The following is a 57,671-nucleotide window of genomic DNA, read 5'->3' on the forward strand; positions in this document are numbered from 1 at the left end:
CCATTGCCGCTTTCATCATTAAAGTTCCCGTTAAAGGGGTAATAAGCCAGCAAACCTTTTGTAAGGTTGGGCGTACAAACCGGCGGTGGTGGGTTTACAATCACCGTATCTTTAACGATCAGGGTATCATGAACAACCACAGGATCAGAAGGTTTAGGGTCTTTTTTACAAGCAGTAGTAAGTGAGACCAGTACAACAAGTGCACTTAAGCACCAGGCAACAATTTTCATAGTTTGATTGAATTAAAATAATCGGCGAAATTAAATACATTTTTTCGCTTATACAATAAGATTGATAAACATAACTAACGCAGGTAGACGTTTATACATAAAAACAATGGCCCCAACTTTAACGTCAGGACCAATGCTTTTTATTTTTTGACGAGTTCGTTTGGCTTATTAGTCTATTTAAAAGATTCGGCCAGCTTACTGATCTCGCAATCGTTTAACACACGTTTATAAAGGCGTACTTCATCGATCTTTCCATCTATAGAGATAACATCGTTTTTCCACCAGCCACCGATCATCAGATCGCCATTATCACATTTCTTCACATTTTTGAATGTTCTTGTCAGGGTATTTTGCAATACGCCATCCATATATATTTTCTGAACACCATTGGCAAAGGTGGCTATGATATTATACCATCTGCCTGTCTGGATTGTTCCCTTGGTATAAGCAGAGCCAGCCGGATCTGAAGAGTATCTTACGGTACAATCATCTGTTCCAGGCACCAAACCAAAACCATAAGTGCTCGAAGCTGCCTGTGAATGGATCCCATAGGCGTATGAGGCACCAGACTCAAAATTTATTCTGCTAACCGTTACGTTAGTGCGATTGGTATTATTTACCAATACCTGGTAAGAAATGGTCACGGTATCCGCATTCAGTTTAGAACTACCAGGAACTATCAAGTAATCATCTACGCCATCAAAACCCGCAGACCTGTTTGTTCTGCCCACAAAATCAGTGGTCAGGTAAGCGCCATTTTTTGAGGTCGCATTATTGCCATTGCCGCTTTCATCATTAAAATTACCGTTGAAGGGAAAATAAGCCAGCAGTCCTTTGGTAAGGTCAGTTTTGCAAGTAGTGTCTGGTGGCGGGGGGATATAAATGGTGTCCTTTCTGATGACAGTATCCTGGGTATTGTCACAGGTCTTACATTCTTCACAATCTTTCTTACAGGCAAAAAAACTTAATAGTGTGGACAGGGCTAAAAAACAAAGTACAGATTTTTTCATGCTATAAAGGGTTAATAATAGGGATAATGGAAAGCAAAAGTAATAAACCCTGCTAATTTTCCTAACAAACCTGATAATCGTGCAGAAACGGGGAATAGCCGTGTTGATTTGGCGGATAAGTGTGCAGGGGAAAGTCTGAACCGGGATCTTCCCGAAATCACACTTTCTGCTTCGCGGTAAGAAACTCCAGGAACTTTTCCAATCCTTTTCGCTTATTAGGCGTTAGTTCGTAGCTGATGTGTTCTGTATAATATTTATGAAGATCAAAAACAGGGTATGGGTTTTCTTCCACCGCCTGCGCTATATGTTGCAACCCCAGCTTATTGCCTTCATTAAAACCTTCAATAAAATCGGCTGGTAATTGTTTATTACTCACCCAGGCGGCAAAAACAAAGGGCAAACCGGTCATTTCTATCCAGGCTTCGCCCAGATCATAGATATAAGGAGATACCTTGCGTTGCTGCAATGCGCGGTCACCAATGACCACCCCGGCAGTAGTGCCTTTTATTTGAGAGCGGTAGTCTTCTTTCGTATCTATCAGCTCGGGTTCTATTTTCCAGAACTTGCGCAATAACACTTTGGCCAGCGCCACCGATGTACGGCTCTGGTAATCGAGTAGTACTTTTTCTACCTTCTCTAACGGAACTTCACTAAAAATAGCCACCGAAGCCACAGGACTTTCACAACCAATACAGTAATCAGTTATAATATGATGCTCTTTCAGGTGCGGGATCACCGCCACAGGGACCAGGCCTACATCAATTGTGCCCTCTACCAGCATGCGGGCAATATTTGCCGGGTAATCTTCGATCAGCAACAGTTGGTCTACCACCGCCGCACGCTGAATTCCATAAATTAAAGGCTTCGTATTGAGATAATTAACAATTCCAACCTTAATCTTATTCAATTGATTTAATTTTGCGGGCACAAAGGTACTCGACGTATCTTAATAAACAACAATTGTTCATGGAACTAAAAGCACTCACGGCCATCTCCCCTATTGACGGTCGCTATCGTCATCAGGTTCAACATCTTGACGAATATTTCTCTGAATTCGCATTAATTAAATACCGCGTACTGGTAGAAGTGGAATATGTGCGGTTCCTGGCCGACAAAAAATTCTTCTCGCTTTCTGCGGCGCAGAAAAAAGCCCTGCAGGAGGTTTGTGATAACTTCTCCGTTGACGACGCCCTTAAAATAAAGGACACGGAAAAGATCACCAATCACGACGTAAAAGCTGTAGAATACTTTCTAAAAGAAAAAATGGCTGCAATGGATGCCGAAGCCATCCAGGAATGGGTGCATTTTGGCCTTACCTCGCAGGATATTAATAATACCGCCATTCCGCTTTCGTGGAAACAGGCTATCGAGATCGAATACCTGCCCGCCGTACTGAACTTCAACCGGCAGCTGGAGATCCTGGCTACCGAATGGAAAGAAGTCCCCATGCTGGCCCATACCCATGGCCAGCCTGCCAGTCCAACCCGGTTAGGCAAGGAGATCATGGTGTTTGTAGAACGCATCGGCAACCAGGTAGAACAGGTTATTCAGGTGCCCGTTACCGCCAAATTCGGCGGTGCTACCGGTAACTTCAACGCCCATGCGGTGGCCTTCCCCGGTAAAGACTGGGTGGCTTTTGGTAACGAATTCGTAGAAGGCGTACTGGGTCTGCAACGCCAGCAGTTCACTACCCAAATTGAACACTACGACAACCTGGCCGCTCACTTTGATGCCATGAAACGCATCAACAACATCCTGATCGATCTTTGTCGCGATATCTGGACTTACATTTCCATGGAATACTTTAAACAGCGTACGCTGAAGGGCGAAATAGGCTCCAGCGCCATGCCGCATAAAGTGAACCCCATCGACTTTGAAAATGCCGAAGGCAATCTCGGCATAGCCAATGCCTTGCTGGAACACCTGGCCGCCAAATTGCCGGTGAGCCGTCTGCAACGCGATCTTACCGATTCAACCGTTTTGCGTAACATCGGCGTGCCGTTTGCACACATCATTATCGCTATAAAATCAATCGAAAAAGGATTAAGTAAACTGGTGTTGAATTCCAATGCGCTCAATGCCGACCTGGAAGAAAACTGGGCGGTAGTGGCCGAAGGCATTCAAACCATCCTGCGCCGCGAAAACTACCCGCAGCCTTATGAGGCGCTTAAAGAACTGACCCGTGGCAAGAATGGAATTAACCAGGAAAGTATTCACGAGTTTATTGATGGACTGAAAGTGTCTGCTACTATTAAAAAGGAATTGAAGAAAATTACACCGCAGAATTATACGGGGGTGAACCCGGAATTTTAAATAATTGACCAGTTGATCAGGTAACTGATCAACTGGTCAACTAATTAACTGGTCAACCGGTTAACTTTATATCTCCACCAATACATATCCCCTTTCTGTTCAAACCGGTTAAACCCATTCTTTTCTACCACCCGAATAGAAGGCTTATTGCCGGCATTTGTTTCTGCCAGCACAGTGGTAATATCTGATCGGCGGCAAGCCCATTTCAACAGTCCTTTTACGGCCTCGGTCATATAACCTTTGCGCTGCATGTTAGGCATGGTGCCATAACCGATCTCTACACAGCCGTCCATCGTGGGCGGACCTTTAAACCCGATCTCGGCTACAATAGTGCGGCTTAATTTATCAACGACCAGCCAGAAGGTGTAAAAGAGATAATCGGGTGAAGGCGCCTTTCGCATCAATGGCAATGTTTCCTTTACTACCCTGTCATGCACGGGTGGCGCCATGGCGCGGCCAAAAGGTGTCAGGTTCAGCGTCTTTTCCAATTCATCATTGCTCTTGCAGTATAACTCTAATTGTGGAATGGTAAGTGGAAATAAATGAAGGCGTTCTGTTTCTATAACATCGGGGGTGCTGCTGGTAAAATAACACAGGGTCTTATTGCCTTCCTGAATATTGGGTTGTTGTTCAAACCCACACCGAAGCAATACTTTTTGCGAGGCAATGTTGGCGGTTTCTGTTATCGCCACTATGCGCGACAATTTCATCACCTCAAAAGCATACTGTTTGCCGGCAATGGTGCTTTCAGTAGCATATCCCTTGCCCCAGTAATCTTTTAACAAGGCATACCCTAACTGTATTTCCTTATGCCGTTTGGCATCAACGCTTTCAACGGGGATAATGGCAAAGGAGCCAATAAAAGCGCCGGTCGCTTTTTCATCCATGGCCCAGCGGCCCATCAGTGGATGTTGCTCATAGTAAATGATATTCCGCCTTAAAAACAGCGAACATTCCTTTCGGTCGCGAGCCTCGCGGATATACCGCATCAACTCCGGATCTCCATTCAGCCGAAAGAAATTTTCTTCGTCTTCAAATGTGTACCGTCGTATTATTAACCGCTCTGTTTCGAATATAACCATGCTTACTAAGTTAAACTTTCTTAGTTCGTGGTTAGGGGTAAGCTAAAGTAAGGTTCGCCATTGAGTGTAGAATAATCAGAATGCAAAAGCGTTCCTGACTGGTCGTGCTCAAAGTGAGCACCAGACCTGTCAGGTCCAAGACATCAAACTAAAAGTGCAAGACTCAATGATGGACCTTACAGGTCTGCAAATCTTAAACCGCCTCCTTATGGATCTCGCTCGTAAAGTGGAACTCGATATCCGGGTTGTTGCTGCGTTCGGTATTCAGGAACCATTCGCTTTGCGCCAGGTATACCAGGTGGCCATCTTTATCGGTGGCTATGTTGTTCGATTTGAAACGGGTGAACTCGTCCAGCTTTTTAGGATCGGCACTGGTGATCCAGCAAGCCTTATAGTAAGGCATTGTTCTAAATTCGCACGAAGCGCCATACTCCTGCAACAGGCGGTACTGGATCACTTCAAACTGCAGGTCGCCCACACAGCCAATGATCTTTTTATTACCCCCAAACTGGGTGAACAGCTGGGCCACCCCCTCATCAGTAAGCTGTAAAAGACCTTTCTCCAATTGCTTGGTTTTCATCGGATCTTTGTTGATCACCTCTTTAAATATTTCCGGAGAGAAAGAAGGAATACCGGTATAGTAAAAATCTTCTCCTTCGGTAAGCGTATCACCGATCTTGAAGTTGCCTGTATCAAACAAACCAACCACATCGCCGGCATAGGCTTCTTCAATCACATCTTTATCGCGGGCCATGAAGGTGTAAGGGTTGCTGAAACGCACATCCTTATCCAACCGTACGTGGTGAAAGTATTTGTTCCGCTCGAACTTGCCACTGCAAACGCGTAAAAAGGCAATCCGGTCGCGGTGTTTGGGGTCGAGGTTGGCGTGGATCTTGAAAATAAAACCCGAGAATTTATCTTCTGTGGGCGGTATTTCCCGTACTGACGTCGCACGCGGACGCGGTACCGGCGCAATGCGGATAAATGTATCCAGCATTTCCTTTACTCCGAAGTTGTTGATGGCGGAGCCAAAGAAAACCGGCGCTACTTTACCTGCCAGGTAATCATGCACGGGCAATTCGCCGTATACGCCATCCACCAGTTCCACATCTTCCCGCAGGATCGTAGCATCTTTCTCCCCTACCTTTTCATCGAGCAACGTCAGGCTAAGGTCTGAGATACTTACGGTATCATCATCGGTAGCCTTGGTATTGGCGGTGAAAAGCAACAGGTTTTTATCGTGCAGGTTGTATACCCCTTTAAAATCCTTACCACTGTTAATGGGCAGGGTCATGGGGTGCAGGGAGATCTTTAATTCGTTCTCTATTTCTTCCAGCAGGTCGAACCGGTTTTTACCGTCCCGGTCCATTTTATTGATGAACACGATCACCGGGGTATCGCGCATGCGGCAAACTTCCATCAGGCGGCGGGTCTGTTCCTCCACCCCGTTCACGCTGTCAACCACCAGAATAACGCTGTCAACCGCGGTAAGGGTGCGGTATGTATCTTCCGCAAAGTCCTTGTGACCGGGGGTATCGAGCAGGTTGATGAGAATATTTTTATATTCAAAACTCATTACCGACGTGGCTACCGAGATACCTCTCTGACGCTCAATTTCCATAAAGTCACTGGTAGCGTGTTTTTTGATCTTGTTGCTTTTTACCGCCCCGGCCGTTTGAATGGCGCCCCCAAACAGGAGGAATTTCTCGGTAAGCGTGGTTTTACCGGCATCAGGGTGCGAGATAATAGCAAAAGTGCGTCGTTTATGAATTTCGTTATTGTATTTCATTGTGTTATAATCTGTCAGGAGGCAGTATCTAGCCTCGAAAATTGGCGCAAAGGTAACATTTTAAAGGGTAATTTTATCAATGTCGCCCCTAACCAGCACCAATCCCAACATGAAAAAATTACAAATACTGATCTGTGTAATACTGGGCAGCCTTTTTGCCCGGTCCCAGCCCCTTGAAGAGCTGGTGCAGGACGTGCAGGCGCATAAAACTTCCATGACCCAATTAAGGGCCCTTTTTTCGAAACATCCTTCCTACGAAGACGCGAGTGAGTTTGGATATAATTTTGCGATGCTGGGTCAGCGGACTGATAAAGCTGAATTTCATTATACCCTGGCGGATAGTATAACCCGGCGGATGACAGTAGAGACCACCTACAAAAAGGATCAGGTTGGTTATATAAAAATTAAAGGCCAGTATTACGATAAAACAGCTGGCACATTCATCTGGCAGACTGCCTATACCTACGTTGATACGCCCTTTACCAACCAGATGCTGGAGGCTTACAACAAAATACACCAGACCCAATTTACCTGGAAAGACTTGTACGAAGACAGTTGCAAAGGTTTTTTCATAAACATGAGCGGCAGTGATTTCGCCGATTCTGCCTTTGATGCGGAGGGAAATTTTAAAGATAGAATAATCCTTAGCAGGCCCATGAAGCTGGAATTTTACCCCCTGATAAAAAGGCGTGACCACAACGCTATTATTAAAAACTGCCTGTCGTTTAACCCCGCCCGCAAAGCCTATGGCGCGGTTTGTTTGTATGCCTTGCAACAACTGGGTGAACCCTTGTCAAAAACAGAAAAACATTTATTAAGGAAATGCCGGCGATGCCGGGAAAAGGTGTTGTATGATGCCAGCACAGATCTCATCGACCTGGTTAAAGTAAGGGCATTACTTGGTTCCAATAAACACATGCGAGAGGAGTGCCGCTGGTTACTACTTCCCAATCAACCTAAAACTCAAACTTCTGAACAGTTGCATCATTCAACACATGTCCGATAAAAGCATCGTGGTTCTTTCGGGAGCCGCCTGCTTCCCAGGTAGCTTTACAGGTCTGATCTTCGCGGCATAGTTTCCCGCGCTTGTATTTGAGGTGGTATCGTTTCATCAGGTCTTCAAAATGCTCAAACACCTTATCGTGGTAGGGACAAGTGATCTCATACATATTCACGCGATTGATCTTATCGATCCAGGCTTCAATAATTTTGAAAGACTGTAAAATACCTACCAGCAAAATACTTCCGCCCAGGGCTATATACTCATGACCAGCCCCCACACCTATTCCCAGGGCTGCCGTTGCCCAGATCGTAGCGGCCGTGGTAACGCCATTGATACCGGTGCCCCCCATAAAGATCACCCCGGCACCCACAAAACCGATCCCGGTCACAATGTTACTGGCTATACGGTCGGGCGAGGTACGCATGCCGATCTCCATGGAAAAAATGGTAAACAGCGTGGCTCCCAAACAGATCAGCATCAGCGTGCGCAAACCGGCAGATTTATTATGATATTCCCGCTCGGCGCCAATAATGCCACCGATCACAACGGCGATCAAAAGCTTTATTACTATATCTAGCGTATCCATTTATTGAAGATATTAAAAATTGTATAATCGTGCCACGGTTCGAAACCCTGGCACGGTTTGCGTCAACTTATCAACTAAACCCCTATCTTTCCATCATGTTTACTATAGAAAACAACCAGGTAAAAGCCGTTATCAATGCCAAAGGCGCCGAGCTCACCCAATTGATTGTAAAGGAACATCAGCTGGACTATATGTGGGGTGGCGATCCGGCAGTTTGGGGCAAACACTCGCCCATTTTGTTTCCCATTGTTGGCTCGTTAAAAAACAATACGTATTTCTATAACGGACAATCTTACCAGTTACCCCGCCATGGTTTTGCCCGGGATAAACAATTCGCGGTAGAAAGCCAGTCGGCCGATACCATTACTTTTTTATTGCGGAACGATGCCGAGATCGCCACCGTGTATCCCTTTGCGTTTGAACTGCGTGTGCGCTATACGTTGGTAGAGAATTCCCTGGCAGTTGCCTATGAAGTAGTGAACTGTGGCAAGGAGGAGATGTACTTTTCCGTGGGTGCCCATCCGGCATTTAAGGTACCTCTCGCCCCTGGTACCGACTATACCGATTACTACCTCGAATTCAATCAGCCGGAGACCGCTCCCCGCTGGCCTATTTCTCCTGATGGACTGATAGAACAAACGCCGTTACCCCTGTTACAAAATACCAACCGGCTCAATCTTTCGAAAGACCTGTTTCAAAAAGATGCGCTGGTATTAAAAGGCATGCGTTCAACTATTGTTACGTTGGGTTCCACCAAAACACCCCGGGGGTTCCGGTTCGACTATCCGGGCTTTCCATTCCTCGGCATCTGGGCCGCCAAAAACGCCGATTTTGTTTGTATAGAACCCTGGTGTGGGATCGCTGATAGTGTGGCTACCTCACAACAACTTCAGGAGAAAGAGGGCATCAACAAGCTGGTGGCTGGGGAAACTTTCAATCGTACCTGGACAATCTCCCTCCTGTAATACAAAAAGGCGGGCAATGGGTAATAGGCAATGGGAAGAAGGCTAAGGGCAAAGAACCGCCAGGCGGCAAGGTATTCTTCAGCCCCTTCCTTCAGCCAAAGCAACCATTTAACACTACAGCTACTTAATAATCAGTTGCTTCATATTATATTTGACTTATGCGCCGAGTCCTTGAAATATTGGGCAGTAGCCTGAACCTAACCTGGCAGGAATTCAAAAGCCATAAAATTCGCACCTTGCTCTCACTGACCGGGGTGGCCTTTGGTATCTTTTGTATTATCAGCGTGCTGGCCACGGTAGACAGTCTGGAATACCAGGTGCAAAAAGACATCAAAGCCCTTGGCACCAACACCGTGTACATCGACAAATGGGTGTATGCCGGTGGTCCCGATTATCCCTGGTGGCGCTATGTAAAACGCCCTTCCCCTTCGTACGAGGAAATGCAGCTCCTGAAACAAAAAGTACCTGCCGCATCCAACGTGGCTTTCAATATCAATACCAACAGTTATGTAGGGTTCGAGAACGATGTCATCAACAGTGTGAACTACTATGGCATCACCGATGAGTTTGTAAATATTCAACCCGTAGATATTGAACTGGGCCGTTACCTGCAACCCGCCGATTACGACTTTGCCGCCAATGTGATCGTAATGGGATATACCATTGCAGAAACGCTTTTTGGCAAACCTGAAAAAGCAGTGGGCCAAACCGTTGTTTTAAAACAAGGTAAACGGGCCCTGGTGGTCGGACTGATAAAAAAACAAGGTAAAAGCTTTGTGGGTGGTTGGGAATATGACAACAGCATCTTAATGCCGCTGGGTTTTATGAAAGAAATGGTGCGGGAGAAAACCAGCAATCCGATCATTATGGTGCAGGGTAAGGAGTCGGTCCCAATGGAACAACTGCGCGATGAGCTCACCGGCGCCATGCGGTCCATCCGTAAACTGAGACCCACTCAGGAAGATGATTTCGCCCTCAACGATATCGATGCCTTTAGCAGTTTTGCCAGTGAGATCTTTGGCGGCATCAATAAAGGCGGCTGGTCTATTGCCATCCTCTCGCTCATTGTAGGCATGTTTGGTGTGGCCAATATCATGTTCGTGACCGTGCGGGAACGTACCTCCCAGATCGGACTGAAAAAAGCCATCGGCGCCAAACGCTCCGTTATATTGACCGAATTCCTGCTCGAAAGCGCGTTCCTGTGTATCATGGGCGGCTTGTTGGGGCTTATCATAGTGTTCCTGCTTACCCTGGCCTCCAAGGCCATCTTTGGGTTTGCAGTGTTTATTGCACCCGGCATTCTGGTACTGGCCATTTCCATTTGTATCATTGTAGGGGTCTTAGCTGGGATAATTCCTGCGTCAATTGCTGCTAAAATGGATCCTGTTGTAGCTATAAGGAGTAAGTAAAGCCAGGGGTGAATGGGCAATAGGCAATGGGAATTTCCGACTAATAGCTAAACGCGCTTCCGGCAGACGGCAAACGGCAGACGGCAAACGGCAAACCCTCATCGCGGCAATTATGAAAACCGTCTACTCGCCTGCGGCTCGATGTTCAAAGCGTCTTCCTCCTTGTCAACCTGCATCGCGCTCCGAAGCTTTACCGCCGTCTCCTTCGGCTATAGCGGTCTAAGAGCGAAGGAGTGGCGTAGGAGGGCCTTTTCCTGATCAACTGGTCAACTTCCCTTTCCTTATCTTTGCGCCGTGAGCATAACTATCTTAGCAATCGAATCTTCGTGCGACGAAACCGCTGCCGCTGTTTGTCGCGATGGCGTCATTCTTTCCAATTTTATTGCCAATCAAACCGTGCATGAACAATATGGTGGCGTAGTGCCCGAACTGGCATCCCGCGCCCATATGCAAAATATTGTCCCGGTCGTATATGCCGCTTTACAAAAAGCCAATCAACAGTCGGGCGAACCTACTGATGAGGCCTCCATTCATGCCTTGTTACAAAGCGTACATGCCATTGCCTTTACCCAGGCGCCCGGACTGATCGGGTCGCTGCTGGTTGGCGCCCAATTCGCCAAATCGCTGGCGCTGGCGCTGAATGTACCCCTCATTGCCGTTCACCATATGCAGGCACATGTGCTGGCCAATCTCATCGAAGATCCCAGGCCGGAGTTCCCCTTTCTTTGTCTGACCGTAAGCGGTGGACATACCCAGATCGTGCTGGCCGAATCGCCGCTGTCATTAAAAGTGATCGGTGAGACCATGGACGATGCCGCTGGCGAAGCCTTTGATAAATCTGCCAAATTATTGGGACTGCCCTACCCCGGCGGCCCCCTCATTGATAAATACGCGCAAACGGGTGATCCCAACCGGTTCAAATTTCCGGAGCCACAAATACCCGGACTGAACTTCAGCTTTAGCGGATTGAAGACCGCCATCCTGTATTTTCTGCAGGAGAACACGGCTAACAATCCAAACTTTATTGAGGAGAACCTGGCTGATATCTGCGCCTCTATCCAGCACCGCATCATTAGTATTTTGCTGAATAAGGTAAAGGCAGCTGCCCGTACTACCGGTATCGATCAGATCTGTATTGCCGGGGGCGTAAGCGCTAACAGCGGGTTACGCAAAGCCCTCACCGAAATGGGACAAAAACACAACTGGCGCACGTTTATTCCCGCCTTTCAATATTGTACCGATAATGCCGCCATGATCGCGATCACGGCGTATTATAAGTTCCTGGAAAATGATTTTGCAGATCTTAGTGTAAGCCCTACGGCCAGAGCGGAATGGTAAGTTAAAAGGCTGCAAGCTACAAGCTGTAAGCTTCAAGCCGCAAAGCGTTCGTTTGTGCCGGGTAAGATAACATAAGGCACCCAAGACCTGTAAGGTTCGCCTTTGGGCGCAGAACCCGCGGAGTGATGACGCGATCCTGACAGGTCTTACTAAGGGATTCCAGACCTGTCAGGTCCAAGGCATCAGACTAATAATGCAAGACCCAATGATGGACCTTACAGGTCTTCAAATTCAGAACTACTCAAAAAATGCCCAACACCTATTTCAAGTTTAAACAGTTTACGATAAACCAGGACAAGTGCGCAATGAAAGTCTGCACCGATGCGTGTCTCCTGGGCGCCTGGTTTTCTAAAAAAATACCGCAACATGCAACCGTCCTCGATATCGGGGCTGGGACCGGGTTGTTGATGATGATGCTCGCTCAACGCTCCCAGAGCGAGATCCACGGCATTGAAATTGACCCGGCAGCTTATGAGCAATTACAGGAGAACACCAGCCAAAACGACTGGAAACAGCGTTTACAGGTATTTGCCGGCGACGCCCGTACCTATTCCTTTCCGCATAAATACGATTACATCATTTCCAACCCGCCATTCTTTGAATCCGACTGGCTTTCTACCGACAACCGCGAACAAATTGCCAAACACAGCACCCTTCTTACCCTCGATGAACTGATCCACGTTATTGCCCATAACCTGCAGCCGCAGGGATCTTTTGGCATCCTGCTCCCTTTCCATCGCTGGGAATATTTTGATAAACTGGCCGGCTTTAATGGATTTTTCCTCCAGGAGAAAGTGGTGGTGAAACAAACACCCCGGCATGCCCCCTTCCGCGTTCTCTTACAATATACCCGTAACCCGCACCATCCGGCGTCTGCGATTGACCTTACCATTCAACAGATCGATGGGGCGTATACGGGAGAGTTTGTTGGGTTATTGAAAGATTATTATTTATATCTGTGAAAGCCGGCAATCGGCAATCGTGAATCGGCAATGGGTCTCCGAACACTTGGACCTCGCTATCTGAATCGTGAAACGTCTTTATTGCAGCACTCCGTTTAATATTAGTAATTGTTAAACGGCAAATCGTTCTCGCCTACGGCTCGATTAACCCAAGAACTCAAGAACCCAAAAACTAAGTAACTAACAAACAGGTATTTCGGATTAACTGATCAACTTCTTAATCGTTAGCAATCCTATTAACCTTACACGATGATTACCAGCTAAATAAATAGCGTGCTAAATAATATTTGTGTTTCATTAGCTAAATATTGAATATTTGTCCTTTATAATCCGTTATATATTTACCCGTATCCCTGAAAAACTACGGTGATACACGCGCTGGTACCTCAACCTAACCTTACCTTTTCAGTTTTGTGATTCCCGCGTAAAACCGAAACATACATGAAAAGCAGATCGATCACCCGTTTTCACTTGCTGTCATCGTTCGTATTGTTAGTTGCTTTTGCTGCCTGCAACAAAGCGGAGCAGGCAAAAAGAGATCAGGGAACTGATCCCATTGAGAATTCCTCTAATACGAGCACACCATTATTGATAGGTAATAACCAATGCGCCAATGCCCCCAATTATGGGGACAGCATTATCTATCTACAACCAGCAACCGGGCAATACTTCGTTAGCCCCGTGAATAACATCGGCATCAAAGGAACTTATCTCGCCTGGCCCGAAGGGCTGGTCATCAATAGTGCTACCGGCGCCATCAACGTTTCCCGGAGTGAGACCGGGGTACGCTACCTCGTTGGTTTTGTAAAGGAAGGCACCCAGGATACCTGTGTAAGCCAGCTGATCCTTGGCGGTATTACCTATGCGGACCACATTTATGTGATCGGGAACAACGACACCCTGGCTAAACCTGTCTTTAATGCCAACCCGTTGTTAGCACCCGTTTGCGATGCCAGCGACGACAACGATTACCCTGGCAATAACGGCAACGGCAATAACAAGTGTTCGTTCGATAATAACGCACCAGGCAGCAAAGCCAATGATCAGGCATTACGGGTACGCACGCTGAGCGGGATCATCAACCTGAAGAGATCCCTGGCCGATGGGCTTTTTGGTCCTAACCCGAGGAACGGCATGTCGAAGGTCATCAATGTCTCTTATACCCTGAACGATAATAGCAATAAAGCACAGCAACAACTCACTATTAAAGTGATGTATTACGACAAGGTGTCGAGCATCCCTGCTAACTTACAAAGTGAAGTGCAAAACAAAAGTGCGAACCTGATGAGTTTTACCATTGTCAGTTATAAACCACGGCCACCATTGTTGATCATTGCGGGCTATGCTAATTAATAATTAAGACCTGTAAGGTCCATCATTGAGTCTTGAACTTTCAACCTGATGTCTTGGACCCCGCAAGGCGGGGCAGGCTCTGACAGGTCGAGTTGAAGAGAAGTGAATTAAGACCTGTCAGGACCGCGTATACTTTCTATTAATGCAAGCTCAAGTGGCAGACCTTACAGGTCTTTCCGCATCATGCTTGCAGTTTAAAGCTGTATTCCGCGCTGATGTGTATTGCTTGCGGCTTGAAGCTTGAAGCTGTTTTATCTTATCTTCGACCTATCCATGAATAAACTGGTGAAGGCAACACGGGGCATTGTATGGAAAGGCTGGCTCTTGTTCGCCGCCTTGCTGGTTTGTGCGTACCATACTGGCAACCCCAACCAGCCCACGCCGGCCATGACGGCCCTGTACAAAAAGGCCAATCACCTGTTCCATTTATCCAATCCCACCGATGCTACCGATAGCCTGGCGCTGGCAGCCTATCAACAGGTAATAACGCTGGGAGAGAAAAACGCCGTCGGCCCCGACTCCCTGTTGTTCTATTCTTATTTGAACACGGGTATTTTGCAGGAAGTACAAACCAATTATCCCGCTGCCGTCAGGGCTTATTTGCAGGCACATCGCATCAAACAACAACTGCCGCAGTGGAGCGATTCGCTGTTATACGAAGTGGCCGAACATACCGGTTCGGTATATTACCACCTGAACAATTTTGATTCGGCCAGTTATTTTTTATTACAGGCAGAAACCCTGGCTGAACGCTTTCCCAATATTCCCGAAAAAGAACGGCTGTACAACGACCTGGGCGTGTTGTATTATGAGAATGGGAACTATTTACAAAGCCGCAATTACTTTACCCAGGCGCTGGAGATCATCAATAAAAAGACAAAAAAAGACGCCACCTGGGTGGTGAACATCGAGAACAATATTGCGGCGGCCTCGTATAAACTGGGTCAGTACCAGCAGGCCATTTCCATTTACAAAACCATTTGTTCGCAAAAGGTCTTTACCAGTCAGATCTTTTTAAACCTCGGACTGGCCTACAAAGCCATGGGCGATTACCCCGAGGCTCTGCGCTGGTTCCACCAGGTAAATACCACTACCCTGCCGCGGGTGTTTAACGAACTCGCGCATACGCATTTGTTGCTGCGGCACACTGATTCGGCCAATTATTTTCTGAAACGGTTTACCCAATCCACTTCCCCCTACAAAGCAGCGCCCAACAGTATGTATGCCGGCATGCATCATTTGTACCGGGGCGACTGGCTGATCAACCAACAACAATACGATGCGGCGTTACAAAGCCTGCAACAGGCTATTATTGTCTTTAGCGGGCATTTCAACAATACGGATATCCGGGCGAACCCTACGCAGTTCACCGGCACCTTTACCTCCTATCGCCTGTTTGATGCATTGTTAAAAAAAGCCACGGTCTTCGAAGCATTATATAAAGCTACTCATATCGAAACCCAGCTGCAAGCGGCCCTGGACACCTATGCCAGCGCCATGGCACTGTTACGATTTATTGAAAAAAGCTACGATACCGACGAAGCCAAACTGTTTCTGAAGAACAACAACCAGCAGGTGTATCAAAATGCGGTAAGTGTCTGTTTACAGTTACATGCATTGTACCCCAACAAAGGGTATGCGCAGGAAGCCTTTGTAATGGCGGAGCGCAATAAGGCGTCGGTGATGTACAGCGGCATTACCCAAAAAGGGTCGCGCAAACTGCCTGGTATTGACCCGGCTTTATTACAACAGGAACGGAACATCAAATACAACCTCGCGCGGTTGAGCATCCATAGTGATCAAACACCCGACAGTACCACACTGGTTAAACTGGCCAATGAAAAAGCCGATTATGAAATAAAGCTGGCGCAGGTACAACATGCGCTGGAGCAGAACAGTGCGTATTATCAACTTAAATACAGCGACACCTATCCGCGGCCCGATTCCCTGCAACAATATCTACACCGCGATCAGGCGGTGATCAGCTTTTATGCCACCGGCAATACGCTCCATGTATTTGTGGTAACGCGTTCGGGTTTTAAACAAACCCGCATCGATTCTTTTGCTACCCTGCAACAGGCTATCACACACTGGCTGACAGCCCTGCAAAACCCCGAAAGCGGGCGCCGGTTTAAAGGCGAGCCCTGGGGGCAACAATTGTATCAACGATTGGTACAACCCATACAAGCATTAACGGAAGGCACTACCGACTGGACCATCATTCCTGATAACATTCTCTATTACCTGCCTTTTGAATCATTACCCGCCGCGGCAGGCGCCGATGCCAGGACCTTGCTGGAAACAACCGAGATCAGTTATCAATTCTCATCACGCTTTATGGTAACGCAGGCTGCGAAAATGCCACCAACTAACAACAGCCTTCAAACCCTGGCCTTTGCGCCCTTTGCGGAGGCAGGTGAGCGCTTTCCGCACCCGGTTTATAATTTCATGCAGCAATTACCGGCGTCTGCGCAGGAGATCGCGTATTTGCCCGGTTTGACTTTTCTCAATCAACAGGCCACCAAGGAACAATTCCTGCAAAACCTGTCGCAATACCCCGTAGTGCATTTGGCCACCCATGCCATTGCTGATACCGGCAACAGCGCGGCTTCTTTTATCGCTTTCTACCCAACTACCCGGCAACCCACGCTGGATGCCCTGTACCTGGAAGAACTGTATGGGTTGAATATGGAAAAAACGCAGCTTATTATCATCAGCGCCTGTGAAACCGGCCATGGTCAATTAGTGAACAGCGAAGGCGTGCTGAGCCTTACGCGCGGGTTTGCTTATGCCGGTTGCGCCAGTATGGTAAACAGTTTATGGAAGGCCGATGATGCCGCTACAGCCGCCATTCTACACCAGTTTCATTGCTATTTACAAAAGGGGTATACAAAATCAAAAGCATTGCGGCAGGCAAAACTAGATTACCTGCACAGCAATGCATTGTATAAAACACCAAACTTTTGGGCCCATTTAATTCTCACAGGGGATAACCAGCCATTAGTGAAAGCGGTTAGCTGGTACTGGTGGTTGCTTGTTAGTAGCGCGGCAGTGGCAGTGCTGTTTGTAATGATCTACCTAAAGCGAAGAAAAAAGTCGACGTAGCTTGCACAGAAATACGGATTAAGATTGCTCTGATGTGTGTACTCCGGACTAATGCAGGTTCTGCGTTATCCCTTGAGGTCAAGACGTCGACTTTTTAAGGTTACATCCCGTAGCCGAGAGATGAATATCTTATTAAGACGAATTATTTAGAAAGACCTGGATGCATCATTTAAGCTTGCCTTATTAGAGGGTTGAATTGCACCTGACAGATCGAATTCTTCTCATTTAAAACCAGACCTGTCAGGACCGCATAAGCCATCTGATTGTTCAAGACCCGATGGCGGACCTTACAGGTCTTAGTCGTTCTTTCAACCCCGATATCCCAAACATCCTCTAATCCCAAAAATCCCAGTTCTGACAAAAAAAGATAATCGGGCTAGCTACGCCTGCCCGATTACCGGTCTGAAAACTTAAATCATTGTGTAAATCAGGATTCCATTACCAAGTGCATCCCTTTAAAATGCAATTAGGTTTAGTGCTTAGGGCAAAAAAACTATAAAACTAATCGTGTGTGCGTGTTAAAAAAATTCGTGAGAAAGGGCACCATCCAGGTTTCTCTGTCCCTCGTCTCGGCTGAGCCGAGACGGGTCAGGTTTCCAATATCATGATCCGTTCCTCACGAATACAAAGTTTTGATCCGTGATGACGGAACCACACAGGTTTCTCTGTCTCCCGTCTCGGCTCAGCCGAGACTGATCAGGTTTCCGATATTATGGATCGGATCATCACGGATCTGTAGAGAAATTCGTGAAGACGGAACCATCCAGGTTTCTCTGTCGTAAATGCAATGATCTACTCAGGTTTCCGATATTATGATTCGGACCTTCACGAATTTGTAAGTATAATTCGTGAAGACGGAACCATCCAGGTTTCTCTGCAGTAAATGCTATGACTTACTCAGGTTTCCGATATTATGATTCGGACCTTCACGAATTTGTAAGTATAATTCGTGAAGACGGAACCATCCAGGTTTCTCTGCAGTAAATGCGATGATCTACTCAGGTTTCCGATATTATGATTCGGACCTTCACGAACTAGTAAGATATTCGTGAAGACGGAACCATCCAGGTTTCTCTGTAGTAAATACTATGACTTACTCAGGTTTCCGATGTTATGATTCGGTTCTACACGAATACGTAGGGATAATTCGTGAAGACGGAACCATCCAGGTTTCTCTGCAGTAAATGCTATGATCTACTCAGGTTTCCGATATTATGATCCGGGCCTTCACGAATAAAAAGACTTATTTGAAAGAGCTGGTTCTATTAATTAGTAAAAGCTGTTGAAAGGAATGTAACCGCGTAATCAACTTTTTTTTCAAAAAATCTTAAGATTATCGGTTCGCCTTGATTTTCAATAGTTGAAGATCTATTTTTCCTATCTGCATCGCCTGTTGGTGATACAAATGGTTGTTATTTGAGCGTATTTGTTGTAACAAATTGATACCGGCTACGGTTTTGTTTGCCCCCAGGTAACTCAGCGCCAGGTAAAACTGGGCTTCGTCCTGAAAGTAATCATCACCCGTTTGGGAATTGTTACGCAATACTTTTTCAAATTGTTCACTGGCTGCTGCCTGGTTATGCAGCTGTAGGTGGGCCATGCCGGCCAGGAATAAGGCTTTATTGTCAGTTAAGGTAGTTTGGTTTGCGGCGGCAATTACTCCGTTCCAGTTTTGTGAACGGTACGCTTCTTCCAGCTCCGAACTCGTTGCCTGCCCCCTGGTAGTGGTTAGTGTGTACTCAATAAACGCTTTTTCATACACATTGGTTGCGTCTACCGTAAAATATTTGTAAGCGACTGTGCCTACTATTAATACCAGAACGGCTGCAGCAACCCGCATGAATGGACGCAGTACCCGAACGCGCCCGTTACTATTATTAGTAGTATGTAATACCTCCATTGGTTGAATGGCCCTGAAATTCTCTTTAACCGCCGCTACCTGGTCGTACAACGCCGCATATTCCACCGCATCCACTGCCAGTTGCAGGTATTGCCATTGTTTACGCACTTCCAGGTCGGTATTGATCATTTCTTCCACTTCGCGCATTTCCCTTTCTTCCAGGGTCCTGTCGAGGTAATTGATCAGTATTTGTTCGTTGTGGCCTTCCATAAGTTATAGTTCTCGTTGGTTCATTTGCCGGGCGATCTCCGGGTTATTTTTTAAAAGCTCCGTCAGCGATTGCAGGCATTTATATTTTTTGTTTCGCACCACCTGTTCGTTTTCATATGGCAGGTGATGTACAATGTCTTTCATTGACATATTCTCGTAGTAGAAAAGCGTCAGCAGCTTTTTACAGTTCTCACCCAGTTTTCCCATCACTTCCAGGAACTGTTTTTTTACTTCCTGGTGAGCGATGTGCTGGCTTACGTCCGGTTCGGTAACATCGCGACTGGTCTCAAACGCTTTCTCACGCACTTCACTCCGCTCTCTTTTTTTCAGCTCATTCAGCCACAGGTTGCGGGCTATGGCCGTTAAAAAGGTTTTTACGCTGGCCTCGCCGCGGAATTTGTCTTTCTTCACCAGGTCGAGGAAAACAACCACCGTTTCCTGGAAAATATCTTCCGCATCGGCAGGCATGCCGCTGTTGGCCAGTATAAAAGACTGGATCGTTTGAGAATACTGCTGATAAATGAAATAAATGGCGTTGTTCAATTCATCACTTCTTCTGATGGCGGATAACAGCTCCGCATCAGAAAACGTACTGCCTTTTATCATATTAATAGTAAACGCGGGGCTGAATTATGTAACCAGCCTGATCACTTTTTTAATAAAAAAATAGGTGTGCTCGCAGAACGGGCGCTAAATTAACGAAGGAAGTTCCAAAATCTGTTTGAAAGCTGAATGAATTTGTACAATAACCCATCATTTTGACCCAGGTCAACACATTTGCCGTCGTAATAATATGTAAATGCGTCACTTAGGGGTATGGCGCAAGAGTCCGCTCAATGTCGTTTAGTTAAGCGAAATGGAGAGCTAAATCCCCTCCTCCGGAGGGGTCGCAGGGTGCAGCACATAAACACTGATGATAGGGGTGGGTATTATTTTGATTAATCTCGAATGAAACACAGGAAACCCACCCCTACCCCTCCCAGGAGGGGATTCCTTAAAACAAGCATTAAAAAGAGTCACATCGGGGCCTCTTTTTTCAAAAAAAAATAAATTTCCATACCAAATAAAGGTGAACATACCAGTTGTATCTCCATATATAACGCGTTTTATTTCAAAACACATCAGCCACATTATCCTCCAAACTAGTAGACAATCCATCAGCACCACTCTGACTATTTTGCCAAAACGGTGAAATTTAAAAATTGATAGTGCAAAACATGAACTGATTGATTCTTAAAATACTAACAGGCTAATTAACTTGCAATAGGAAAGTAGAAACCGTAATCATGGTCCCTGGTGACCGGACAACTTGTAGCGCCCTATCCATAAATAGATTGAATTGCTTAGGTAGTATGTTATAACTGTAACGTCTACCTGCTCTACCTGTTAAAAACATAGCGAGGCAAACGCAGTTTGAAAATGAATGTGGCCGCGGACGCTACAACCCACAACGGCTTTTACTTATCCGCACATTCATTTAAACCGGCGTGCATGCCCAAAACAAGATATAGCTATATTAGAAAGGATATACGGGATGCGGTAAGAAGGGTAAAAAAGATAATAGATGACAACCCAACGAACGGCATTACCAATGAAATGCTGGCCAACGAAACTGGCATCAGCCGCAATGTGCTGCAGAATGCCTTTAAACAAACGCATGGCGCACCCATTGGGCAATACCGGCTTAGATTACGCATGGCATACGCAAAACAATTGTTGGGCACAGGCAGATCTATCAAGGCAATAGCCATAACGTTGCATTATTCATCTATTAGTGCTTTTTGTAACGCATTTAAGAAATATTATGGGCAAAGTCCAACAGAATGGCGATATAACCAGAAATAAGACCTGTAAGGTCCATCACAGGATCTCGCACAAACAGTGAGCTATCTTGGACCTGACAGGTCGGGTTCTAAAAAACCGAGAAGACCTGTAAGGTCCATCACAGGGTCTCGCACAAACAGTGAGATGACTTGGACCTGACAGGTCGGGTTCTAAAAAACCGAGAAGACCTGTAAGGTCCATCACAGGGTCTCGCACAAACAGTGAGATGACTTGGACCTGACAGGTCGGATTCGAAAAAACCGAGAAGACCTGTAAGGTCCATCACAGGGGCTCGCACAAACAGTGAGCTATCTTGGACCCCGCAAAGCGGGGCAGGCTCTGACAGGTCGGGTTCTAAAAACCAATAAGACCTGTAAGGTCCATCACAGGGTCTCGCACAAACAGTGAGCTATCTTGGACCCCGCAAAGCGGGGCAGGCTCTGACAGGTCGGGTTCTAAAAACCGACAAGACCTGTAAGGTCCATCACAGGGTCTCGCACAAACAGTGAGCTATCTTGGACCTGACAGGTCGGGTTCTAAAAACCAATAAGACCTGTAAGGTCCATCACAGGGTCTCGCACAAACAGTGAGATGACTTGGACCTGACAGGTCGGGTTCGAAAAACAAATAAGACCTGTAAGGTCCATCACAGGGTCTCGCACAAACAGTGAGCTATCTTGGACCTGACAGGTCGGATTCGAAAAAACCGAGAAGACCTGTAAGGTCCATCACAGGGTCTCGCACAAACAGTGAGCTATCTTGGACCTGACAGGTCGGGTTCGAAAAACCAATAAGACCTGTCAGGGTCGCGTCTTCAGCCCGCAAGTTCAGCACCCAATGGCGAACCTTACAGGTCTTTAACGTTAATGATGCAACGATCCGGCACCGATTCAGTAGACCATTAAACCATTGCACATGAAACGGACCAATGAATCAGACAAAGACCCGATCACCCGGTTCCTGACAAACAACCTGGGGTTTTACACCAATCCCTTTGGTGTACAAAGCTTTCTGTTGGAAGACGGCGCGTTCAACATTACGGCCCACTATCCCGGCATTCTACTCGACACCGGTTATACCATGGAGGTGTGCATAGAAGATATTACGGTGGCACATTTCAGCCAACTCACTGGTATTACAACGGTTGAACAACTACACTTTGTTAGTCCGCACCTTTTACTCGAACTCTACATAAAGGGAGCAGCCATTTTAAGTGTTTTATATGATAATGGGGACTGCTGCTGGGAACTGGTTTTCCACCGGAAGGACGGCAAAGTGCATGTGAAGGATGAAGATGACGAACTGAGTTGGGTGGCGCGCAAGAAACTGGAAAAGCCGGCCGATTTTATTAATTACATCACGAACTACGCAAAAAAGCATTGATCTTATTATATAACACAAAACTCCCGGGGTATGACCAGGGCAGGCAAACATATTTATACATTCCTGGATGATCATTTAGGCATCTACGACAACCCCCAGGGTATAGAGTATATTATGAATATGGATGACAGCGTGTTTGTTGTTTGCAACCTGAATCCCCCACCCGAGCCCTATGTTGACTACGGTTTAATATACCCCAGCCAGCCATTCCAAACCTTTGTAGACGATTTTCAATTCTCCGGCACCCGTGCACTACAAACCATGACCCCTGACAAGCTATGGGCCTTGTACCAAAAAGGCAAGGTAGAGATCTTCTGTACCATTGTAGTAAAGGTCGTATTCTATGCATTGTATTTTCGCCTGGCGAAGAACAACACCATGATCGTACGCGATGATTACGACCAGGAGCACGAGTTGGGCATGGTATTTACCAGTCCCAACCAGTTCCTGGAATATACGGAGAGCCGGTTTTATGTTGAGACCGGCCCCCAATGCTGATTTATATCGTTTACCATTAAACTTTGTGAGTATGAATCCCGAAAAAAAATTCAAGCGTCATGTATTGATGGCAGTAACCGCCTACAAAGAATTGCTGGATGCCGAATGTTCCCTTGGTTTGCCGGCAGACCAACTCAGTGCCCAGTTTGGCGTAAGCCGCAATGTATTATCAATGGCCTTTAAAAAACTGTTTGGCGAAAGCATCCGCGATTACAAACTGCGCAAAAGGATGGAACGGGGGCAGGAATTATTTGATGCCGGCAAGGATGTAAAAGAAGTAGCCAAAGAATTGAAATACACCGAGACCCGTGCCTTTTCCACTGCTTATAAAAGGTTCTTTGGGTTAACACCTACCACCCTCAATAAGTTATTGCAATAGAGAGTATAACGGTGATCCGCAGTCAAAGTATGACAAACGAATACAAAGTATGCGAGCCGAAAATTTGGAAAGGGCTTTTTGAGAGTGTAACTTAGATAGCGAAACAATTCCAGGGGTGCTTAGGCGCTCCGACGCTAACGCTCCGGCGCAAGCGTCCAAGGCTATAAGGGCGCCTACGCCAAAGGCTTTGGCGCCTAAAACAAAACCTTAAAAACCTTGCAAATGGAAACCTTATTCAGGCCTGGCCTCGATGACGAGGATGATTATCCTTCCAGAAGGAGTGAAGAAGAAAGCACGCTCCAATTACAAAAAGCGTTACGTCGGCTGGATGCTTATATTGACAAGTGCGTAGCAAACGTTAAAGCCGACATTGACAATAATCCCCACAAACGCAAACGCGTCTCCTATTATGCAAGCAGAACAGGCGGCATCGATCAGCAGGACCTGGCGAGCGCGTTCAAAAACAAATACAAGGTTACCATTAGCCAATACCAGTTCCAAAAACGGGTGGAATTAGCCGCCAAGTTACTCCGGGACCGCAGGGTGAGCCTGGAGCGGATTGCCACCAAATGCGGCTATAGCAATACCAACACCCTAAGCAAGGCATTTAAAAAGGCATATAATCAAACACCGATCAATTATTTAAACAGTCTGTAAGAGCAGCTAAAGCTGTTATAAACTAACAACTACTTTCTACTTACAAAGGTTTATATTCTCTAGAATAAGGTTTACACCGGTACGCCGTGTTTGTCGAAACGCGGCTTAAACGGTGATCCCAATCCGGCATCCCGATACTTTTTTCATAAATGAACGTAAAAGCTGGTGATACAATTTATAACCTGAACGAAGGGCAATGAATGCTTTTATCAAAATTGTTGGGGCACCCTTCGACTTCGCCCCGAGTGCTCAGGGGCCTATCTCGTTATACCGAAGGAACATTTATCACTGGCTTTTATTTAGTTAATTATTACAGCGTTTCTATTTAACACTATCAATGTAATTAACCATAAAAGTGCCTTTTATTTAAAAGCGAAGATGTATTACTTTTTCCTTTATATAACTGTTAGTCAAAGACATCAACATGAAGCTTAACTCCATACAATTTTTGCGGGCGGTGGCAGCTTTGCTTGTTGTTTATGAGCATTCAATGGACATACAAAAGGAGCATGACATCTCTTTGCAACAAAAGTTCTATCATCTTGAACATTTCGGCTGTATTGGAGTTGACATATTTTTTGTGATCTCTGGATTTATCATCACCTATATCGCACACGACACAAAAGGAACGCAAGAAGCGTGGCTTTTTTTAAAGAGACGCTTTTATCGGATTAACCCTATCTATTATATAGCATCCTTAATTTACGCAGGTGTAATATTACTACAACTGTTATTTTATAAGGTAGAACTGACAAATTATTTCATAGACCTGACCAGATCTCTGCCTGACACTTTGCTAATATTCCCTGTTACACATGATGCTCATTTTTTCACACCTTTATTAATCGTAGGTTGGACTTTAAGTTTTGAATGGCTGTTTTATATACTCTTCTTTACTGTACTTCTGCTCAATGTAAAATATAAACCGATATATCTATGTGCTGTAATTATACTATTAATAAGCATTGGTCAATTAACGCAACCACATGACCTCCGGCTGCAGTTTATTACCAATCCAATAATGCTCGAATTTGTAATGGGTATAATTATTTGTCAATTATATTTAAAAAACACACATATACCTGTTTGGGCAGCCACCGCCTGTTTATTGGCCGGATTGATCACCTATGCACTAATTATCCGATTTGGATTTGGCAATATATGGAATTATGAATTAACAATAAATGGTCACTCCAGTTTCAAAAAATTCTTTTTCTGGGGACTTCCCAGTTGTTGTATCGTGGCCGGGTGTGTATTTATTGAAAAGAAAGGACGCTTATCCAGTCTTTTTAACTATAAATGGGCATTATTATTAGGCGATGCATCATATTCCATATACCTAACTCACATTAGCGTCTTTTGGGCCTTGACAATCTTGTATGAAAAAACAACTATTTTCTGGAAGGGCGATGTAATGATATGGCTTCAGTTGGCAGTTGCAATTTTATTTGCCATAGGATTTTACAAATTGGTTGAAAAGCCCTTATTACGGCAATTATACTTTAGTCAAAAAACAAAAGCAGAGATTAAACAACCAATTATTTCTATATCGAAAACTGTATAGATGAAACAAACATTGAGGAATTGTATGATATAAAATTGGCAGGTATACTTTTGGCAATTTATTAAATATAGGTTCTATGCTTATACTATATAAAGCACCTTGATAAACTTAAACTTTATTACTTGGAGTCTTTTCAACCACGATGTAAACCAGGGGAAGGGTGCGGCTATCCATACAGGCATAGCCCAGGCAACCGGCGAATACCTGTTGGTACAGGATGCCGACCTGAATGACCCGGACGGCTACAACACTCTTGAAATTCGTTGTGCCTGGCCCGGTAGATGTGGTATACGGCTCACGATTTATGGGTGACCATCCCAACCGCATCCTATCCTTCTGGCACTGCATCAACAACCCGAGCCTTACCGCATGGAAAACAGTTTACTAACTTTTCCGTACCTCTACTATCAAAATAACTACTTACACAAAAAGGTATATAACATTATTCAAAAAAGTATTCCTAACAACCGCTGTTATGGGTAAAAAAGCTATTATTATAGGGGCAGGACCGGCTGGGCTGACTGCAGCGTATGAACTATTAAAACGCACAGACATTACACCGATCATCCTGGAAAAATCAGGCGATATTGGCGGCATCAGCAAAACCATCAACTATAAGGGCAACCGGATGGATATGGGTCCCCATCGTTTTTTCAGCAAAAGTGACCGGGTAATGGACTGGTGGCTTAATATTATGCCCATGCAAACCTCAGAAGAAAAGAAGTTAACCATTAATTACCAAAATAAATCAAGGGAAATAAATACCAATGGCGCTCAACCAAATGACAACAGCGCCTCTGACAAAAGCATGCTCGTGATCAAGCGACTGACCCGCATCTATTTTCTTCGGCAATTCTTCTCCTACCCTATACAGCTGTCTCTGGATACCTTACGTACATTGGGATTAATCAGAACAATCAAAATTCTGATCTCATTTTTATGGGTCAGATTTTTTCCCCGCAAACCTGAGAAGAGTTTGGAAGATTTTATCATCAACAAGTTTGGAAACGAATTGTACGGATTGTTTTTTAAAGACTATACAGAAAAGGTATGGGGCGTACCCTGTGAAAATATTCCGGCCGAATGGGGCGCCCAACGCATAAAAGGGGTTTCCCTAGGCAAGGCCATCCAGCATGCCATCCAATCACTAAACAAACGAAAGGATAACTCTATAGCTCAAAAAGGCGCAGAGACCAGTCTGATAGAACAATTTCTATACCCCGCTCTTGGCGCCGGACAAATGTGGGAAGAGGTTGCCCGGAAGATAGAGATCATGGGTGGCAAGATCATCCCTCATTATATCGTAGAAAACATTATCACCTGCGACGATAAAGTAACCGGTATAGAAGCCCGGAATACAAAAAACAACGAAGTCTACCCTTTAGCAGGTGATTATTTTTTCAGCACCATGCCCGTACAGGAATTAATAGCCGGGATGAATGGTCAGGTGCCGATGGAGGTGAAAGAAATTGCTGCCGGCCTGCAATACCGGGATTTCGTTAACGTGGGAGTGCTGTTGCAAAAGTTACTCATCGATCTACCTGATAACTGGATCTATATACAAGAGAAGGAAGTAAAGGTTGGCCGTATCCAAGTCTATAACAATTGGGGGGGACATATGGTAAATGACCCCAACACCACCTGGCTGGGCATGGAATATTTCTGCAACAAAATAGATGCCTTCTGGGCCTTATCGGATGAAGACATAAAAAAGATCGCCATTGGCGAACTGGAAAAAATGCAACTGGCTAGAACAACTGATGTGCTTGATATAACTGTACAACGAATGGAAAAAACCTACCCGGCTTATTTTGGTGCTTACCTGCAATTTGATAAAATAAGAGACTATACCGACCAGTTTGACAACCTTTTCCTGATCGGGCGTAATGGCATGCATAAATACAACAATACCGATCACTCCATGTTAACTGCCATGGTGGCTGTGGACAATATTATAGCAGGGATCACCACCAAAGAAAACCTTTGGTCAATTAATACCGAACAAGAGTACCACGAAGAAAAGAAGTCTGTTGACAGCGATGTTGTTAAAAAAGAGACACCTACTTACCAAACCCAACACGTCAATTGATATATGGCATTCAGGGACAACATTCCGGCACAAGCATTTTTTTCATGGCTAATAAAAAGCTGGGAGAACCGCATCTTATTACTCATCTCCATGCTTATCATGGCACCTGCCTTTGCCTGGTTTAAGCGGATTTACCCGCTACCCAATATCTTTCCCGATTCCTATGAATACATACAAGGCGCGCTGGAAAAAAGAATGATCGATTACCGGCCAATAGGCTATACGAAATTTTTACAGTTCTTTCCTTTTATTACCCGATCGCATTTTTGGTTAGTGACCACTCAATTTATTTTAATGCAGACAAGTCTGCTGTATATGCTTTTCACCATTCGTTACCTGTTGCAACCAGGCAAATGGGTCTTTATTGTTTTATTGGTAGGTTGTGTACTTAACCCATTGATGTACCAGGTAAGCAATTTTGTAAGTAGCGACCCCTTATTTACTGCCCTGACCATGATCTGGTTTACCCAATTATTATGGATGCTGGTAAGGCCAACAACTGGGTTGTTATTATCGCATACCGTTGTCCTGTTCCTGGCCTTTGTGGTGCGGTACAATGCCATTTATTATCCGCTCATCAGTATCGGCATCGTTGTATTCTCCCGGGCGCCGCGTTGGTTAAAGGGTGTGAGTGCCGCGCTTATTGTTGTTTCCCTGGGCTATTTTGTAATGTATACCAAACAACAATTCAAAAAAATAACCGGCATTGCGCAGTTCTCCCCCTTTGGTGGCTGGCAACAGGCCACCAATGCCCTGGTGGCTTACTCCCAGGGAAATAATTTACTATCAGTAGAGAGGGTACCAGCCGAATTTAAAGAAGTACACACGCTGGTGAATCTGAATAGAAAACAATTGCAACAACCCCAATCATCAAAAGATGTACACAACATGGCCCTTTTTTATTTATGGGACTATAGATTTCCTTTAAGATATTACATGAATCAGCAAGGAGAAAAATATTCCATTAATTCTACCTTTATCCGCTGGGCGCGCATGGGGCCATTGTACAATTCCTATGGTAATTATTTAATAAAAAAACACATTGGTTTATATTTCAACTATCACATTCTATCTAACATAGAAATGTATTTTACGCCCATCCTGGAATTTTTAGAAGTATACAATGACCGCAAGGATAGCATTATGCCGGAGGGCGTTCAATGGTTTAACATTTCAGCCCATCCATTTAAAAAAACAATCAACAATGAGATAAAGATTACAGATTATATTGTGATAGCACATGGCATTTGTACCTTAATCCTGCTGTTAGCTGCATTTGGTTATGTTTGCCTGGCAACTGTAAACAACTGTGCCAAAGCTGCAAAGAAAACAGTTGATTGTTCCTTACTGGTATTGATTGCCAATGCTGGATTTAGCATTCTGGCTTCAACGATCGTATTGCGATACCAGGCATTTCAATTTATATTAACGATAATCTTTTGTATACTATTATCTGAATTCGTTATTCGGGACATTCTTCACTTACAAAAGCTGAAAAAAACAAAATCAATCAAAGAAACCGGACTATCCGAACGTGAGTTAATATTGAATGATTAAACCTTTTTATATGAGAAACGAGAGGCCTGTTTCCCCGCACGTTGCAGATGCGGTGCGCATCATTAAGCAGTATATTGAACAACACCCGTTGGAACGCATTCCCATCCCCAACCTGATCGCCAAAGTAACAATAGGCAAAAATTTGCTGCATGAATCATTTCGCCAACTAGAAGGCAAAACAATCATCCGATTTCAACTGGAAAAGCGAATGGAAAAAGCAAGCAGCCTATTGGAAGAAGGTAGATTGAGCGTATCCCAAATCGCCTGTAAATGCGGTTATCGGGAACAGGCAAACTTTACTTCCGATTTTAAGAAAATATTTAATTTAACGCCCAAAGAAAAAGTGTCACAAACGCTTGACAGCGTCTATTTTTAAGAATATCGAAATTAAATGCTATCACTAGCGTTTTGATATTAGTCAAACATATTCAATTGGTTATGATTTAGATCTTTGAAATATTGTTTTTGAGTTTGTTGAAATAGTTGATTTATGGGCATTTTTTCAAAAATGGAGATGCTTAAAATCTGTATTGTCCCCAAAAGGATTTTATTTTTAAATGCTGTTTAATCCATTTGAAAAACAATTCAATTTTCCATCGATGCTTATAAAGCTGAGCTATCTCAGTTGCTTTAAAATGAAAATTGTTTGTAAGAAAAACAAATAGTATCCCGCTTTCATGATCATAGAATTTTATCCTCCGAATTTTCTCAGGATAATCTTTAGCAACATAGAAATTATTAAGTAGAACGCTTTGATCACAGAGCACTCCTTTGCATTTATCCGAAGGATAGGATTTAACACGCCGACAGTTCATGTTGTCTTTGGCCCTGATAATGTAAAATGCCTGACAACCATGAATCCGGTAAAGTCGCTTGTAGTCTACATATCCTCTATCCATTATATAAAAGCTATTGGCTTCATAAGAAATAAAATCAAGTACATTCATGTCGTTAACAGAAGCCGCGGAAAAATATAAGAACTCAGGGATAGCGGTTTTCAAATCTAATTGCGTGTGTAACTTTATGCCTCCTTTTGTGCTACGAAAAGTTGCCCAATAAAATGTTGTTAAGCATAGGTCAATCGTAGTGGAATCTATGGCAAACACATTGTTCTCAAGTTCTACTTCCAGGTCACTATCACCTAAATACAATTGCTTTGCTTGTTTTATTAAGAGCATTGCGAGGTCATAATAAATCAGATACGAACGATTTTCATTTGCAGTAGAAAGAGTGCTTTTGGCAACCACATTACCTATGCTCCAATGATACATTTTGTCAGCATTTGCTTTTAAACACAAAATGGTATCGCTTAAACTTTCCCGATGAGTAAGCTGTCCGAAAGCCATACACAAGTATTGCTTCCAACAACTAAAACCCTTGACCTTATAATCGCCGTTATATCGGGTGACAATGGTTTGAAACGATGTAGATGAAACTAAATTCATTATTTGGGAGAAAATGTACTTGCCATTATTCACAAATAATTGATTTGCAATAATATACGGAAAATAATATTCTCGAAAAATCAAATCGTCTTAGGCCTAAAATCTCAGCAAACTCAATATAGACAATACTTTCAAAGAACTTATTATTAAAACATCAAAACGCTAGTGAAATGCTATTGTAATTCAAAAGATCCCGAATAATAATAGCATTTTCTTTTGTAGACCTCCTATCACTTATTTTTCAAATTTCTTTAAATTGTACGTAAAGCTCAACAAGAGGTACCGTTGCAATACCTGTGTTTGGCTATCTTCCAGGTAGTTTTGTGTAATGCTGCGAGAAACACCGGCATTTTGTTTTAAAATATCATAAACAGCCAGCCGCATCGTTCCTTGTTGCTTTTTAAATAACAGACAAATTAAGGCGGCATTCCACATAATGGTATTCTTATTGAAACCTGCCGCCATCCGGCTGTTATAAATATACTGCAAATTATTTTCAATGATCAACCAATTCGGACAATTCAGAAAGGTGCTCATTGAAAATGTTTTGGTAATAAAACTGGCATCATACATAGACTCGGCATTATAATACGTTTTATTATAACGCACATTAAATGACGGCATTATGCTTAGCAATTGTTTATAAATAAAACTTAACCCAAAATCTTGTGACATACTATACCCCTTTGAAACAATGGGCGCCTTGTTTATAGGAGCATTATTCCGCGTATAAGTTCCATAACTACCCAAATTCACGCGTAAGGTAGCGTTGGTGTTTTTCCACGTGTAATTATATTGCAGATTTCCCGCCACACCATAATTGCCGTTTATATTTACGGGCCGACTTACCTGCTTGCCTACGGCATCAAACCAGGTTTCATTTACTATCTGGTTTTGGGTAGTATAAAAATTTAACCCGCTATAACAATAAGAGTTTCCCTTTGAATGTCTGCCCTGTAAATTGAAATTATGAAAAAAGGAAGGCTTCAAACCGGGATTGCCCAATTGCACATATAGCGGATTTCTGTTATCAGGAACGGGTTGTAATTGCTCAATGGAAGGTTGCTGGCTACTTCCATTATATAAGATCGATACAGACCCGGTTTGGCTAAAATTGTATTCCATGTTCACAGCAGGCCTAAAACTGACATAATTTTGATGCTGCAAGGCATTTGTTAAAATAGTAACATTATCCTGTTTCAAAAATTGTAGTCCCGAACATATATCTGCTTTGAATTTATTTTTATAGAACGTAAATTTGAGATTGGGACAATGAGATTCTATAAGATTGCAAAGCGAATTAGTATAGGCAGTATCTTCCAGATCATATTTATCTGTTAAAATATTGAATCGATTAGTCATCTTTTCTGAGAAGCTTGTATTCCGGTTATAATCATACATCAAAATAGCTGTGATATACTTACTAAGTGGGTGTGCATAAGTGGCCATAAGTCCCAACGCCTTGACCGGCTTTTTCTCCAAACTCCGCTGATTCAACCCATCACTACTGTCAATTAAACCGCCTTTGTAATAATCATTCACGCCTATATTATCGTTGACAGAAGACAAATTAAGATAATTGTAATTCACCCCTAACGTAAATCCACGACCCGATTTATTCAATTGTCGACTTACGAAAAAAGCAGTGGTGAAATTCCTGCTATCGGAATTTGAAGCATAAAGGTTTTCACAGGCATTGATCCTTTCACCTAACAAGGAAGTAGAAGACGCCTTATTCCGGGTCAGCCCCTCACTTGTACTACGGCTTACATCTATTTTAAGGTAAAGGTCGGTTAAAGTATCCACGTTATAACTTGAATTCAGAAATATTCTATGATTGCCATATTGGCTTCCACTGCTGCTATAAGCATTATAAAAAAACGTAGAATCAGGCAGCATATTTTTTCTTTGTACCCTGGAGTAACTATCTGTATGATTATCGTTGTAAAAATAACTACCGTTTAATTTAAGCCGCTTTCCGAGGTTATCGCTGAAATTTACACCACCTGATATTGAATTGTTTAATCCAGGACTACCACCATTCAGCGAACTGCCGCCGCCGCGGTTTGTATTATCGGCATTACCAATGAAACTAAGTTGCGTTGAACCTTTAAAATAATTGATCATTTCATTGAATTCATATCGATCATTGGACCCATACCCGCCGCTGGCCCTTCCCAACCAGCCCTTTTGGATGTCTTTTTTCAAAGTAAGATTTATTGCCAGGTCGTCATTTCCATCAATGGTTTTGTTAAAGTGGGCTTCCAGGCTTTTATTAGCCACCACCTGTAGTTTATCAACAATGTCTTTGGGCAGGTTTTTAATGGCAATTTTCGGATCGCCGCCAAAAAACTCCTGACCATTCAGCATTATTTTTTTCACTTTTTTCCCATTAACAGTAAGATTGCCCTCATTATCTACTTGCACACCAGGTAATTGTTTCACCAGGTCTTCCACCATAGCATTGGGCGGGGATTTAAAAGACGATGCGTTAAACTCCAGCGTATCTCCTCGCACTGACATCGGAGGTCGCGCCGCAATAACAGTTACTGTTTTCAATTCATTGTATGCTTTTACCAGTCTAATCGTATCGAGCCGCTTTATTTTCGATTCATGAGTCATAATAAATAATTGGGAATAGTCATCATACCCCTGGGCAGTGATGATCAGCTTGCAGTTTGTATTGAACGGAACCTTGTTGATTGTAAATAAACCATTCCGGTCAGACAAGGCGTAATTCAACAATGAGGAATCTGAACATACATAAACGGCAATCGAAACCGATTCCAGCACTTGCTGGGTTATTGAGTCGATTATAATACCATTTACTGAACCATACCGGCTTCCCTGTGCATGTACACAGGTACCCGATAATAGTAAGCATCCTATTATCCAGGCACTCCAACGCATATTGTAAGGCGGGTAGTGGGGCTCAATAATACCTGTATATTTAAATTGACACCAGCCGCTCATTGGCTTTTCCTCTTATAAAACTACTTAATTCGACGCATATGTAACGAAAATGGATAAACTATCTTATTGTCGGGCTTATTCATCATTAACCGGGAAAAATTCAAAAGAAAAGAGGAAAAATTCATAACTAATGCAATGTAACTTGCTTCAGGGTTTACAACACACACAATATAGTTTCAGCAGACAATTCAACTTTACACAATCGATAAATTCTTACAATTGTGTGATATACAGACAATGAAGGCTATTTAATTACAATAACCAGGGGTTCAATAATGCCTATATTAAATTCACCCTTCAGAATGATCGCTCACATTCAACGTCTGTTCCTTTAACCTATTCCGTATTGAAATCATGAATATGATTGTTCAACCATAAAAGCCTTATATGCCATCAACACAAGAGAGCATGCGTCTATCCGCGCCCGAATCTACTTCGGCGCAACAAACCGAAAGCGCATCGTTCAGTACCGAAAAACCCCCATCAGTTAATGTGCTTATCAACAGGCTTACGATCATTGTTCCAGCTTACAATGAGGAAAAAACAATTACTTCCATCTTAGATAGGATCAATGAAGTGAAGTTGATAGGCAATATAGAGAAAGAAGTCATAATCGTGGACGATTGTTCTAAAGACAAAACTGGGCAGGCAGCACAGGAGTATATGACTTCCAATAGTGAACTCACCATCAACTATTTTAAATATTTACGCCACGATGTCAATCAAGGGAAAGGTGCGGCTATACATACAGGTATTGTGCATGCTACAGGGGAATACCTGCTGGTACAAGATGCCGATCTGGAATACGATCCGGGGGAATATAACACCCTGCTAAAACCTATTATTAATGCACAGGCCGATGTGGTATACGGTTCTCGCTTTATGGGCGGAAACGCCCATCGCATTCTTTTCTTTTGGCACTCTATAGGCAATCGCTTCCTGACCTTTTTATCAAACATGTTCAGCAATCTTAATCTGACGGACATGGAAACAGGCTATAAGATGTTCAGGACAGCTCTTATTCAACAGATCAAGCTGGAAGAAAAACGGTTTGGGTTTGAGCCTGAGATTACTGCAAAAATAGCAATGGTACCGGGATTACGAATCTACGAGGTGGGAATTTCCTATTATGGAAGAACGTTTGCAGAAGGGAAAAAGATAGGCTGGAAAGATGGCTTTAGGGCGATCTATTGCATTCTTAAATACGGCCTTTTTAATAATCAACTACTAATTAAAAAGAATCAACGCCTTTCGCTTAAACGACATGTTGCATAGAACTCTAAGATAATTGACAACACCCCCAATTACTGACACTTTCAAAATCAATTAAATGATTAAGCGTACTACTATTATCGAAACAATAACGTTGCTTAACATCATACTTTTTCTTTATACGGGCATAGCAAAGATGGATGACTACTCCGTTTTTAAGGAGCAGTTGACAGAAAGTCCAGTTCTTGCCCCCATTTCAAAAACAATTGCGATTTTACTACCAATATTGGAATTCCTTGTGGTGCTTATGCTAGCAATTCCTCGCTGGCGGCTAAAGGGTCTTTATACCACACTTGCTTTAATGATCATTTTCACCTGTTATATAACTATTCTGCTCACTACCAGTGATCATTTACCATGCAGTTGCGGAGGTATTATCGGATTACTTTCCTGGAAACAACATTTAATATTCAACGGTCTGTTTATTTTGCTTGATATATGGGCAATAAGATTGATGCTAAAAGAAAAAAATGAATCCACTTTCAAGTTAAATGAAGAAGTCAATTATAACATCTTACATTAAATCATTAGCAATTCGATTCTTTTTCAGTAGTAATCTTTGTTATTATGCTAGAACAACTAAATACAGCAGAACCTGTGGTCTCATTCAAGGACTTTTTGTTGAACAATAAACGTAACCGTATAACCCTAACACTGTCGGTCATAGCTATTGTAATACAATTTTCAATTTTTAAATACCTATATCCCTATGCCAGTTATATCCATGGAGATTCCTTCTCTTATCTCGATGCTGCGCATTTTAATTTAGATATTAACACCTACATGGTAGGATACTCGAGATTTCTACGATTGTTTAGTGTAATTACAAGTTCAGACTTAGCCCTTACAGCTTTCCAATACTTACTTATACAAGCTGGAGGCCTGCTTCTGCTGTTTACTATCCTCTATTTCTATAAGCCAGGTATATTAAGCCAGTACTTACTCCTAATTTTTATGGTGTTTAATCCATTATTTCTACATCTGGCAAACTTAATAAGTAGCGATTGCGTGTTTACCGCCTTAAGTCTTACCTGGTTTGCCCTCCTGCTATGGATCATTCATCGACCTGATAATAAAATTATCCTTTGGCATGCGATCGTCTTATTTTCAGTTTTTTGTATCCGTTACAACGCACTTATCTATCCATTTATAGCAATAATAGCTTTCTTCTTGTCATCATTACCATGGCGTAGAAAACTGATAGGTGTGGGAGCAGGCTTATTACTTTGTGGTTTGTTTGTGACTTATACTAGCTATAAATACAAAAAATTAACGGGTCATTGGCAATACTCTCCCTTTAGTGGCTGGCAGCTAACCAATAATGCCATGTACACCTATCGGTATGTCAACAAAGCAGATAGAAAACCTGTGCCCAAAAAATTTCAGGCTTTCGACAATATGGTACGTCAATATTTCGACAGCACCCGTGACACAAAGAAATTTCCGGTCGAAGCTCAAAAAGCAAGTACAGTATATATGTGGAGTCCCGGCTGGCCCATGATGAAATACCGGGATAGTCTGTTCAGGAAAGATTCCACAGCTATAGAATTAAAAAAATGGGCTTCGATGGGGCCATTTTATAAAGCCTATGGCTTATACATTATTAAGCAATACCCTGTGAAGTTTCTAGAATATTTTATTTGGCCAAATGCCAACAAATATTATGCACCACCGGTAGAATTTTTAGAAGCCTATAATTCAGGTAAAGATGAAGTATCTCCGACTGCTGCCGCTTGGTTTGGCTACACAACGCAGAAAGTTCACACCCGAATGAAAGATAACGAGACCTGGGTGCTGAATTTCTACCCAATACTATCAGGTATCATCAATGCGGTTATGGTATTTATGTTGCTATTCTACAGTTCGTTAAAAGGATGGCAGACGACCAAGCTGGCCAATAAAGGAATAATAATGGGTATTGTTGTATGGATTTTGAATGCTGGTTTTACCATTGGCGCATCATCTGCAGCACTTCGTTTTCAATCCTTCCCTATATTACTTACTACTACCCTCGTTGTTTTATTGTTGGACTGGCTTTGGAAAATAGCCATGAACAAAGACGTTTACGGGATATCAGCTAAAATCGAAGAAACCAAACCGAACCTGGCCATTAACTGATCAGTACAAAAAAATTCGCATCCATGCTTTTTCAACAAGCAATATCAGCTATTCCTTTTAAGCATTGGCTTTACAAAGACAAAGAAAACAAAAAAATGTACTTATTAGCCATATTGACCTTAACAGCATCATTTACATGGCTAAAAGTAATTTATCCATTTCCAAATTTTATTCCGCCAGACTCCTACAATTATCTGGAGTCAGCATATAGAAACGATTTTATTAATATTTGGCCAATTGGCTATTCAAAATTCCTACAATTGATAGGCCTTTTCAGTCATTCACACCTGGTATTGGTTATAATTCAATATGTCGTTTTACAAGCCAGTTTATTGTATCTGTTGTTTTCAATTCGATATGTGTTCTCACCAAACAAATGGCTATTCAGAACATTATTGACAGTAAGTATGCTTAACCCGTTGCTCCCCCATATTGCAAATTTTGTGTCTAGCGACTGCTTATTCACGGCACTAAGCATTATATGGTTCACGCAATTAATCTGGATTACATTGCGACCTACCCCCAAATTACTCATCTTACATTCGACGATTTTACTATTTGCCTTTACGGTACGTTACAACGCCCTTTATTATCCGTTTATAAGTGTATTGATTATAATCTTTAGTAGAACAACCAAAAACGTTAAATGGATTGGCATTATCTCAATCGCAGTTCTTTTACTTGCATTTATCGGCAGCACCCAGTATGAATACAATAAAAAGACCGACACTATTCAATATGCCGCGTTCGGCGGTTGGCAAATAGCAGCTAACGCCTTATATGGCTATGCATTTTCAAAGCGAGACCACGTGGAAGATATACCGGATAGATTTAGGCCTTTGCACGAATTAGTAAATCAACATATAGATTCTCTTGCAAAGTTAAATATGCGTCCTGATCGTGAAATAGGCATTTATTATCTCTGGGATTTTAAGTCACCATTACGGGTTTATATGAACCAACAATGGTCAAATGACACAAGTACTTCGTTTTTTAAAAAATGGGCACGTATGGCACCTTACTATGCAGCGTATGGCCGGTACCTTACATTGCGACATCCAAAAGAATTTACGACATACTATATATGGCCCAATCTGAAAAGATACTATTCGCCGCCAAGTTATTTTATGGGGGTCTATAATTTGGGATTTTCAACGGTAGACCCAATCGCAGTAAAATGGTTTAATTTAAAAAGCAACATGCTGTATACACGTAATGAAAGCAAGCAAATCCCGTTGGCAGATACCTTTTCCATCATCACGCCAATAATCAATCTGGTATTTGTAACCAGCTTCCTATCGTTTGTCTTTTTAGGCGGTTTCAGCCATTGCCTTAAAAATTATAGGCAGGTAATTCTATGTGCCATTATCATTTGGATTGGTAATACTGTATTCAGCATTTTTTCTGCACCCATTGAATTAAGGTACCAATTATTTCCTCTAACAATCAGCTTGATTTGGGCCAGTTTGTTTGTCGCGTATATTCTCCAGGTTACTTGGAACAGTTCGAAAAGCAATAAATCAAATGAATCAATTACCCCGGTGTTTGTAGAAGTTCCCAGATTTGAACAATAGCATTTCAAACATTCAAAATAGTATATAAAATGAAGCTTATAATTGCCACCATCGTTATCCTTTGCCTTTGCGGCTGTTTTGGAAAAAGACCCACGCTCGAGACCGGTCATGAAGGTAAAACCATGCCATCAATGAAATTACTAATGCTTGACAGTACTACAGCAATTGATACAAAGACCTGGATGAAAGGCAAACCTGTTGTCTTAATTGACTTCAGCCCATTCTGTCCCTATTGCCGCGCCGTAACACAAAAAATAATTGATGAAAACAAAGATCTTAGCGATATACAATTTGTCTTTCTTTCACAATTCCCAATCACGACACTTAAAAATTATACTACTGAATATAAACTAAAATCATATTCAAACATAACCGTTGCCTGGGATAATGATGGAAGTTTTGGAAAATATTTTAATTCACCTGGAGTACCATGCATAGCTATTTATAATAAAGATAGATTATTGAAGCAAGTATTAATGGGAAAAGTAAATGCAGGTCTCATAAAAGATATCGCTTTAGAATAACTTTTTTTTGCATGCGAAGGGCCCGGCCGGCAGCGTATGATCATTCGTTAAACCTGGTAGTTGCAACACAGGCTACAACAAATATGACAATACGCCTCTTTCGTTAAAAGCAAATACTGGACAAGCCGAAAACCAGTAAAAAAAGTAGGCAATAATTCAAAACTAAAGTTTAGCTTTTTTAATTAAAAAGCACTTTTTTATGAAAAGAGCAAAAATCATGTTATTGGCTATTGCAGTAATAGCTACCGTAGGCGGAGCTTTGGCTTTTAAAGCACAAAGATTTGCATTCCAGAATGTATACTGTGCAACACAGCCAGCTGGCGGCGCATTAACTTGCACCACTATAGGTGTTCCTTTCTCAACAACAAATGTAAGCCCATCGTTTACAACTCCTTGCAAAACCTGGCATGCTGCATTGGGAATAACTACTACCTCTTATTATACTACTACAGGGCAGAGTGGCATTGCATGTAAACTTGGACCGGTAGCAGCACAAGTAACAGACGCTCCTACTCCATAACACAAAAGAATACTTCTGTATTAAAATGTCAATCCTTATGAATTAAGTATTCCTAAGTGAACTTTTAGAAAAAATCTAATTCTTAGTACAGAGGAAATTCAAAAGAGACTGAGTCACATCAGTCTCTTTTTCTTTATTTTTTTAAATCTTTTAATAATTACAACTAAAAGTTAACTTTCTTTTTATGAAAAGAGCAAAAATCATGTTAATTGTTATTGCTGTAATAGCTTCGGTAGGTGGCGTTTTGGCTCTTAAAGCACAACGATTTGGAATTTGTAATGTGTACTGCGCAACCAAAGTAAACAACATATTAACCTGTACTACCGTTGGTGTTCCTTTTAGTACAACAAATGCAAGTCCATCATTTACAACTCCTTGCAGAACCTTTCATGATGCGTTAGGAATAACTACTACCTCTTATTATACTACTACAGGTAGTGGCGGTATTGCATGCAAAATTTCACCAGTACAGGCTTGGGTAACATCATGCAATATCCCATAAAAGGTTGACCTCTCGTCGAGTAACTTGATTGCAGAAAACGAAATATTAAAGAGGTTGCGACTCAACCTCTTTTTGGCTTACAATTTACAACACCTTTATTTATTCAAATTTATAGATGTTGATTCGGTGGTTTCTAATTCATATCCAGTTTCTACCCCTTTTAAAGTGGCTGGTATGCCTCGTACCATCCATCTGGGTGCTGATTTCCCTTTTAAATAATGATCAAAAAATTGCATTAATCGTATTGTATAATCCTCAGCATCCTTTCCACCTAACTGATGCCCACTCATATCATATTGGAGCATCCATACCGGTTTTCCAAGCCTCCTAAGTGCGAGAAAAAGCTCTACTCCCTGCGCAAACGGAACTACACCATCACCTTTACAATTGAACATTAGTAAAGGTGTATTTATCCGATCGGCATTAAAAACTGGTGAATTTCGTATATATTCGTTCTTTTTTTCCCAAATAGTTCCGCCTATTCTATAACTTAATATCTCAGCCAAATAAGCTAAGCTATAACCAGTCTCTCTGTTAATCGAGCCTGTATTGCTCACCAAATCCGAAGCTCCAGCTGCCGAGGCAGCCGCTGCGAATATATTTGTTCTGCTAATAAGGGCATTCACTTCATATCCGCCTAAACTATGTCCCTGCAATCCCATTTTTGCGGAATCCACCCAGGGAAATTTTGCTAAATATAGTGCAGCAAGAGCGACTGAATTGTAAATGCTTTCGATGGGCTCTCCAATGGTATATTTTATATCTGGTACGAACATTAGGTATCCATTGCTCACAAAATGCGGGATATTTATATTATGTTCGGTAGCACCGGGCAAGAGGTATTTATGTAACTCATCCGATTTTTCCTCATAAAAGTGAAAAATTACCGGATATTTCCTGCTGGAATCAAAATTTTCAGGCTTGTATAAAATACCCTGCAACTTTTTCCCACCAGGTGTTGTCCATTCATGCAATTCAGTAGTAAGCCAATTATAATTACTTTGCGGTTGCAAATTGCTTAATCTTACGAAGGTTTTGAAATCTTTTGTAAAAAAATAATTAGGAAATTCTGATTCACTTTGCCTCTGTACTATCCAGGAATTAGAACCCGCAGCCTTTTTGGGTAATTCACCCCCATTTTTCCAACAATACAGATATGGCCCCATCGTTAATGGTTCCGGATTTGAAGGTTTTGCTAGATTCAATAAATAAAATCCATTGGCTTTGTCTGATGGGCGGAATGCCAATAATACAATTTGTTGTTCAGTTATTAGTTTATCGGGAGAGAAAATTTGAAAATTAATTCCGTTCGCTCGGCCATAACCCTTTGTCAGACAAACAGGCGTATTTATACCTGCGGGATCCAAGAGCCAAAGATCATATTCATCGTTGATAACAACACCCTTACCAGGTAACCATGCTTTAAATAGACTATAAGGCTTTGGTAAACCGGCTCTCGTATGCGGAAAATCACAAATAGAGAAAGGAACGTTTTGTGTAATATTGATTGCTTTTCCACCTTTTATAGCGTAACTAAAATAGGCTTGTTGTTGGGGATCATAATACAGCACATATTTTCCATCTGGTGAAAACCCATTATAATCACTGAACACCATGCTATCTTTTATCAATCGCCTTGCTCCATTGTTGGCATTTACCAGGTAAAGTGGTACCCGGCAGGCGGCACGCCAGTTATTTTCTTCAAAATGACAAAGGTTGGTAGTTAACAAAAAATAATCATCGATATCTTGTCGATTTTCATACAAATATTCATTTTGACCTTGAATTATTGTCGCATCTACTCGGCTTAAGTTGATAACCCCCTTATAACTAATATGTGCGTCTACTTCATTTAATTGTTGGGCTTGTAATTTATCATCCATATAACTCCAGACATCCACCATCACCCCTGATCGATTAAGCGAGGTACTTACAACTTCATTCATGTCAAAAAATAGTCGGCTTCCATCCCGACTAAATGTTGCATTTGAAATTTCCACTCCTTTGGGTATCCCAGGTGTTTGCGCATTCAGTTTTTCAACAGCCTGAGCCATTCCAACCTGGTAATACCAGACACTTTTTTCCGATTGACCATCTTTATTTTTTTCTGACTTTAAAAAGATAACCTGTTTACCTTCTGAGTCAAAAGTAAAATTACTAAACTGTACTTGGCCGCTTTTTTTATAGACGCCCCATGAATTTAAGCCCTCTGTGTTGACCCATTCAATAACAGTATTTCGATCCAATTGATCCGCCCTTTCTATAACCAGCGACTTACCATTTTTACTAATTGCAAAGTCAATAACTCCAGAGATAATTGTAGTCGTTCCTTTTGTTAGGTCTCGCAATAATAAATTGCCGTCTCCATTCACATTCTGTTGCATGGAAATCCATTGCTTTGATCCTGAGCCGCCAACTTCATACTTCTGGATATGTGGGTAATATTGCATTTGTTCTTTACCTAATTCTATCAAGCAAAGACTATCAGTATTTAAATTACAAATCACCCATCGGCTATCGTCAGTAAACTGAGCGTTTATCCCTCCAGCAATCTCCTTCTTCCAATTATTGTCAGTAGACTGTATAATTATTGTATTATTCCTCCCCTCCCCTGATTCCATTCTAACGGCTATAAACCTTCCATTGGCGCTTATTATAGGACTATTCAACGCAGGCCAACGATCAAAAACAGTACTATCAATAGCTCTTTTTTGTTGTGCAGCTATTGATAAAGATGAGGTTGTAAAAATAAATACTAAAAGGAATTTCATACGGCAAATGAATATTATACTAAAAATACAATTACTCTATTAAGTTACGCCAATTTCCTTAATTCACCACATCAAAACCAACGGGCCAAATGGGCAATCCATTTTTCATTTTGGCAAAATTATTTGCAATCTCACTATTGTTAGGATCAATTTGTGTCGCTTTCTCCTCCCATTGAAGGCTTTCTTTAACCTGTCCTGCCTTATATAGCAAGATTGCATAGGTGTCTAATCCTACAGCATTCGTCTTTATCTCTTTTGGATTCCTTTTAAAAAACATTTCCATCCAGGCGGCAGCATTTTGAAGCTCCTTCTTATTTTTACCATAAAGAAAAACTTCCATACAAGAATTATTCAAAACCATTCCATTAAATCCCCACCCACCGGTTCTATTCATTTCCGCCACCAGATTTGTTATATACTCTTTTTTATTTCCGATAAGATTGTACCAGCTAATTTTCGGAGAAAATTGCAGCCATTCGGCGTATACGGATCCGTATTTCTTTGCAATTGTATAATTTAAATTATTCCAATCAGGATCAGTTAGGCTTTTATTATTTTTTCCTTCCTTAATTGCTTTCCATGCTGGGTTGAAAGTCGGCACTCCAAATTCTTGATTTGAAATTACATTGCTTAAAGCATCAACAGTCCAATCTTTTTTACCCATTATTTTATCAACGCGCCTGGCATTCTTATATAATACCTGAAAACTTTTATCACTTGATTGGTGCAAAAACATCCTCACATATTCTAACGTATCCTTGTTGAATAACTGCGAATCAGTCATTTTACTTATCCAAATATCCGTTGCTTTCGCAGCAAGGGAATCATCCTTTGCCGCATAGATCAAAAAACGTATAGCCTGTGTACTCGCCAGGTCCTCCATTGACAAGCTTTTGATTTTTGGCGTACATACTTCTTTTGCCCATTTCCTGTCTTGTTCCTGTTCAGCAAATTCAAACACAAAGTATAAATTATCCTGCTTTATCAATTCTTTTGCGTCCAAGTTTTGAACATATGTAGTCGCTATGGCCTTTGCCAGACTAGCGTCTCCCGCATATCGAGCAGCAATCGCCAATTGTCTCAAATCCAAATTTTCATATTGACCTGCTTTAAATAATTCTATCTGCTTAATGTAACCTTTTTGCCCAAGTGCATCATTTGCCAAACTGATGAACTTATTGACATTAAAACCCCCACTGGCCCGGTGTACCAATTCACCCGATGGAGCAAAAAATAAAAAGGTGGGAAAAGCTCCAACCTTATAATCGCTATTTATTTTTTCCGCATCCTCATACCTGCTTTTAATTGCTTCCGCATCTTTTGTTGAACGGTCAGCTTGAACTCTTATAGAAATAAATTTATCATTAAACACTTTACCGACTTCTGCTAACGGATAAACATCCTGGTCCATCAATTTGCAGGGACCACACCACGTAGCATACACATCCAGAAAGATGTATTTATTTTCCTCTTTGGCTTTTTGCCTCACCTGTTCCCAGGAAAGACCATTGGCCCATTGGATTCCCTGGGAAAAACTAAATACAGGTATAAGCATAACCCAAAAGGACAACATTCTCTGTTTCATAATATAATTTAGTTTTAAATGAAAGGTCAATACCCCGGATTATTAGGATGTAGATTGGGATTTAATTTTATTTCACCCTGAAACAGGGGATAAAGTTGCCAGTTGGTATTCCAGATAAATCCAGGTCTTTTTGTAGGCAAGACTGTACTCATTACTCCGTCTATTTCTCCGGTTCTTTTTAGGTCAAACCAGCGATGCCCCCACTCCGTAAACAATTCAACTTGCCGTTCATGCAGTATGGTGTCAAGTAGAGCAGCCTGCGTAATGCCTGGATCTGTAACAGCGAGCAAAGGCAGTTCAGCCCGATCGCGCAGTTTATCTAAGTCAGTTATAGCCTCCGCTATTTTATTTTGTTTTGCTTTGACCTCAGCCCTGATTAAATATTGTTCTGCTAAACGGAACACCATTAAATATTCCGAATTATTTGGATCAGTTTTCTGTTGGTACTTAAATGGATAATAATAAGTAGTTGTACTGCCGGTAAATCCCTTGATCCATTCTGTTTTGCGTCTATCACCAGGCTCAAAAGCGTTCATTAAAAAATCACTTATGTAAGTTGGACATGTAAAATTTGGTTCGTCAGTTAGGATAAAATGAAAGGCTTCGGTGTTATAATCTGGATTTACATACTGTATTTGCCAAATGGCTTCGAGATTATTTTTTTTGAACACCTGGTCTAAAGTACTAAGACCAAATAAAGCATTATTATTAATGATGGATGTGGCTTGCGCTTCGGCACTTGCATAATTATTGGCATCGCCGGTCAGGTTTCCGTAATATAAATAGACCCTTGCTAACAGCGCTGCCGCCGCCCATTTATTGGGACGAACCCTTTCTTCACTGCCAGCAGGGTAAATGGTTAAAGCATTCGCCATAACATACTTATCACTAAGAAGTTCCTCAGCATTTTTAAGATCGTAAATAATTTGCTGGTAAACATCCCCAATAGGCATTCGAGCAGTAACAGCATTTACCCGCCAATCACTGGAAATCATAAGTGGCACCTTGCCATAAAAATTAACCAAATAAAAGTGAAAGAAGGCGCGTAAAAAATAAGCTTCTCCTAGTAGCTGCATTCTTACAGCTGGAGTTAGTGAACTGGAAGCAGTTAAACCCTCAATCGCCGAATTTACCGTTAATAATGTTTTATAATAATCCTGCCAATAGCTAGGTGAAAGATCGACCATTGACGATAAGTTATTTTGATATAATTGCTGATTCCTGCCGAAGAAAGCACCAGCACTCAGTGTTAGTTCATCAGCAGACAAACCACTACTTAGCGAGATGCCAGCTCCGCCCGTGCACACCCCCCCATCTCCCATATAAGAATAGACTCCAGTTAAAACAGAAGCTGCCGTAGCGTCATTACTGTATGTATTCAACGCAGTCAGCGAGGTACTGGGTGCCTGCACCTCCACGAATTTTTCGCAGGAAGCTCCCATTAAAACAATTAATATAAATAAAACACCTTGATATGATGATTTCATTGCTTTCTATTTAAAAGGCCAAGAATAAATACCTAACTAAATGCTTTAAAACGTCAACTGTACCCCAATCGTCCACATCCGTAATGGCGGCATAGAAATTAAACTACGGGTTTCCGGATCGGACCCTTTATAGGTAAGAATCGTAAAAAGATTTTGCGCCTGAGTGTATACTCGTGCATTATCTAATCGTAAAACCTTTTTAATTTTTTCAGGCAACTGCCAAGAAAGCGATACATTCTTCAATCGAATATATGACGCATCCACCCAAATGGCATCGCTGTTTGACATATAATCAAAAGCTTTATAAATACTAAAATCCTGATTGTATCTCTGTACTGGAGCATTGTCACCGGTTTTTTGCCACCGCTCTAATATGGAAACGGGCTGGTTTTGCATATGGTTACCGATGCTTTTAGTAAAACTCCCAGGGTATCTTCCGCGCTGATTTGTTTGCCCTAACTGTTTCTCAAATTGAAATAGGATGTCCAATTGTAAATTCTTCCAGGAAAAACTATTTTGAAAGCCACCATAATATTTTATGCCTGTATATAGCGGTATCTGGGAGTAAAGTCTGTTGGTTATAGGGTCAATTGCTGTATCTGGTTGGAAGGTAAGTCCACCTTTTCCGTCATAAAACTGGTATACACCGGTGGCCGGATCAACCCCCGCAAAACTGTATACAAAGTCCGTAGACAACGGACGACCAACCAGGCGTTTGTCAACAACAATGGCATTAGGGCTTATAGACAGCAATTTATTTTTTGGAATGGTTAGATTTATCGAACTGCTCCATCGAAAATTGGTTGACCGGATATTCGATATATTAACAGTAAACTCCCAGCCTGAGTTTTGCACGGTAGCATCCAAATTAGCTGGAATAGAGGCTGCCCCAGTAGTTCGCGGCAATTCGTAAGAAGTCAACTGGTTAGAACACTGATTGCGATAATAAGAAGCGCTTAACAAGATTTTATCGTGCAAAAACCCTAATTCTATAGCGCCTTCTAATTTCTTTGTTTCTTCCCAAGCCAGATCAGGATTAAAAAGTCCATCTAACCCTAAAGAAAGACTGTTTTGGTATGGTATACTATAACTAACATAATTGTATAAGTTCAGATACTGGTAATCCCCAACCTGATCACTTCCTGTTGTTCCGTAACTACCTCTAATTTTACCAAAACTTAGAAAGGGTAGTGTTTTCAATATAAAGTTCTCTTGCGAAAAAACCCAACCAATACCAGCCGCGCCAAAATTAGCAAAGCGTTTATTAGGACCAAACCGGCTTGTACCATCTCGTCGTCCTGTTACATTTATTAGATATTTGTCGCGATAGTTATAATTCAACCTGCCAAAAATGGCATTGTATTTATAAACGGCATCAATGGTATTATTAACCTCTACTGAAGCCGCAGCTTTTATATCTTCCAGCACCAGATCGTTGTTAAATCCCAAACCTGTGAATGCCTGTCCTTTACTATTATTTTCCTGGATAGTTGCTCCCACAAGGGCGCTTAACCGACCGCTGCCTAACTGGGTTGTAAAACTAAGCTGCGGCTCTATCACCCAGGTATCGTTTTGAGAACTGGCAAATTTGGATTCCCTTTGAACATATGGAAGTAATATTGGTGCAAATGCACTAGCCGGCTTAGTACTTATTTCATTAGATTGCATGCTGGTGTATCCGCCGCTAACCTTTACCTCTAGGCCTGGCAGCAGCTCGTAACTAAACAAAGCATTTGTCACCAGGTTATTGACCCTTCGTTTGTATACAAGATTCAGATAAGCAAGCGGATTTTCCCAGGTAGGAAAACCAGTTGCTGTATCGGGAGCCCAATTAAGACTACCATCCGCATTATATAATGCCGGTGCATCAGGGGCCAGATCTGTGTACTCCGATAGATCGTAATTAGGTAGACTATTTTTATCTACCATGTAATTGCCAGACAACTGCACTTTTAGCTTCTTGTTAATAGAGTTACTATTAACAGCAAAACTAATATCCCCTTTAGGGTTACCAAAACTACCAGGGAAAGTGGTAGTTTGTTTATTAAAATTATAGCCCAGACGATATTGAACAACATTGTTTCCACCATATAAAGACAATTGAACATTGGAATATTTGGCAGTACCACCTATTAGCTCTTTATTCCAATCTGTATAACGTGTAGTATCCCACAAAGTAAGATCATAATTACTTCCATTGGGCGTCAAGGTAGTAATATCCACCCCATCATTTCTATAGGCCTCATAACGCGTTTCCAAATATTGCCTGGTATTTAACCTGGGGATAAAACGGGTTACGTTTCCCCAGCCTTGTTGGATATTAATATCAACTCTCGTGGGGCCCACTTTTCCTTTCTTAGTAGTGATCAACACAACTCCGTTTGCAGCCCTGGTTCCATAAATGGCAGTGGCATCTGCATCTTTTAATACCTCTATTGACTCCACATCCCCCGGATTAAGGTAACTAAGCGGATTACCCGTTGAGTAAGAGTTACCTGAACCGGATGTTCCGGTTATCGCAGTCAGTCCGGGTAACATCTGGCTTTGATACGGCACGCCATCCACCACATACAAGGGATCATTACCATTACTGATACTATTTTGCCCGCGGATCCGAACTGTAACGCCGGTTCCCGGTAAACCAGTCGCTTGAATAATTTCCATACCAGCTACCCTTCCTTCCAGGGCTAATAGTGCATTTGTCACTGGCTGTTTTTCAATATCAGCCGCTTTTACCGTACTCACGTTACCAGTATTGAGTCTTTTGGTGGTGGTCCCATACGCGATGATCTGCACCTCATCCAACTGGCTGGTCTTTGTTTTTAACTTAGCCAGGATTTCCTTTTTCCCGCTCACATTTAATTCAAAGCTCTCCATATTCACACTGGTGAATACCAACACAGCGTTATCTAACACATCCGCAATATGAAATTCGCCATTTGCGTCGGTTATGGTTTGCTTCTTGGTTCCTTTGACGGTAACCGTTACCCCTGCCAGTGGTTTTCCATTCTCATCCACTACTTTACCCCGAACATCTATGGGTGGGGGTAAGGGTAGAGACGATTCGTCTCTGACTGGCTCATCATTTTTTTTTGAAATGGTGATTATTTTATTCGAGATGATATAGGTTAGGTCCTGTTTTTTAAAACAGAGATCGAGCACATCTTTCAGCGTGGCGTTCTTTACTTCTATATCCACGGGTTTGGCATTTTTCAAATCCTCGTTGGTAAAGAAGAAATTGTAACCGGTTTGTTTATTTATCTGCGTGAAGATCGTGACCAGCGACGCCCCCTTTTCCTTCAGCGTGATCCTTTCCTGCGCCGGGCTTTTGGCGCTGACCTGTAATAAACCAACCAATAGTATAAAAGCAGTTATTCTCATAATTCTTACCGCCTGCCGGTAGTTTTTGTTACGCATGGCGAGCTGTGGCATGGGAATGCCGAAAGCCCGTTTTTTGCAGACACCGAAATGTTGCATAAATTCGAGTTTTGGTTTAAGAAATGACGTTCCTTGTTGTTTGTTAACCATCTGGCCGTAGTGTCGTAAGCACTACGGCTTTTTTATTGGCCTATGTGGTCACATAAGGGTGGCTAGTACCCTTGGTAAGTCTTTCCCTCCCCTTGCGGGGAGCCGGAAGGGGCTCAATGGTTAAAAGCATGTAAGGATCCAGGCAGTAATTCGAGATGTGCTTTAGGAAATACTATAGTGTAAGGCTGACAGGAAGGGAACTGCAAGTAAAGGGGTCTTGCGCTTGCACGGGTAACGGATGTCTTTCAAAAAAACTGAACCGCTTGCATAAGCATAAGCATGCTGTCCTAACAGTTTCCTTCAAATGAACGATCGAATTTGGTTCAATGGCTAATGGTATTCAACAATACGATCAATATCTATTTTTCATGGTTACACACTAAGGGGTCACTATGATTCTTTTATGCTCAATTTGAAAGTGACCGCCTTTCATTTGTAACAATTGTAACACATTGGAAGCGGGTTGGTCCATATTGACAATCCCATAAAATTGCAGATCGGGAACCGATCCCTTGTACTCAACGTCAACATCGTACCAACGTGACAGGGTATTCATCACATCTACTACCCCATCTCCTTTAAATATAAAGAGGTGATTTTTCCACGCGATCGCTTTTTCAATATCAACTTCATCATCAACGCGGATAGTTCCTTTTTCTGACACCTGCGCTTGTTCACCTGGCGTCAGCACCGTTGCATGGCCGCCAGCAGGGGGAGTGATCCTAACACTCCCTTCCAGCAGCGTTGTTTTTACCTGTGGGTTATCGCTATAAGCGTTAATATTAAAATGCGTTCCTAATACGCGCACTTCTGTATTTCTAATGGATACAATAAATGGATGGGCTTCGTCTTTTGTCACTTCAAAATAGGCTTCCCCCGTGATCTCTACCCTCCGTTCTTTACCCGAAAAACTCACCGGGAATTTTATTGAGCTGGCCGCATTCAACCACACTTTTGACCCATCGGGAAGCTTGAGTTGGTATTGTCCGCCTCTCGGAGTAGTTACAATATTCCAGGATGTAGCTTCGTCCTTTGCCTGCAGCCTCGCATCATGATATACCAACTCTGCTCCTCTTTTATTGATCACCGTTTTCCCCTGCTCGGCGATCACGCCGTTTTGAGCGTCATCTAACGCAATAGTAGATCCATCTTGTAATGTCAGCACCGCTTTATTGCCCCCTGGTGGAATATCAGGGTCCTTTTTCTTTGTGTGAGTATCTGTAACTGCAATCTTCTCTTCCTTATTATTATTCTTTACAACTAACAGCCAGATCAAACTTACGGCGGCTAAAACTATGGCGGCTGCCAGGATGTAGTTAAACCAGTTTCGCTTTTTTGCGTATAAGCCAACCACTGGTGCAGACTGACCGCGGTCATGACTTTGCGTAAAATCATACAACTCCTGCATCGCCGCGTGCAACGAATCTTCATCAGTCAACTCATTGAACACCTTCCTGTTCTCATTCGATGCATCAATCCAATCATTCAACTCGCCTCGCTCTTCTTCGGTCAACTCCTTATGGATATGCTTCTTGATCAGCATAGCTATGTCACCTGCCCTATCGGTCATGAAATTCGATTTTGGTATTGTCTGATTTATATAAAAACCGGCACCGAGTGGATATCTAACCTCAAAATGAAAAAAAAGTAATAATTATTTAAAGTAGTTGTAAAGACTTCAGCATTTCAACTGTATTATAATGTTAAATAATTTTTATCATCCAAGGTTAGATTAGTAGTCCTAATAGGTTTTTATGTAAGTAACACGTCATTGAAAAATGCCATCCCTTGTAACTGTCATTTGAACATTTATATAAAGGAGCAAATCATGACATCGAAATTAACATCTTCCCTCAAAGCATCACTGGCAACCAGTTGAGTAGCAAGAACACATAGACGATCTTATGTAGAGCCGACTGCCAGGAACACAATAGCACTGAGCAACATATTAAAGACCAAAGACCAACCCCGACAACTTCCAATTTCCTGAACGCCATTTCCCAACCAAAACTAACATCACATGAAACCTGGATATAAAATCCTTGTTGACCAATCATTTAGTTCTCTCTTACAAGATCAGATCAACTCGCCTTATAATATTTATAATGGCGAGGATATCTCTCCTTCTATTACAAAGCGCTCCCATGCTTTTCTACCACCAGCTATTCCCCCACTCTTTCGCAATGTTGACTTCTATATTATAAAGCATATACGGGAGGCCGCAAGCATAGCGCAAACATGACCACCATCAGCTGCCCATCAGAATCAAAAGGATCGCTTACAAGAATATACTTAGTCATCAAAATACAATTAATCTTAATGTTACTTTTTCGTAACTTTAATAACACCCACCCCTAATGACAACTATTGGGCGCCAAGTCCCTACAGGTAACACAACTTTATTAACCATTCATGCTAACCCCTCATGTCATTAGAAAATAATATCATTGTACTTATTTACGTACCGAATACAATTACAGGAATAAAGAATAAATTACTTCGATCAACAAATAATTATCAGAGTAGTAAAGCCCACTATTCACGTAACACCATCTCTCAAGCACCAACAATCAGATCAATCTGCTCAATTCCTATTCTAAGTGGCTTTTGTGAATCCAGCTTTAGCTAACCAAGAGCAATTTATTTAGGCATTAGGTACAGTTGCAATTTTCACAGTAACTGAACCACCAAAACGGGTTTTATAAAAACACCACTGGATCATTACGCATTTTGATAACTGCTTTCAACTTATACTATAAATGGACAACATCTTACGATACTTTCTTTCCTCTATAGCTAAACCAGACCGGGGAGTATTGGGTACCATTTACCACTTAAAAAATAATGCTGACTACCAGGATCTGTGTACATTAATTGACTCTACATCACACGCTGTTCAGCGACAAATCACTCACTTTATAGGTAATCCATTCCCTAAATCTTACGCTGAACTGGGTAGCGTTCCTGCTATTATAGAATCAAGTTCAACCGACGCAGAATTGGATTGGCTGTTCCTCGCATTAAGACATGGACACTCCCAAATAAGATCTTTCCTGAAATTAAAAATTGAGTTTGAAAAATTCATCCTTAATGCGAAGTACGAAGAGGCTGAAAATACCTTAACCCAAATAGAGACCGAAATATGTGTCTCCTTATGGAGCCTTGAGAACAGGTTGCTATTATCCAATTTAAAAAATGGATTAGCCGGCAACAAACATTTATTAGAAATATTTCTAGATCAAATTGAAGATATAAAAGTAAAATGCCTGTCGATATACCTTAGCGAAAGAGTAGAAATTGGATCAACTGTCTGTTCCTATGAACAAAAGATCCTGGCCGCATTTAACAATTACAAACAGCCAGACAGAGACGCTGTAATTTCCTACTTCTTATTTAAGCTGGTCCCCTATAAAACCGAAAACATAAACGTCAAATTTATTCTGGAACAGGAATTTAAATTCTCCCTGGTAGACAGATATTTAACACTGGTTAAACTATGTTCACTGGCCGCCACCAATTTGATCGACCTAAATCTGGACAAATATGTTTACAAACTAAGAAACCTCTATCAAAAAACTGAGGACCACGTTTTACAAAATGTTGTCTGCAAACTAAAAGGAGAATGGGAACCATCCATTGTTCCGTATAATGACAAAATATTGGTCGCCTATCGCTTATACCTGGAGGGTAACTACAAGGATTGTTATCATCTTTCAAAAACAATCTTGAACAATGAAGTAATTGACTTCAAACTCCTGGTCATCCATATAAAATGCAGCATCTACTTAAAAATTGATGAGTACGATATAGGAAGCACGGTCATATTGGAAAGAATATTAAAATCAATTCGGTACATTCTCACAAAAGAAAGGATTGATATATTTAGCCAAATCCTTATCAAATTTGCTTATGTGCTGGAAAGCCATACAATTGGGGTAAAATTGTATGATTACTTTATGATGGAGATCGCTAACGATGAAAAACACTCCAAACTATCAAGAATATCAGACCATTCACACAACCCGACACATTATCAGCTCTACAGACCAGCGCAACAAGCCGCCTGTTTAATAAAACAAATTGAACACATCCATAACAACTTTTCCCATAGCTATTTTTATTACACCATAACACACAACACAGCTGAAAATATAGAACTATTACTCAATAATGATATCCGGAAAAGGTTTATCCTTATTGATTCGTCAATAGCAGCAAATAATTACGGAAAAAGCATTTCAGACCTCAAATCAATTCTCCCAGACTTGATTGATGTGGGCTTTGCATACGAAAAGGCGATCAGGAGATTATTTAATTGCTATATAACCATCAAGAATTTTAACGGCGCAATAGACTTATTTGTCGACAGTCACTTTCATTCAAACGCGTTAACAACAAAGTTCGATAGTAATAATTTAATTAAACTAAACAAAAAAAATAGATTTAGAAACCTACACCCGTCCATTACGGTACCCATATTCTATTTCATAAATGAAGCAGAAGAAGTAGACATCTCTAACACGCTAAAACTTTTTTTGAGAAGCTTTGGGGTTTCAAAACCTTCAGAATTGAAGCCGGGCAGACTTACATCCCCCAAAAAATATATAGAATTCTTCTTTTACAACGTTTGCACCGTTGAAATTTTGAAGCATTCTTCCATATACGAAACGCCTAAAGAGATCATTATTGAAAGAATAAATGTACTAAACAACCTGGCTGAGTGGAATTCGACTCAAAAGGAACATTATAATAATGAGGTCCAGGAAAACACCAAGAAGTTAATTATCCTGGATGGCATTAATAAATTAAACGAAAGCAAAATATACATCAACGAAGATGGATTGTATGAAACGGAGATCAAATTTGAGGAACCGGCTTACGAAAGAATAATTTCGCTCATTAAGGTCCACAAAGACAATTCGGACATCGCCCATGATAAACCTGTTCCATTATACATGCATGAAGCATTAAAAGAACTTTTTCTGGCAATTCGTCATGGATACTTATTTAGTAAATATGGATTGGTAAATTATCTAAGTACCAGGATCCGGCATGGGATTTTGGAGGCGGCATTAAGACCCATCTATCAAAAGCTTAAATTAATAACCGAAAAGGGAACCACCGGGGATAAGTATATTCCTAATACCCACTGGGATAACGATCTCTTATCATCAAATGTATCAAAGGATAAAATAGACAGGTTCCACATTGAATTATCCAGCTTTTCAAAAGAATTCGATCGCTATATTTTAGAAGACCTATTATCAAAAAAGCTGCAGATAAAAACAGAAAGCAAAAACAACTATGGCCTGTTTGATTTTACCTATACTGATGAGGAGATTGCTAAAATAGATATTTACAAAAAGACGCAGCAAGACTTTAAACAATTCATCCAGGCAATATTTAACGAACTGGGCAACAGAACAGATCAAAACCTCGAGATCATCCGGGAATATTTAACAACTGTAGTTGCCAGCAACCTGTCAAAACACCTTGCTGATTTGGAAGAAGCAGTCCAAAAGATCATTAAAAAGGATTCGTTACATGACTTTTTTAATAACATAAATATTTGCCGGGACCACATAAGAAAAGAATTGGAAAAGATCTCGCATTGGTTTGTAAGATCTGATAGCCAAATGTCCGATTTTACGCTATCAGATATCTTAGACATTAACAATGAATATTTAAGTAAGTGCATTTTGACTAAGAAACTGCAACTGGATAAAAAGCTTAGTCCGAATATTAAAGTAAAGGGGAAATACTATGTTCACTTTTCTGATCTATTCAGGCTTTTTATGGGCAATGCCTTAGCCTATTCAAATTTACCAGGAGCGGAAGTACCCCTTCGAATATCAACCAAATTAGAAAATGATCCCTGGTTAGAAATAAACATTTACAACCCACTGGACAAAGACGCAGATCTAAATTATATAAATCATAGCCTCAACAAACTAAAGTTAAAACATCACGACCTGGAATTATTAACCAGTGAAGGAAACTCTGGTCTGATGAAAGCCAGAAATATTCTTATTTCAGATCTAAACAACCCGGCCAATGAAATAGACTATTTTGTTAATAGCGATAACGAATTTCAAGTTACACTAACCATTAACATCACAGATATTAAACATGAAGATTCTTTTAATTGAAGATACCGAGTTTAAGATTGAAAAGATCGTTGAATATCTCCGAACCTGCGGACACCCGGATATTAACATAAAAAAATCATACAATGCCGTATTAAAAGAAATAGATTCAATCAATTTCAGCGCTGATCTGATCCTTTTAGACATAAGCATCCCTGTTTTTGATGTTCCCGATGGCAGTAGTGAATTTATGCCATCTGGCGGAAAAGCGATCTACAACCAACTTTACATGAATGGAATAGATGCTAAAGTGATAGTTATAACCCTTTATAAAAGTTTTGATGATGGCTCCTTAATAGAAAACCTGAACAAGCTATTTAATGAAGAATACCCCGAAACTTATTTGGGCTATATAGTATTTAACAGCAATGATATTAAGTGGCAGGCTGATCTTAATAAATTTCTAACTAACAATCAATGGTAGATATTTTAATTATCGAAGACGATCTCCAAAAATTTGAGTCGATCAAATCCTGTATAGAAGAAGTAAATCAACACCTCAATAATCATGTAACTCATGCTGAATGTATAATTGAGGCAAAAAAACTGGTTGAGCAAAAGCAGTTTGATATCCTTATTATCGACCTGGTTATTCCATTAAGAAAAGGGGAAGTCCCTCACCCGGATAACTGTTGTGCTTTTCTGGAAGAATTGGAAACCAGTCCATTTTTGAATCCGCCATTATTCGTGGTGGGGCTAACGAAGTTTTTAGAATTAAATGATGATTCCGCCAATTTTTTTGAAGAGCGCTTATTCCATCTATTAAAATATGAATTAAGCTCCATGGAATGGAGAGGAAAATTGAAGAAAATACTTTTTCACCTTTATAAGGTTAAAGAAGATTTTTTAAGTCCTACTCATTTCAGACATAAATACGATGCTGCATTTATTACGGCCTTATATAATCCTGAATTCGAAGCGGTGCAGAAACTGGCAACCAATTGGCGACAAATTAACCATACAGACGACCCAACCATCTATTATGAAGCTACCATTTCTGAGAATGGAAAAACCAAGCGGATCTTAGCGGTGTATGCAGACCAAATGGGCATGGTATCTTGCGCTACTCTTTGCACCAAAGTTATCTTAAAATTCAGACCTCAATATATTATAATGACAGGCATCACAGCCGGGGTTCGCAGAGCAAATGTAAACTATGGCGATATTCTAATTGCGGACCTTTGCTGGGATTATAACGCTGGAAAAATTGTTGAATTTAAGGTGGAGGAAAAAGGCAGTGACCAAACCTTTACCAGCTTAAAATTCGAACCAGAGCCCCGTGCATTGCAAATAAAACCTTCATTAAAAAACAAATTCATAGAGCTTTCAAACAACAAAGATCTACTATATAAGATCAGAAGTGGATTCCTGGGCAAAAAGATCACCAATGATCTGTCAGCCTTTGTTGGACCAATAGCTTCAGGCTCCCAGGTTGTTGCCAGCAGTTCCAAAATGAATGCAATTAAAGATCAAAATAGAAAGCTAATTGGGATTGAAATGGAAGCATACGGATTAAAATACGCCTGTACCCAGATCTTTGATTCAAAAGTAGTCCCCATTATCATCAAATCTATTTGCGACTTTGGCGATGAAACCAAGGACGATAGCTTTCAGGAGTATGCGGCATATACCAGTGCTCAATTTGCGAAGCATTTTTTGTTTCATTATTTATAATGATAGCAAAGCAGCAGGGTCGCTTTTTATTTTTCTGCCTCGCTAAGCTCCGGCAGGCCTCCCCCTGCCCTCCCGACTCGTCGGGAGGGTGAATTGCAACCTCGCGATTATTATTAACCTCGCTAAGCTTCGGCAGGCCTCCCCCGGCCTCCCAACTCGTCGGGAGGAGGAATGCAGCCTCGCGATTATTTTTTATCAGGCGCTGTTGTATTGGGTTTCCATATCCCAAAATATTAAAAGAAATGTGAACCTGCACCAGCAACAGTTAAAAAAGGCTGCTTGGCAAAAAGCCAAAGCAGCCATTTTATTGTAAAGCATTTTTCGAAGTAAAACACTAAGATTCTCA

General features: G+C 41.8%; 44 protein-coding genes (1 of these 44 running past the window's edge). 29 read left to right on the plus strand and 15 right to left on the minus strand.

The window, feature by feature from the left end; translation table 11 throughout:
- The 3 genes from J7I42_RS30145 to J7I42_RS30155 form a co-directional block, all read right to left on the minus strand.
- Positions 1 to 230, minus strand: partial view of a LamG domain-containing protein gene (locus J7I42_RS30145; protein WP_209143299.1) — the 5' end (the start) only. 613 nt of this gene lie to the left of the window's left edge; the window shows 230 of its 843 coding nt (coding positions 1-230); it begins with the start codon at positions 228 to 230; its stop codon lies off the left edge, out of view.
- Positions 231 to 403: 173 nt separating this feature from the next.
- Positions 404 to 1,240 (minus strand): LamG domain-containing protein, encoded by an 837-nt coding sequence (locus J7I42_RS30150; protein ID WP_209143301.1) that lies wholly within the window; start codon positions 1,238 to 1,240, stop codon positions 404 to 406.
- A gap of 157 nt (positions 1,241 to 1,397) precedes the next feature.
- Complete coding sequence (locus J7I42_RS30155) at positions 1,398 to 2,147, minus strand: menaquinone biosynthetic enzyme MqnA/MqnD family protein (protein ID WP_209143303.1); 750 nt, start codon at positions 2,145 to 2,147, stop codon at positions 1,398 to 1,400.
- A gap of 59 nt (positions 2,148 to 2,206) precedes the next feature.
- On the opposite strand from J7I42_RS30155, the gene purB reads away from it, so the two are divergent.
- Positions 2,207 to 3,553, plus strand: coding sequence for an adenylosuccinate lyase (gene purB / locus J7I42_RS30160; RefSeq protein WP_209143305.1), 1,347 nt, complete (start codon positions 2,207 to 2,209; stop codon positions 3,551 to 3,553).
- Positions 3,554 to 3,597: 44 nt separating this feature from the next.
- Here the strand turns inward: purB and J7I42_RS30165 are convergent, their stop codons facing one another.
- Together J7I42_RS30165 and J7I42_RS30170 are read right to left on the minus strand one after the other, a co-directional pair.
- A complete protein-coding gene (locus tag J7I42_RS30165; RefSeq protein WP_209143307.1) occupies positions 3,598 to 4,635 on the minus strand; it encodes a GNAT family N-acetyltransferase in 1,038 nt (345 codons plus the stop codon).
- A gap of 193 nt (positions 4,636 to 4,828) precedes the next feature.
- On the minus strand, positions 4,829 to 6,424 hold the full coding sequence (locus J7I42_RS30170) for a peptide chain release factor 3 (protein ID WP_209143309.1): 1,596 nt from the start codon (positions 6,422 to 6,424) through the stop codon (positions 4,829 to 4,831).
- Positions 6,425 to 6,533: 109 nt separating this feature from the next.
- Here J7I42_RS30170 and J7I42_RS30175 point away from each other — a divergent pair, with 109 nt between their 5' ends.
- Complete coding sequence (locus J7I42_RS30175) at positions 6,534 to 7,430, plus strand: hypothetical protein (protein WP_209143311.1); 897 nt, start codon at positions 6,534 to 6,536, stop codon at positions 7,428 to 7,430.
- Here J7I42_RS30175 and J7I42_RS30180 read toward each other — a convergent pair.
- Positions 7,381 to 8,013 (minus strand): MgtC/SapB family protein, encoded by a 633-nt coding sequence (locus J7I42_RS30180; protein WP_209143313.1) that lies wholly within the window; start codon positions 8,011 to 8,013, stop codon positions 7,381 to 7,383. The genes J7I42_RS30175 and J7I42_RS30180 overlap by 50 nt on opposite strands.
- Positions 8,014 to 8,108: 95 nt before the next feature.
- On the opposite strand from J7I42_RS30180, the gene J7I42_RS30185 reads away from it, so the two are divergent.
- From J7I42_RS30185 to J7I42_RS30210, 6 genes are all read left to right on the plus strand, one after another.
- Positions 8,109 to 8,978, plus strand: a complete 870-nt coding sequence (locus J7I42_RS30185; RefSeq protein WP_209143315.1) for an aldose 1-epimerase family protein — start codon at positions 8,109 to 8,111, stop codon at positions 8,976 to 8,978.
- A 158-nt stretch (positions 8,979 to 9,136) separates the two neighbouring features.
- Positions 9,137 to 10,387, plus strand: a complete 1,251-nt coding sequence (locus tag J7I42_RS30190; RefSeq protein WP_209143317.1) for an ABC transporter permease — start codon at positions 9,137 to 9,139, stop codon at positions 10,385 to 10,387.
- 294 nt (positions 10,388 to 10,681) lie between these two features.
- Complete coding sequence (gene tsaD / locus J7I42_RS30195) at positions 10,682 to 11,725, plus strand: tRNA (adenosine(37)-N6)-threonylcarbamoyltransferase complex transferase subunit TsaD (protein ID WP_209143319.1); 1,044 nt, start codon at positions 10,682 to 10,684, stop codon at positions 11,723 to 11,725.
- Between the two features lie 305 nt (positions 11,726 to 12,030).
- Entirely contained in the window at positions 12,031 to 12,687 is a 657-nt protein-coding gene (locus J7I42_RS30200; RefSeq protein WP_209143321.1) for a tRNA1(Val) (adenine(37)-N6)-methyltransferase, read from the plus strand.
- 441 nt (positions 12,688 to 13,128) lie between these two features.
- A complete protein-coding gene (locus J7I42_RS30205; protein WP_209143323.1) occupies positions 13,129 to 14,040 on the plus strand; it encodes a hypothetical protein in 912 nt (303 codons plus the stop codon).
- 273 nt (positions 14,041 to 14,313) lie between these two features.
- A complete protein-coding gene (locus J7I42_RS30210; RefSeq protein WP_209143325.1) occupies positions 14,314 to 17,145 on the plus strand; it encodes a CHAT domain-containing protein in 2,832 nt (943 codons plus the stop codon).
- Between the two features lie 1,333 nt (positions 17,146 to 18,478).
- Here J7I42_RS30210 and J7I42_RS30215 read toward each other — a convergent pair.
- Together J7I42_RS30215 and J7I42_RS30220 are read right to left on the minus strand one after the other, a co-directional pair.
- Positions 18,479 to 19,255, minus strand: a complete 777-nt coding sequence (locus J7I42_RS30215; protein ID WP_209143327.1) for a tetratricopeptide repeat protein — start codon at positions 19,253 to 19,255, stop codon at positions 18,479 to 18,481.
- Between the two features lie 3 nt (positions 19,256 to 19,258).
- Positions 19,259 to 19,861 carry an RNA polymerase sigma factor gene (locus tag J7I42_RS30220; RefSeq protein WP_209143329.1) on the minus strand — a complete coding sequence of 201 codons (603 nt, stop codon included), beginning with the start codon at positions 19,859 to 19,861 and terminating at the stop codon, positions 19,259 to 19,261.
- A gap of 885 nt (positions 19,862 to 20,746) precedes the next feature.
- Between J7I42_RS30220 and J7I42_RS30225 the strand changes: the two genes are divergently transcribed.
- From J7I42_RS30225 to J7I42_RS30270, 10 genes are all read left to right on the plus strand, one after another.
- Entirely contained in the window at positions 20,747 to 21,100 is a 354-nt protein-coding gene (locus tag J7I42_RS30225) for a helix-turn-helix domain-containing protein (protein WP_209143331.1), read from the plus strand.
- A gap of 894 nt (positions 21,101 to 21,994) precedes the next feature.
- Positions 21,995 to 22,462, plus strand: a complete 468-nt coding sequence (locus J7I42_RS30230; RefSeq protein ID WP_209143333.1) for a hypothetical protein — start codon at positions 21,995 to 21,997, stop codon at positions 22,460 to 22,462.
- A gap of 30 nt (positions 22,463 to 22,492) precedes the next feature.
- Positions 22,493 to 22,960, plus strand: coding sequence for a hypothetical protein (locus J7I42_RS30235; protein WP_209143335.1), 468 nt, complete (start codon positions 22,493 to 22,495; stop codon positions 22,958 to 22,960).
- Positions 22,961 to 22,991: 31 nt separating this feature from the next.
- Complete coding sequence (locus tag J7I42_RS30240; protein WP_209143337.1) at positions 22,992 to 23,339, plus strand: helix-turn-helix domain-containing protein; 348 nt, start codon at positions 22,992 to 22,994, stop codon at positions 23,337 to 23,339.
- A 222-nt stretch (positions 23,340 to 23,561) separates the two neighbouring features.
- Complete coding sequence (locus J7I42_RS30245; RefSeq protein ID WP_209143339.1) at positions 23,562 to 23,996, plus strand: helix-turn-helix domain-containing protein; 435 nt, start codon at positions 23,562 to 23,564, stop codon at positions 23,994 to 23,996.
- 424 nt (positions 23,997 to 24,420) lie between these two features.
- The gene (locus tag J7I42_RS30250; RefSeq protein WP_209143341.1) at positions 24,421 to 25,560 is read left to right on the plus strand and encodes an acyltransferase family protein; all 1,140 of its coding nucleotides are present in this window, start codon (positions 24,421 to 24,423) and stop codon (positions 25,558 to 25,560) included.
- A gap of 99 nt (positions 25,561 to 25,659) precedes the next feature.
- Complete coding sequence (locus tag J7I42_RS35795) at positions 25,660 to 25,872, plus strand: glycosyltransferase (protein ID WP_209143343.1); 213 nt, start codon at positions 25,660 to 25,662, stop codon at positions 25,870 to 25,872.
- Between the two features lie 163 nt (positions 25,873 to 26,035).
- Positions 26,036 to 27,649 (plus strand): NAD(P)/FAD-dependent oxidoreductase, encoded by a 1,614-nt coding sequence (locus J7I42_RS30260; RefSeq protein ID WP_209143345.1) that lies wholly within the window; start codon positions 26,036 to 26,038, stop codon positions 27,647 to 27,649.
- Positions 27,650 to 27,652: 3 nt separating this feature from the next.
- A complete protein-coding gene (locus tag J7I42_RS30265) occupies positions 27,653 to 29,206 on the plus strand; it encodes a hypothetical protein (protein WP_209143347.1) in 1,554 nt (517 codons plus the stop codon).
- Positions 29,207 to 29,216: 10 nt separating this feature from the next.
- Entirely contained in the window at positions 29,217 to 29,582 is a 366-nt protein-coding gene (locus J7I42_RS30270) for a helix-turn-helix transcriptional regulator (protein WP_209143349.1), read from the plus strand.
- Between the two features lie 142 nt (positions 29,583 to 29,724).
- Here the strand turns inward: J7I42_RS30270 and J7I42_RS30275 are convergent, their stop codons facing one another.
- Together J7I42_RS30275 and J7I42_RS30280 are read right to left on the minus strand one after the other, a co-directional pair.
- Positions 29,725 to 30,684 (minus strand): IS4 family transposase, encoded by a 960-nt coding sequence (locus tag J7I42_RS30275; RefSeq protein WP_317196272.1) that lies wholly within the window; start codon positions 30,682 to 30,684, stop codon positions 29,725 to 29,727.
- 201 nt (positions 30,685 to 30,885) lie between these two features.
- Positions 30,886 to 33,624: an outer membrane beta-barrel protein gene (locus J7I42_RS30280; RefSeq protein ID WP_209143353.1), complete on the minus strand. Its 2,739-nt coding sequence runs from the start codon at positions 33,622 to 33,624 to the stop codon at positions 30,886 to 30,888.
- Between the two features lie 387 nt (positions 33,625 to 34,011).
- Between J7I42_RS30280 and J7I42_RS30285 the strand changes: the two genes are divergently transcribed.
- The 7 genes from J7I42_RS30285 (at position 34,012) to J7I42_RS30315 (ending at position 40,134) form a co-directional block, all read left to right on the plus strand.
- Positions 34,012 to 34,899, plus strand: a complete 888-nt coding sequence (locus J7I42_RS30285) for a glycosyltransferase family 2 protein (RefSeq protein WP_209143355.1) — start codon at positions 34,012 to 34,014, stop codon at positions 34,897 to 34,899.
- 55 nt (positions 34,900 to 34,954) lie between these two features.
- A complete protein-coding gene (locus J7I42_RS30290; protein WP_209143357.1) occupies positions 34,955 to 35,419 on the plus strand; it encodes a MauE/DoxX family redox-associated membrane protein in 465 nt (154 codons plus the stop codon).
- 44 nt (positions 35,420 to 35,463) lie between these two features.
- Positions 35,464 to 37,014: a hypothetical protein gene (locus J7I42_RS30295; protein WP_209143359.1), complete on the plus strand. Its 1,551-nt coding sequence runs from the start codon at positions 35,464 to 35,466 to the stop codon at positions 37,012 to 37,014.
- A 23-nt stretch (positions 37,015 to 37,037) separates the two neighbouring features.
- Positions 37,038 to 38,588: a hypothetical protein gene (locus J7I42_RS30300; RefSeq protein ID WP_209143362.1), complete on the plus strand. Its 1,551-nt coding sequence runs from the start codon at positions 37,038 to 37,040 to the stop codon at positions 38,586 to 38,588.
- Positions 38,589 to 38,617: 29 nt separating this feature from the next.
- Positions 38,618 to 39,112, plus strand: a complete 495-nt coding sequence (locus tag J7I42_RS30305; RefSeq protein WP_209143364.1) for a TlpA family protein disulfide reductase — start codon at positions 38,618 to 38,620, stop codon at positions 39,110 to 39,112.
- A 199-nt stretch (positions 39,113 to 39,311) separates the two neighbouring features.
- A complete protein-coding gene (locus J7I42_RS30310) occupies positions 39,312 to 39,632 on the plus strand; it encodes a hypothetical protein (RefSeq protein WP_209143366.1) in 321 nt (106 codons plus the stop codon).
- A gap of 184 nt (positions 39,633 to 39,816) precedes the next feature.
- Positions 39,817 to 40,134, plus strand: a complete 318-nt coding sequence (locus J7I42_RS30315; protein ID WP_209143368.1) for a hypothetical protein — start codon at positions 39,817 to 39,819, stop codon at positions 40,132 to 40,134.
- A 95-nt stretch (positions 40,135 to 40,229) separates the two neighbouring features.
- On the opposite strand, the gene J7I42_RS30320 is transcribed toward J7I42_RS30315, so the two are convergent.
- The 5 genes from J7I42_RS30320 to J7I42_RS30340 form a co-directional block, all read right to left on the minus strand.
- On the minus strand, positions 40,230 to 42,905 hold the full coding sequence (locus J7I42_RS30320) for a S9 family peptidase (RefSeq protein WP_209143369.1): 2,676 nt from the start codon (positions 42,903 to 42,905) through the stop codon (positions 40,230 to 40,232).
- Between the two features lie 58 nt (positions 42,906 to 42,963).
- Complete coding sequence (locus tag J7I42_RS30325; RefSeq protein WP_209143372.1) at positions 42,964 to 44,490, minus strand: thioredoxin family protein; 1,527 nt, start codon at positions 44,488 to 44,490, stop codon at positions 42,964 to 42,966.
- 26 nt (positions 44,491 to 44,516) lie between these two features.
- Positions 44,517 to 45,977: a RagB/SusD family nutrient uptake outer membrane protein gene (locus tag J7I42_RS30330; protein ID WP_209143374.1), complete on the minus strand. Its 1,461-nt coding sequence runs from the start codon at positions 45,975 to 45,977 to the stop codon at positions 44,517 to 44,519.
- A gap of 45 nt (positions 45,978 to 46,022) precedes the next feature.
- A complete protein-coding gene (locus J7I42_RS30335) occupies positions 46,023 to 49,454 on the minus strand; it encodes a SusC/RagA family TonB-linked outer membrane protein (RefSeq protein ID WP_209143376.1) in 3,432 nt (1,143 codons plus the stop codon).
- 430 nt (positions 49,455 to 49,884) lie between these two features.
- Positions 49,885 to 51,075 carry a FecR family protein gene (locus J7I42_RS30340; protein WP_209143378.1) on the minus strand — a complete coding sequence of 397 codons (1,191 nt, stop codon included), beginning with the start codon at positions 51,073 to 51,075 and terminating at the stop codon, positions 49,885 to 49,887.
- Positions 51,076 to 51,525: 450 nt separating this feature from the next.
- Between J7I42_RS30340 and J7I42_RS30345 the strand changes: the two genes are divergently transcribed.
- The 4 genes from J7I42_RS30345 to J7I42_RS30360 all read left to right on the plus strand — a co-directional run bounded on the left by J7I42_RS30345 (position 51,526) and on the right by J7I42_RS30360 (position 57,325).
- Entirely contained in the window at positions 51,526 to 51,747 is a 222-nt protein-coding gene (locus J7I42_RS30345) for a hypothetical protein (RefSeq protein WP_209143380.1), read from the plus strand.
- A 517-nt stretch (positions 51,748 to 52,264) separates the two neighbouring features.
- On the plus strand, positions 52,265 to 55,654 hold the full coding sequence (locus J7I42_RS30350) for a hypothetical protein (RefSeq protein ID WP_209143382.1): 3,390 nt from the start codon (positions 52,265 to 52,267) through the stop codon (positions 55,652 to 55,654).
- A complete protein-coding gene (locus J7I42_RS30355) occupies positions 55,635 to 56,075 on the plus strand; it encodes a response regulator transcription factor (RefSeq protein WP_209143384.1) in 441 nt (146 codons plus the stop codon). The genes J7I42_RS30350 and J7I42_RS30355 overlap by 20 nt, the downstream gene beginning before the upstream one ends.
- Positions 56,069 to 57,325, plus strand: coding sequence for a 5'-methylthioadenosine/S-adenosylhomocysteine nucleosidase family protein (locus J7I42_RS30360; protein ID WP_209143386.1), 1,257 nt, complete (start codon positions 56,069 to 56,071; stop codon positions 57,323 to 57,325). Before J7I42_RS30355 ends, J7I42_RS30360 begins: the two co-directional genes overlap by 7 nt.
- Positions 57,326 to 57,671: the final 346 nt, after the last annotated feature.

The organism is Niastella soli (assembly GCF_017742245.1).
In the GTDB taxonomy this organism is placed as follows: domain Bacteria; phylum Bacteroidota; class Bacteroidia; order Chitinophagales; family Chitinophagaceae; genus Niastella; species Niastella soli.

Coding starts and splice junctions, on each gene's coding strand:
- J7I42_RS30150 (WP_209143301.1), bottom strand. CDS start 1,240: ATGAAAAAATCTGTACTTTGTTTTTTAGCCCTGTCCACACTATTAAGT.
- purB (WP_209143305.1), top strand. CDS start 2,207: ATGGAACTAAAAGCACTCACGGCCATCTCCCCTATTGACGGTCGCTAT.
- J7I42_RS30165 (WP_209143307.1), bottom strand. CDS start 4,635: ATGGTTATATTCGAAACAGAGCGGTTAATAATACGACGGTACACATTT.
- J7I42_RS30170 (WP_209143309.1), bottom strand. CDS start 6,424: ATGAAATACAATAACGAAATTCATAAACGACGCACTTTTGCTATTATC.
- J7I42_RS30175 (WP_209143311.1), top strand. CDS start 6,534: ATGAAAAAATTACAAATACTGATCTGTGTAATACTGGGCAGCCTTTTT.
- J7I42_RS30180 (WP_209143313.1), bottom strand. CDS start 8,013: ATGGATACGCTAGATATAGTAATAAAGCTTTTGATCGCCGTTGTGATC.
- J7I42_RS30185 (WP_209143315.1), top strand. CDS start 8,109: ATGTTTACTATAGAAAACAACCAGGTAAAAGCCGTTATCAATGCCAAA.
- J7I42_RS30190 (WP_209143317.1), top strand. CDS start 9,137: ATGCGCCGAGTCCTTGAAATATTGGGCAGTAGCCTGAACCTAACCTGG.
- J7I42_RS30200 (WP_209143321.1), top strand. CDS start 12,031: ATGAAAGTCTGCACCGATGCGTGTCTCCTGGGCGCCTGGTTTTCTAAA.
- J7I42_RS30205 (WP_209143323.1), top strand. CDS start 13,129: ATGAAAAGCAGATCGATCACCCGTTTTCACTTGCTGTCATCGTTCGTA.
- J7I42_RS30210 (WP_209143325.1), top strand. CDS start 14,314: ATGAATAAACTGGTGAAGGCAACACGGGGCATTGTATGGAAAGGCTGG.
- J7I42_RS30215 (WP_209143327.1), bottom strand. CDS start 19,255: ATGGAAGGCCACAACGAACAAATACTGATCAATTACCTCGACAGGACC.
- J7I42_RS30220 (WP_209143329.1), bottom strand. CDS start 19,861: ATGATAAAAGGCAGTACGTTTTCTGATGCGGAGCTGTTATCCGCCATC.
- J7I42_RS30225 (WP_209143331.1), top strand. CDS start 20,747: ATGCCCAAAACAAGATATAGCTATATTAGAAAGGATATACGGGATGCG.
- J7I42_RS30230 (WP_209143333.1), top strand. CDS start 21,995: ATGAAACGGACCAATGAATCAGACAAAGACCCGATCACCCGGTTCCTG.
- J7I42_RS30235 (WP_209143335.1), top strand. CDS start 22,493: ATGACCAGGGCAGGCAAACATATTTATACATTCCTGGATGATCATTTA.
- J7I42_RS30240 (WP_209143337.1), top strand. CDS start 22,992: ATGAATCCCGAAAAAAAATTCAAGCGTCATGTATTGATGGCAGTAACC.
- J7I42_RS30245 (WP_209143339.1), top strand. CDS start 23,562: ATGGAAACCTTATTCAGGCCTGGCCTCGATGACGAGGATGATTATCCT.
- J7I42_RS30250 (WP_209143341.1), top strand. CDS start 24,421: ATGAAGCTTAACTCCATACAATTTTTGCGGGCGGTGGCAGCTTTGCTT.
- J7I42_RS30260 (WP_209143345.1), top strand. CDS start 26,036: ATGGGTAAAAAAGCTATTATTATAGGGGCAGGACCGGCTGGGCTGACT.
- J7I42_RS30265 (WP_209143347.1), top strand. CDS start 27,653: ATGGCATTCAGGGACAACATTCCGGCACAAGCATTTTTTTCATGGCTA.
- J7I42_RS30270 (WP_209143349.1), top strand. CDS start 29,217: ATGAGAAACGAGAGGCCTGTTTCCCCGCACGTTGCAGATGCGGTGCGC.
- J7I42_RS30280 (WP_209143353.1), bottom strand. CDS start 33,624: ATGAGCGGCTGGTGTCAATTTAAATATACAGGTATTATTGAGCCCCAC.
- J7I42_RS30285 (WP_209143355.1), top strand. CDS start 34,012: ATGCCATCAACACAAGAGAGCATGCGTCTATCCGCGCCCGAATCTACT.
- J7I42_RS30290 (WP_209143357.1), top strand. CDS start 34,955: ATGATTAAGCGTACTACTATTATCGAAACAATAACGTTGCTTAACATC.
- J7I42_RS30295 (WP_209143359.1), top strand. CDS start 35,464: ATGCTAGAACAACTAAATACAGCAGAACCTGTGGTCTCATTCAAGGAC.
- J7I42_RS30300 (WP_209143362.1), top strand. CDS start 37,038: ATGCTTTTTCAACAAGCAATATCAGCTATTCCTTTTAAGCATTGGCTT.
- J7I42_RS30305 (WP_209143364.1), top strand. CDS start 38,618: ATGAAGCTTATAATTGCCACCATCGTTATCCTTTGCCTTTGCGGCTGT.
- J7I42_RS30310 (WP_209143366.1), top strand. CDS start 39,312: ATGAAAAGAGCAAAAATCATGTTATTGGCTATTGCAGTAATAGCTACC.
- J7I42_RS30315 (WP_209143368.1), top strand. CDS start 39,817: ATGAAAAGAGCAAAAATCATGTTAATTGTTATTGCTGTAATAGCTTCG.
- J7I42_RS30320 (WP_209143369.1), bottom strand. CDS start 42,905: ATGAAATTCCTTTTAGTATTTATTTTTACAACCTCATCTTTATCAATA.
- J7I42_RS30325 (WP_209143372.1), bottom strand. CDS start 44,490: ATGAAACAGAGAATGTTGTCCTTTTGGGTTATGCTTATACCTGTATTT.
- J7I42_RS30330 (WP_209143374.1), bottom strand. CDS start 45,977: ATGAAATCATCATATCAAGGTGTTTTATTTATATTAATTGTTTTAATG.
- J7I42_RS30335 (WP_209143376.1), bottom strand. CDS start 49,454: ATGCAACATTTCGGTGTCTGCAAAAAACGGGCTTTCGGCATTCCCATG.
- J7I42_RS30340 (WP_209143378.1), bottom strand. CDS start 51,075: ATGACCGATAGGGCAGGTGACATAGCTATGCTGATCAAGAAGCATATC.
- J7I42_RS30345 (WP_209143380.1), top strand. CDS start 51,526: ATGAAACCTGGATATAAAATCCTTGTTGACCAATCATTTAGTTCTCTC.
- J7I42_RS30350 (WP_209143382.1), top strand. CDS start 52,265: ATGGACAACATCTTACGATACTTTCTTTCCTCTATAGCTAAACCAGAC.
- J7I42_RS30355 (WP_209143384.1), top strand. CDS start 55,635: ATGAAGATTCTTTTAATTGAAGATACCGAGTTTAAGATTGAAAAGATC.
- J7I42_RS30360 (WP_209143386.1), top strand. CDS start 56,069: ATGGTAGATATTTTAATTATCGAAGACGATCTCCAAAAATTTGAGTCG.